Consider the following 56,537-nt stretch of genomic DNA (forward strand, 5'->3'; position numbering starts at 1 on the left):
GCTCAGCAGCTTGATCGACTGAAAGGCTGGCTGTATGGCGGCGGTATTTTAATTGTGACTCCCACGGCTTTTGATCAAGATGATGAGATTAGTGATACTTTTTTTGCCGATCTCGGGGTACAGCTGCGCAGGCCGACAGCAACGGATGTCGTCAGTCATGCTTGTGAGCAAGAGCCTTGCAGTGAAACGACAAAGGCGGCTAAGGCAGCGCTCAATTTGTCGTTCAGCGATGCCGTTGAGCCGATCAAAGTGAGTTTTCGGCGTGAGCGTATCTTAGTTGATCGCAATGGGCGCGCCTCGGAACACCTTGCTTCTGAGCAAGGCGATCAATATCTTAAGTTTGAGATGGGTTTGGGCCGCGTGTATGTGCTCAGTGATCTGGATCTGTTTACGAATGCGGGGATCAAACAGTTCGATCATGCGTTTTTTCTGAGTCACTTGGTGAGTGGCAGTGATAAGGTATGGTTGCAGTATGGCATTGATCGGCCCGCATTACCGTTGCTGTTATGGCACAAAACCCCCTTCGTGATGGTGTCACTCGCCGTAGTGTTATGGTTAATGGGTTGGCGACTGTTTTTGTTTACCGGGCCTCGTTTAAGTTTGCAGCAGGAACAGCGACGGAATTTGTTGCAACATATTGACGCCAGCGCGGATTACGCTTGGCGTATCGATAAAGGCGATGGTTTATTTGAGCAAAATCGGCAAGCCATTGAGCAGGCTTGGCGGCAACGTCATCCGGGATTAAATGTGATGGATCATCGGCAGCGGGCTGAGTGGATCGGTGAAAAAGCAGGTATGGCGAGTCGCGCAGTTGAACGCAGTCTTTATCAGGCAATCACTAAAGATCAGGATTTTATTAAAGCAACGCTGGTATTGCAGCAGTTGGCGAGTAGCTTAAAACAGCAGGAGTTAAGATGAGCGATTTGCAGGGACAGGCGCAACTGTCAGACCGAGTGCTGCGTAAACTCGGGAGCTTGGAGCAAGAGATCAGTAAGGCGGTCATTGGTCAGCGTCAGGTGATTCGGGATACGATTATTGCGCTACTCGCAGGAGGGCACGTACTCGTGGAAGGTGTGCCGGGGTTAGGCAAAACGCTATTAGTGCGGAGTCTGGCGGCGGCCGTTGGCGGCGTTTTTAATCGCGTACAATTTACGCCCGACCTTATGCCGAGTGATATTAGTGGGCATATTATGTTTGATCGTAAGAGTGATTCATTTCGGGTGCGTAAGGGGCCGGTTTTTTGTAACTTTTTACTGGCCGATGAAATCAATCGGGCACCGGCAAAAACTCAGTCGGCGTTACTCGAAGTCATGCAAGAGCAGCAGGTGACGATTGAAGGACAAACTTATGCATTGCAGTTACCCTTTTTAGCGCTCGCGACGCAAAATCCGATTGAGCAGGAGGGAACTTACCCATTACCTCAAGCGCAATTAGATCGTTTTCTATTGAAAGTTTATATCGACTATCCCGACATGGATGAAGAGTTGCAAATGGTGCAGCAGATCACTACAGGATCGGTGGCTGATAAGCTTGATGTGTCACAGATTGATGAGGTATTGACGCCGGATGACATTATCTATTTGCAGCGTTATACCGCTAGGTTGGAGGTTGATGAGCAGATTGTCGAATATGCGGTGAAGATTGCGCGAGCGACGCGCGATTGGCGTGGTATCGATGCCGGCAGTGGCCCACGGGGGAGTATTGCGTTGTTGCGAGCGGGTCGAGCACAGGCGGTACTTTCCGGGCGTCAGTTTGTCACTCCAGATGATATTAAAGCGGTTGCGCCGGCGGTACTGCGTCATCGACTTAAACTGAGTGCTGATTTGGAGATTGAAGGTTATCGCGTGGATGATGTGTTGCAAGACATTCTTAGCCATGTGCCGGCCCCCAGGCTATGATTCCATCCCGCCGCGCGGTGATACTCGCGATACTGATCTTAATGTTGGCTTGCGCTTCTGCCTACTGGCCTGAGGTGACGTGGCTACGTAATAGCGTTAGCGGTGCGGCGGTGGTGTTGTTACTGCTTGATCTGCTATGGCATCGGCGCGAGTCGGCGATTCAAGTGAGTCGCGCGCTACGGGGGAGTATCCCAGTGGGTGTTTGGAGTGAGGTGACACTACAGGTGAGCAACCCGAGTGGACGTTCACAGCAACTGCTATTACACGATCATCATCCGGCAGAGTATGCCGTCGAAGGCTTGCCGTTAAGTTTAACCGTGCCCGCCGAGCGTTGTGTCAAAAGCGTCTATCGTATTAAACCCGATCGACGCGGGGATGCAGCGTTTCATGCGCTTGATCTGTTAACAGTGTCGCCTTTAGGGTTATGGCAACGTAAACAGCGACTGACGTTGCCGAGTCAGGTGAAGATTTATCCTAACTTTCGGGCCGTCAGCCAATACACGTTACTGGCGACCGATCATCAGCTGAGTCAGTTAGGCATTAAGCGCCGTTTACGTCGTGGCGAAGGCAATGATTTTCATCAGTTGCGTGAATATCGTGCCGGGGATAGCTTGCGACAGATCGATTGGAAGGCCACCTCGCGTTATCATCAGTTAATCTCCCGCGAATATCAGGATGAGCGTGATCAACAGATACTGTTTATGTTGGATTGTGGTCGACGTATGCGTCATCGGGAAGACGGTAGTGGACATTTAGATCAGGCGTTGAATGCGATGTTATTGCTGGCTTATGTGGCGGCGGAACAGGGCGATGCGGTGGGTTTTCATACCTTTGGCGGTGTGCAGCGTTGGTTTCCACCGGTGAAAGGCGGCGCCGTTGTGCGTCAGCTGCTCGCTGCAACCTATGATATTGAGCCAACCTTAGCGGCATCGGACTATCTGGCCGCGGCGCGTGAGCTAATGCCGTTGCAACGACGTCGATCACTGATTGTCTTAGTGACCAATACCCGTGATGAAGATAGTGATGATCTCGCGGCAGCGGTGCGACTATTGAGCCGTCGTCATCTGCTAGTGATTGCTGATCTGCGTGAGCAAGTATTGGACACGGCTCAGCAAACCCGCGTCTCTGATCTGGATTCGGCATTACGCTTTCATGGTGTACAGCAATACTTAGCGAGTCGAGCACAGCATCATGAACAGTTAAGGCATCAAGGAGCAATACCGATGGATCTATTGGCTAAACAGTTACCGGTCGCCTTGATTAATCAATACTTGAGCGTTAAGGCCGCGGCCCGTTTGTAGCCCGTCAATCGTTACCGTTATTGCGTTACACCATGGATGGGCTTGAGCCTTTTGCGTCGCAATAGGTTGACTTGAGAAACAATCATGCCCAATAACATCAGGCCGCAACCCAGCATAGCTTGCTGACTAAACGCTTCGTTCAGCAACCACCAACCGCCAATGACGGCGAATACGGCTTCTAAACTCATAATAATCGCCGCATGGGAGGCGGGAGCATCCCGTTGTGCCACCACCTGAAGAGTATAGGCGATACCCACCGATAACAGACCCGCGTAAGCGATAGGTTGCCAAGCGAGGACGAGGTTATTAAGGCTAAGGCTATCTTGTTCAAACATAATCGCCACGACAAAACTTAAGACAGCGCAGATAAAAAACTGAATGATCGCAAGCCTTAGATTGTCGAGTTGACTCGCTAGCTTACCGATCACCACCACATGGCCTGCCCAGAAAAAAGCGCTGCCCAGCACCAGCAAATCGCCGGTATTAATGCTGAGGCTGTCTCCATCCTGCTGAGTCACGGTTAAAAAATATAGGCCTAGTACCGCAAGCAAGCCGCCAAGCCAAGTGTTAGCGCGGGTAACATGGCCGAATAATAGGCCGATGAGGGGGACGATAATGATATACAGCCCCGTAATAAAACCCGCGTTTCCGGCGGAGGTCCACAGCAGGCCGACTTGCTGCAAGGATGCCCCCATAAATAGGAACACACCCGCCGTTAGGCTGCCTTTCAGCATCACCTGCGGTGTTGAATCTTGTTTGGTGCGGAATATAAGTAATAACGGTAGCAAGGAGATCGCACCCAGCAGAAAGCGTGCGCCATTAAAGCCAAAGGGGCCGAGGTGATCCATGCCAAGACGTTGAGCAACAAAGGCCAGCCCCCAAATAGCGGCGACCAGTAGAAGAATCAAATCTGCACGGATATTACGGGTTTCCATCAATCAGGTCTCATAAGGAGCAAAGCGGCTATTGTAGATAATTGATTGGATTACGCAATGGGAGCGGCACGGTTAATGCCGTTACGCGGTAGGATATGCTAATCACCGATTGGCATTAACATGAAACGGCGGCTAGAGCCGTGAAGCGTGCTGAGGTCACCGTGCTATTTGATAGTTTATATCGGCTACAATGTCGCGTTAACTAGACAGTATGTCTCTCAATCAATACAATAATTTTAAATTTCTTAGATATATCAATTAGTTTGCTAAATTAAGGGACCTTTCTGGATGGAACGAATAGCTGAATATAAAAATGTTTGTAAAAAAATGAAATTCTTTCGTAGAAGTTCGCTTGCAGTCGCTATCCTGATGGGATCAGGATCCTTGATGGCATCAACGGGCTCTATCACTTTGACAGGTGATTACATCAAGATTGGCACCAATGCATATGGCACATTAGGTTCAATTGGTAATATCGCCCCAGGGATTCAGTATGACGCGACTGGGAGTGGAACATTTAATGATAGTTACGACTATTTGACGCCTGGTTCTCCATTTGAGGGGTATTATTTTACCGTCGATGCGAATGGATCAACTTATACTTCTGGTGCAAACAATGCTAGAGGAATGTCTTCAGGCGTGAGTAGTGATTCATTAGTAGATATATCTACCGATACTTATAATGGTGTTGAGTGGATTGGTTCGTATGATCCGGGGACTGGAACGCTCTTTGATATAACTAATACTGTTGGTTTTGACGATGCTGACAAGCAGGTGAAGATTACCACCACCATCACCGCGACTGAGGATTTGAGTAATCTCTATTTGTTACGGGTGATAGACCCCGATACAGTTGCAGCATCTGGCGATTGGTCATACACAACTAATGTTAGAGGTTCGGAAGGGGTAGCAGAAACAAACTTTGTTTATGCTGAAGCACTTGTCAGTAAATATATTATCGGCTTGTACTCTACAGCGACATCCGACGTCAATACGGGTATTTCTAGAGGATGGTCTAGTAACCCGCTGGAGTATTATGCAGGATTGAATGATGGTGATGGTGATTACACTATCGGTATCGCCTTCAATCAAGCAACACTCGTTGCTGATGATACGGTGACCTTTACTTATTACTACGTCTTCGGTTCTGATATCGCCGCAGTTGTGGAAGAGACAATTAGTGGCTTGAGTGTTGCCGAAGCGACACAACTGTTGAATAATACACCGGCCTATGGTGCTGCGACCGTTGTTGATTCAACTCCAGAATTACTGGCGTTGTTTTCTGGGGCTGGTTTAAGTGGTGATACAGAAGTCTCCGCAGCGGCGAGTGAGGTATTGCCTTTACTAAGCGGTAGTTCTGTGATTGCAACGACCAGTTCATTAACCGCTATTCAGAATACAATTCAATCGAGAATATCTGCCAATACGGGGATGTCTTCAGGTGAAGGATTTCTCGGTGATAAGTATGTCTGGATGAAACCGTTTGGCTCATGGGCTGATCAACGTGAGCAGGGTGGGGTTGAGGGTTACGATGCTGAAACCGTGGGTATGGTATTAGGCCTAGATGGTTCGCTTAACGAACGTACCCGGTTAGGTTTGGCGTTTGCCTTTGCTGAAAGTAACATTGACGCAGGTACCTCTGCCGCCCCGCAAAGCCTTGATCTGGATATTTACCAACTCACAACCTACGGCAGCTATACTTTAGCCGAGAATATGGAAGCTGACTTTCAGGTCGCCTATGGTCAAAATAAAACGGATGCTAGCCGTGATATCGCATTTACTAATACTGTAGCTAGTTCAAGTTATGATAGTGAATCTTTCCAGGCTGGCGTGGGGCTTTCACGACTCTATCCGTATAAAGAGGGGACTGATTTTATAGCCTCTGCACGACTCGATTATACTCATCTTGAGAATGATGCTTATTCTGAATCTGGTGCAGGGCTTCTCAATCTTAACGTCGAGAAGAGTGCCTATGAAGCTTTAATCGTAGGGGTTGATGGTAAGCTTGCGTATCAATTGGGTAACGGAAGAACTCTCGAAACAAACTTAGGTCTGGGGTACGACATTAAAGATCAAGGGATTATCACCACGGCTGCTTTTGACGGTGCGCCGACGGTATCATTTGATACCAACGGTCTAAAACAAGACCCTTGGATCGTCGATATAGGTATTGGTTATAATCATCAAGCTCAAAATGGTATGCAAGTGTCTTTAAGATATGATGTCCAAGGCCGAGAAGATTATTTGAATCAGTCTGCATCTGTCAAAATGCAATGGGCTTTCTAAACGATACCCTTAACTGACTTTATAATATATAAGCCGGTTATTAACCGGCTTTTTTTATTTTAAGCGCAGGCTAATTTTTTGAATAAACTCACGACCTTCTTAATAATGATTTATTTTTTGTCTGCTTGTTCAGTTGTTCCTTCCGCTGCTAAACGGATAGCGGCCGCTGATGCCAAAGCCGAGCAGCTTGGATGGCAGGGAAAGATGATTGAAACAGGTCGCTTTCTGTTGCGCAGCTATTACTCAGTCGATATGAAGCCCGCGAGTTTTCTGACTATCTATATAGAAGGTGACGGTCTTGCGTGGTTGACTCGGACATTACCGTCATCTGATCCGACGCCGATAACGACACTCGTTTTGCAGATGGCAATCAATCAGCCAGAAGGAAATGCGCTCTACTTGGGGCGTCCTTGTCAGTATACATTAGATGTTGATGGGGATTGCCGACCGGCACATTGGTTAGGCAGCCGATTTTCAAATGAGATAATCATCTCGATGGATCAAGCCGTCACCCTATTGAAGGAGCGCTTTCAGGCCGACTGGATTAATTTGGTTGGCTATTCCGGTGGAGCAAGCATCGCGACCTTGCTCGCTGCGCGACGCGATGATATTCATTTTTTAGTGACTGTGGCAGGCAACCTAGATCATCAAGCTTGGAGCGATTGGCATCGAATAACACCGTTAACTGATTCTCTCAATCCCGCCGACTTTATTGACGAGATCCGAGTGACTAGGCAGTTTCATTTGCTTGGCGAGAATGATAAAAATATACCGCCAAGCTTGATTCGGGCAGTGCTCAGCAAACGGAGTGAGCACCATGATGCTGAGGTTAGGGTGGTGCCCGGGTATACTCATCATTGTTGCTGGGCTGAGGGTTGGCCAGATTTATGGCGCAACGGGCTACAAGCGGATTAACGGTTGTGTTGCATGTAGCGCTCAACCGTATCAATAATCGCTTGCGTCTGACTATCGATTTCGAGGTTGATGTGATCTCCCACCGCGGCTTGACCAAACAGTGTGACTGATAGGGTTTCGGGGATGAGATAAATATTAAAACGATTAGCAACCACTTCGCCGATGGTAAGGCTGCAGCCATTCAGCGCGACAAAACCCTTCGGTAAGATATATTTGATGATATCCGGTGTCGTGTCAAACCAGATGATACGGTTATCTGCAGGCTGCTCGATTTGACTGATGGTGACCTGCGCATGGATATGGCCTGACATCAGGTGTCCGCCGATCTCTTCACCGATACGTGCGGCGCGCTCGAAATTGACTCGATCGCCGGGTTTAAGTTTTCCGAGATTGGTGACTCTGAGTGTTTCCATAATGAGATCAAATTGGATCTGATTCTGCTTGAATGCCGTAATGGTTAAGCAGGTGCCGTTGATGGCGATGCTGGCGCCGGTTTGCAGATTGTCACAATGGGTTTGAGGAAACGCCAGCGTGAGCTGCATAAAATTATTTTTAATGGTTGTCGCCACAACCGAGGCGGTGCCCTGAACGATACCGGTGAACATAAATTTTCCTGTTAAGTTATCACTGGTCTATGGTTATAGAGGCTGAAAGCTTTGATTGCAATGCCTTTAAAGGAGATCTGTATGAAGGTTCTTATCACGGGTGCCACCGGCTTTATCGGTGGGCATCTTGTGGCGCGCTTACTAAAAGATGGACATGAGTTGATCGTCATGACGCGTTCTGCAGCGCATGCGCGGAAAAAATTCGCCGCTACGGTGGCGGTTATAACGCATACCGATCAGATTAATAGCGATGAGCCAATCGATGCGATTATTAATCTAGCCGGTGCGGGGATTGCCGATCAGCGTTGGAGTGAGTCACGTAAACAGCTGTTAGTCGAGAGTCGTCTTACGATAACCGCTCAGTTGATCGCGCTAATGACGCGCTTAGTCAGTAAGCCGGAGGTGTTTATCAGCGGTTCGGCAATTGGCTATTATGGCTGTCGCAGCGATGACCTTCAGTTGGACGAGCGCAGTGATACGCTGAACGACTTTACTCATGATCTATGTCAGCGTTGGGAGTCTGAGGCGCTCAAGGCACAAACGATGGGAGTGAGGGTTTGCTTGCTACGAACCGGTATCGTGTTAGGGCAGGGTGGCGCTTTAGCCAAAATGTTGCTGGCTTTTCGATTGGGACTGGGCGGGCCTATCGCGGGTGGCGATCAATGGATGTCATGGATTCATATTAATGATGACATTGAAATTATCTGCCTGATGTTAACTCAGTCTCAGTATTGTGGTGCTTATAATCTCACGGCCCCTGAGGCGGTGACCAATGAGCAGTTCAGTCGAACGTTAGCGAAAACCCTTTGTCGACCGGCTTGGTTTCGACTGCCCGCTGGCGTCTTGAAGCTGATGCTAGGAGAGGGCAGCGATCTGCTCCTTAAGGGACAACGTGTTTATCCTAAGCGATTATTAGATGCCGATTACCAGTTTATCTATCCTGAATTAGCGGCTGCTTTAAAGCAAGTGCTTAAATAAATGCTTAGGGAAGGTGCGAATAAGTCAATGACGCCTCTGGCTTACAGAGAAGCTGGAGATCAAGGCAACAGTTACAGGCATGCTGGTTGTATGTCGAAAAATGTTAACGCAGAGAACATAACAGACTTATTCGCACCTTCCTTAGCCTTACAGCTCGGTTTAGCCCAGTTATGATCTGATATGTTCAAGTGCTTTCGCGAGCAGATCGCCAGACCATTGTCCCGATTCTGAGCCACTGATATAGCTTTCCATATCGATGAGTAAGAGTTCGAGGGTTTTGCTTTTTTTCAAGTCGCTTAGATCAAGGCTGTCCTCGAAGCGATTATGGGGCCAGAAGAGTCTGGCCCAGTCGAGTATCAACAGTCGAGCTTCCAGAGGCTGATCGTTGTAACAGGCTTTAATCGCTAGATTAAAGGCGGTCTGTTCAGCGGCGAGCATTTTATTCAGTTTATCTCGATTGGCGTCCTGGAGAACCTGTGTCTGTGAGGGCTGAGTTTTTTGCTTTGATGGCATGGCAGAGGGTTGCTCAGGCGCGCCGATATCAAATTTTTTGCGCCGCTGTGATGAGTGACTGTATAGCCACCCCAATGACGAAATAATCGCGATAGCCGCTAGTAGGCCAATCAATAGCCGTGCTTTTTGTTCTTGATCCGCGTCGATCGGCTTGGCTGTTTGGCTGACACTGTCATTAACAGGCTCGCGGCTCGTCACCTCGGGGGGCGATGGAGCCGCAGGTTTGATATTGAGGATTATTTCTGGCAAACGAGCGGTTGAGCTGTTGTCTTGTTGGATATTCCACCAAGGAATCGTAATCTCGGGCAGCGTGACCTCTCCTCGCTCCGTCGGCGTAATGATCACTGTTTCCGTTCGACTACTGACAATGCCTGCGGGCGTGACGTTTTGTTCTAGCTTGATATCGTCGACGCGAATCTGTGCCAATTCGTTTCTCAAAGGCATAATCGCGGGTAACTGATCCGCGAGTAGCCCTTGCGCACGGATCTTAAATGTTCGCTTTTGGCTTTCCCCCAGTGTTAGGGTATTTTCGGCACCGCTACTTAGCTCTTCGAGCGTTAATTGAGCGGCTGGCAGCCAGTAGCCACGTGTTTGCTGTGTTATCGGAGGAAAGACATCGATATTGACCGCACTGGTATTTAGTTCTGTAGTACCTGGGCCGGCACTAAAGATAGCGCTGGGAATCGTCAGTTGTCCCGCCTTGTTAGGGAAAATGGCATAGCTTTGTTCCGTCACCTGATAGGTCTGACCCTTCATCTGACGAGAATAGTGCTGTCTTTCACCGAGGCGAATGACTCGAGCGTCAGCAATCACCGGTTCAGACAATGTTGCCATCGGAGGTAGGTCGTTCAGGTGAAATAAGCGGGTGCTATAGCGTAATTGACTGTTTTGATAGACCTCGTTGCTATCGACTGAGCTCTCTAAATAATCATCATAGCTTATCAGTGCTGCCGCCCCACGGATGCCTTCGACGCTAATCAGTATAGGGGGGCTCGAATCGTTGTTCAGGTGTAGTGCAGGAATATGTAAATCACCGGCATGGCGGGGACGTAGGAGTATTGTCCAGCGGGTGGTGTTTTGGTTTTCACCATTGGCGTAGCTGGAGACGGTCATTTGCTTGCTGCCAAGAAAATGGAAATCCTGTGTGAGTGGAGAAAAATCAGGCCGACTGCTGGTACGCTGATCCACTTCAACCGTCAGTAGAATGGTTTCCCCTTCTGTAATAGCGAATCTATCAGGGTAGACATTGAGTTGAGCATGAACCGAGAAAGACACACAAGCGATGAGAGCAACTAAAAGGAAACGTGTGTAACGAAACAAGTGCGACATAGTTGGCTTATCTCCGGTTCTCTAGCCGGCTCCAAGGGGCATGTGACGGGTTGCAGCGGCCTGTTGCTGGATTCAGTCCCGCTTTTTTAACGCGCTATAGCATAACTGAAAAATAGACGTAAAAGATATCTTTTGAGGTATTATAAACTATTGTTTTTGCTATGATCAGAATCTTGAGTAATCGATTGAATGGCCTCGTAGGTTAGCGGTGATCGCTGCACGTTCAGTAGCCTACAGCGGCTTATTATGCGTGTTTGATAGTAGATAGTGGCAACAGATAAAGACCATCCAGTCGTGATGAATTTCAATCAATGGACCGTTAAGTCCAAAATTTAACATTGAGTCTATGCAGTCTATAATCGTTGATATCAGTTTAACGACCGAACAGTACCTCGCCCATTATCGTCAAGATGTCAAAGATGTGGTGGCGAGAAGCCGTGATGGACGGCGAGTTCGGTTTCCGTCTTCGTTGCTACAACCCTACCTGTTACACAATGGAATTCAGGGAAGTTTTCGCATTTCTTTTACCGAAACGGGAAAATTCAGTGCTATCGAACGGCTTTGATTTTTTACAGTGCCGGTGACATTGCATATAATGCCCGCACTTTAAATTGACTTGTGGAATGCCATGCTCTATCAAGCTGCCCGATCTCTGATGTTTAAGCTCGACCCTGAAACGGCCCATGATCTGTCTTTGAGCGGTCTTAATCTGATGGCCAGTGTCGGATTGAATTCTCTTTTTCGTGTCAAAGCGCTCAGCCAGCCGGTTGAAGTGATGGGTATTCAGTTCCCGAATCCTGTTGGCTTGGCCGCGGGGCTAGATAAAAATGGTATTGCGATCGATGGTATGGCGGCGCTTGGATTCGGTTTTGTAGAGGTTGGCACGGTGACGCCAAGGCCTCAACCGGGTAATCCTAAGCCGCGCTTGTTTCGCATACCGGAGCATCAAGCGATCATCAATCGTATGGGATTTAATAATCAGGGCGTTGATGCGCTGCTAAAAAATATTGAGAAGAGTCGTTATAGCGGTGTCTTGGGTATTAATATTGGCAAGAATTTCGATACGCCAGTAGAAAAGGCAACCGATGATTACCTTATTTGTATGCGTAAAGTCTACGATAAAGCGACCTATATTACAGTGAATGTGTCCTCACCGAATACGCCTGGATTGCGATCGTTACAGTTTGGTGAATCCTTGAATGAGCTATTAGCCGCGCTTAAAACCGAACAAGCTCGGTTAGCACTGTTACATGGTAAGTATGTACCCGTCGCCGTAAAAATTGCACCGGATATGAGTGAAGATGAGTTTGCATTGGTGGCTGCTGCCCTCAAATCTTATGAGATGGATGGCGTGATTGCTACGAATACCACGCTATCGCGTGCTGGCGTTGAAGGTTCACCGTTGGCTCAAGAAGCGGGTGGATTAAGTGGTGTGCCGGTGCGTAATGCGTCGACTAAGGCGATTCGCATTTTGTCACGAGAGCTAGGTGGTGCACTGCCTATAATCGGTGTTGGCGGTATTACCCATGGTTTTGATGCCGCAGAGAAGATAGAGGCGGGCGCTTCGCTGGTACAGGTATACAGTGGATTTATTTATCGGGGGCCAGAATTAATAGCGGAATCGGTGCGCGCCATTGCCGAACTGGACGGTGTTACTTTATAAAACTGACTCGTGGTAATGATTCTGGCGCTTGACGAATCACCGTTGTCGGTGTGTCGATGAGTCAACGATAGGCGATCAGTTAGCGGTAAAAAGGGTTAATAGAAGAAAGGCTCGTGCAGAGCCTTTCTTTATTTATAGTAAATTTGGCCTTGGATTTATGTCAATTTCGTTAATGTGTCCTAGTTAGGCTCAATGTAACGATGGATTAATATGTATAGCCGAGACACCCGACTGACCATCCCAATGGGCTTCACGGCCCTCACGCCAACCACTTAACCAGTGATTTCTGAGGTCGCCCAGTGAAACGGGACACTCATCTTTCGATTTCCCCACGAGTCCGGCAGTAAAGCCGCGGTTGAAAAGTACGGAAGAACGATCACGTTTTTGTCTCTTCATGTATAGATGCCTCTATATATTGCTTAATATTTTCGGGCAGGTAACAGTAATAACCTTCAAGGTAAGGGCCGACTGAGGCGGCGCTTTCTTGCGATTTAGGTTAATGCCAGAAACCTGAATGATGATGACATATTGCTCCTGTTGTTGGTGTTAACTACTGAGATTCACAATGGCCGAAATGGTTTCCTGTGTGTAATTAAAAAAAAGTATCAAGAATTGAATTTTAATTAAAATATCATAGACGCACATGCAAAAAGAGACTGACTTCAACGGCTTGCGTCGGGGGTGTAAAACAAGCGATGCTAATTGAAAAAAATTCATTTTATTGCGGAATTCTTTGAATTTATAGGCTTAGTCATTGGTCTTAAAAGCGTTTGCCGTTAATATGCCTGTTCTTAGATGAGGTATCTCCCGAGTATGAAATTCTTTGCTACCTGCCCGAAAGGGCTGGAGCCTGTTCTGTTTGATGAACTTAAGGCCCTGAATGTTGAAACGCCAAAGCAAACATTGGCCGGTGTGTATTTTTCTGGTGGCTTAGAAGCCGCTTATCGCGCCTGCTTATGGTCACGCGTGGCTAACCGAGTACTGCTTGAACTGCATCGCTGCCCTGCTGAGAACGCTGAGGCTCTTTATCGCGGGGTTCAGGAGGTTAAGTGGCTCGAGCATATGCGCCCAGAAGGCACGCTGATTATTGATTTCACTGGTCAATCAGAGGGCATTAATCATAGTCGTTTTGGCGCGCAAAAAGTTAAGGATGCGATTGTCGATCAAATTCGTGATGAAACTGGGCGACGCCCGTCGGTGGAACGGCAGAAGCCGGATTTGCGGGTGAATGTGCACCTTCAGCGGGGGGAAGCAACGATCGCCCTGGATATCTCCGGTGATAGTTTGCATCGTCGTGGTTATCGGTTGCAGTCGGGGGCTGCGCCGATGAAAGAAAACCTCGCTGCGGCGCTGTTGTACCGTTGCGGTTGGCCAGAAAAAGCGGCTGCAGGGCAGGCGCTGTTGGACCCTATGTGTGGCTCAGGCACGCTGCTGATCGAGGGCGTGTTGATGGCGGCAGATATTGCGCCGGGTTTATTGCGTCGTGATTATGGCTTTGTTTACTGGACACAGCATAACAATGTGCTTTGGCAAGGGCTGTTGGCAGAGGCGAGGGAGCGACGTGAAGCCGGTCTCAAGCGGGTGAGTAGTCGTTTTGAAGGATTTGATGCGGATGCTAAAGTGCTCGGGATTGCACAAGATAATGCGCGTCGTGCGGGTGTCGATAAACTCATTCATCTGGAACGTCGAGAGCTATCAAGGTTGTCACATCCGGCTATTGATACGGCAGGTTTGGTATTAACGAATCCGCCCTATGGTGAGCGCCTTGGTGATGAGCCAACCCTGTTTTTCCTTTATCAGCACTTAGGCGAACGCCTAAAAGCTGAGTTTGCCGGATGGCAGGCGGCGGTGTTTACCGGTAATCCTGAGCTTTGTAAGATGATGAAGTTAGCATCTGATAAGACCTATAAGTTGTATAACGGTGCTATTCCGAGTCAACTACAAATTTTTAATATTCGTCAGCGTCAGGAGAAAGAGCTTACCCCAGTTAGTCCGTCAGCAGTAGCAGAAAAACCAACGCCTGAGGTTGATACCACCTCAAATGTCGATAGTGAGGTGCCCGTTGTACTCAGTGATGGCGCACAGATGTTGGCCAATCGCCTGACGAAAAATCTAAAGCAGTTAAGTAAATGGGCTAAGCGTCAGGATATTAGTTGTTATCGCCTCTATGATGCGGATCTTCCTGAGTACGCCGCCGCCATTGATATCTATAATGACTGGGTGCATGTGCAGGAATATCAGGCGCCAAAGAGTGTTGATGTGGTGAAGGCTTTTGCGCGTTTGCAAGAGATTGTTGCGGTGTTGCCAACGGTGCTGAATATTCCAGCGGAGCATATTGTTCTCAAGCAGCGTCGTAAGCAGCAGGGGACTAATCAATATGAGAAGCAGGATCAAACCGAACGCTTCATTGATATCACCGAAGGTGGGTGTCATATTTTGGTTAATCTCGATGATTATCTCGATACGGGTTTGTTTTTGGATCATCGGCCGATTCGCTTGCAGATTCAGCAAGAGGCTAAAGGCAAAGATTTTCTTAATCTATTCAGTTATACCGGCACAGCCTCACTGCATGCTGCCAAAGGGGGAGCACGGTCGACCACCAGTATCGACATGTCAGCTACTTATATGAACTGGGCGAAGAAAAATTTCGCCCTGAATGGCTTTGCCGAAGCGCGTAATCACTTTTTACAGGAGGATTGTGTCAAATGGTTGCGGGCGCAAAAGGGTGAGAGCTATGATTTGATCTTTATGGATCCGCCTACTTTCTCTAATTCAAAGCGTATGCATGATGTGTTTGATGTTCAGCGTGATCATGCCGATTTGATCAAGCTAGCCATGGGGCTGTTACGTCCAGGCGGTAAACTGATTTTCTCAAATAACTATCGTCGTTTCAAAATTGATGTGGCGTTGTCTGAGAGCTATCAGGTCGTTGATATTACTCGCAAGACGATCGATCTTGATTTTAAGCGCAATAGCAAAATTCATCAGTGCTTTGAGATCAGCAAGCCTGAAGCTGAATGATCAGCAAGATCATTATTGCAGTGATACTGTAGAGAAAAGCCACCGAAAGGTGGTTTTTTTTGGGCAAAATTATGCTTTTTTATGGTGCGATTGTTGGGCTGGCGCGCTCTTTGCTTATTTTTATGCCTGTTTTCGGAGCGATTTTGACTATTTGAGGTTATCTGTAGAGATATTCAGTGTCTATGGAGGGCTCTGTCAGCATTCGAAATATTCTAATAAAACAAAACGCCCTGATTTAATGCTATTTAATCAATATAGCACTAAATAGGTGCAAAATATGATCGGGAGATCGCCGTGGAGAACGTAAATAGCGCTGTAGAAACGCTGATGCAAAGTTCCAATACGTTGTTTATTTTAATGGGCGCGATCATGGTGTTTGCCATGCATGCCGGCTTTGCCTTTCTTGAGGTGGGGACGGTGCGTCAAAAAAACCAAGTGAACGCGTTGGTGAAAATCATGACGGACTTTGGTTTCTCTGCAGTCGCTTATTTTTTTATCGGTTATTGGGTCGCTTACGATGTGACGTTCTTTCAAGATGCAGAGACGTTATCTCAGGGAAATGGCTATGAGCTCGTCAAGTTTTTCTTTTTGTTGACCTTCGCCGCCGCTATTCCGGCGATCGTGTCGGGAGGTATTGCTGAGCGCGCTCGGTTTTGGCCTTTTTTAATTGCTTCATCGTTGCTAGTGGCGTTTGTTTATCCGTTTTTTGAAGGCATTATCTGGAACGGCAATTATGGTGTGCAGGATTGGCTGGCGGCTAGCTTTGGTGCGGCTTTTCATGATTTTGCTGGCTCGGTTGTGGTGCATGGTGTGGGTGGCTGGTTAGGCTTGGTGGCGATCATGCTGTTGGGAATTCGCAAGGGGCGTTATCGCGCTGGCAAATTAATGGCTTTTCCACCATCGAATATTCCGTTTTTGGCGCTTGGGGCGTGGATTCTATGTATCGGCTGGTTTGGTTTTAATGTGATGTCGGCACAAACATTGGACGGAATTTCAGGGCTTGTGGCAGTGAACAGTTTGATGGCGATGGTTGGCGGTATTATTGTGTCGCTTTTGTTAGGTAAGAATGATCCGGGCTTTATTCATAATGGTCCATTGGCTGGATTGGTGGCGATTTGTGCGGGCTCAGATATTGTTCATCCTATTGGTGCGCTGATGATCGGTGCGGTAGCGGGAGGGCTGTTCGTCTGGATGTTTACCGTTGTGCAGAATCGTTGGAAAATTGATGATGTGCTGGGTGTGTGGCCATTACATGGGTTGTGTGGTGCTTGGGGAGGGATTGCTGCGGGTATCTTTGGTTCAAGCTCTCTGGGCGGCTTAGGTGGTGTAAGTTTGCTGACACAGATTGTCGGTACCGGTATGGGTGTAGTCGTTGCGTTGATTGGCGGTGGTGTCGTCTATGGCGGCTTGAAGCTGGTGATGGGGCTGCGTCTCGATGAAGAGGATGAGTATAATGGAGCTGATCTATCGATTCATAAGATAGAGTCCATTTCAGCGGACTAATATACGCAGTATGACATTAAGGTCTGTGGGAGCAGGCTGATGTTAAAAGCCAGGCTTGCCTGGTTTTTTTGCGTCTGAATGATAGCTTAAATAAGTGCTTTAATGGGAGCTTAGAGTGGGGGTGTAGAATAGGTCTTGGAATAGTGTTGAAGGCAGTGCTGAGGTGAGGGTATAGGTGTGGGCTTAGGTAGAAGGCTGTTAGTGAGGCTGAGGTTTGTCGATGCTATCCTCGAGTTGGAGAAGATAAGAGTATTGTCGAAGCGTGATTGGGCAAGAAGGTCTGGGTGGTTGAGGGTGAGTGATGCAGGATATAAAAAGCCGCTATTGATTAGCGGCTTTGTTGATTGAATAGATTACTTGTTTGGGTAATCGCGTTTTACGGGGCCGGTGTACAATTGACGTGGGCGACCGATTTTGTTCGGGCTACTGTGGAATTCGCTCCAATGGGAAATCCAGCCGATAGTACGTGAGAGCGCGAAGATAACGGTGAACATATTGGTTGGGATGCCTACCGCTTTGAGGATGATACCGGAATAGAAATCAACGTTTGGATAGAGTTTACGATCCACAAAGTATTGATCTTCCAATGCAATCTGTTCAAGGCGTTTAGCGATTTTAAGCAATGGGTCGTTTTCGATACCCAGTTCAGCTAAGACTTCATCGCAGGTTTGCTTCATCACTTTAGCGCGTGGGTCAAAGTTACGATAAACGCGGTGACCGAAGCCCATTAGGCGGAAAGAGTCTTCAGGGTCTTTGGCGCGCTGAATGAATTCTTCGATATTGGATTCATCGCCAATTTCACTCAGCATGGTCAGAACGGCTTCGTTAGCGCCGCCGTGAGCGGGACCCCAAAGGGCCGCGATACCTGATGCGATACAAGCGAATGGGTTGGCGCCAGAAGAGCCTGCTAAGCGTACTGTAGACGTTGAGGCGTTTTGTTCATGGTCGGCATGTAACAGGAATATTTTATCCATCGCTTTTGCAAGGATTGGATTGGTTACATAGTCAGAACATGGGTTGCCAAACATCATCTGCAAGAAGTTGTCGGCATAATCCAGATCATTACGTGGGTACTGGAATGGCTGACCGATGCTGTATTTGTAGCACATGGCCGCAATGGTTGGCATTTTGGCGATCAGGCGGTAAGCGCAGACTTCTCGATGATGTGCGTCATCGATATCCAATGAATCGTGATAGAAAGCAGATAGCGCGCCAACGACGCCGACCATAATTGCCATTGGGTGAGCGTCACGGCGGAAACCGTTGAAAAAGTGGAGCATCTGCTCGTGAACCATGGTGTGGTTCTTGACGGTATCAACGAAGGTTTGCTTTTGCTCGGGAGTCGGTAGTTCTCCATTCAGCAGTAGGTAACATACTTCGAGGTAATCAGAGTTTTCTGCCAGTTGCTCAATCGGGTAGCCACCGTGCAATAGAACGCCTTGTCCGCCATCGATATAGGTAATAGCGGAATCACAAGCCGCAGTAGAAACAAAGCCTGGATCGTAAGTGAATAGGCCTTTACCAGTCAGGGCGCGTACATCGATAACATCAGGTCCCATTGTGCCGGTATAGACCGGTAATTCGAAAACCTCGTCGATGCCGTCGACTGTTAAGCGTGCTTTTTTGTCAGCCATTATAGGCTCCTATCATTTCTGTTTAATCTGAATGACTTTATAAATTGTAGTAGGGTGTTTTGTCGCCACAGCAGGGCTTGCAGTTAATCCTGTGGGCGCACGGCCCTAAATTATCAGTCACAGTCTAAAGGGTTTAGCTCGTAACAGGACCCTGACACTATAGTGAGTTGAATGCGTTTGTCAATTTAATTACGGCTGCTTTTATTGCATTGCAGCAAGGCGTTAAGCCTTGATCTTAATGTCTTATCAGGAAAATTAAATTAGCTGAATAATCATTTGGTTGTAGGTTGTTTTGGTAGCCTTTGTTGGCAGAAAAACACTAGACAATAGGTGTAGATTGGGGGGTGATTAATTGTATTGCGGCAATTTGCTGGTATACTCCGTATCCAGCTTACATAACTCATTTCGGGATGAGATGTAAGCGCTGGACCGAGGTACTTATCTTTGTCTTTGTACACTACCTTTAACAACCTGGCCCTGCAATTGGGCTTAACATAAGTGTGAACAAGAGCCGTGAACGATAAAAGACCCGTAAACTTAGATCTACGAACTATTAAACAGCCACTTCCGGCTATCACTTCCATACTGCACCGTGCGACGGGGTTGGCGTTATTTTTCGGCGCCTTCTTTATGTTGTATGTGCTAGGAATGTCTCTTGAGTCTGAGCAAGGTTTCAATGAAGCTGCTGAGATGTTGACGGAGAGTTTTTTTGCGAAGTTGATTGCATGGGGATTGGTTTCAGCGTTGCTGTATCACTTCTTTGCCGGTATCAAACATCTGGTTATGGATTTTGGTTATTGGGAAGAGTTAGACAGTGCGGGAATTGCTGCTAAGGCAACTTTGGCAATCTCTGCTGTTTCTATTCTGCTAGCAGGAGTATGGATATGGTAACTTCAATTACAAGTTTTGGCCGCAGTGGACTCTACGACTGGATGTTTCAGCGTGTTACAGCGGTTGTGTTGCTTGCATTCACAGTCTTTATGATGGGCTATATGTTGTTTAATCCGAATTTGGATTATCAGCAGTGGAGTCAATTATTCGGATGTTCACCAATGCGTATCTTTACGCTGTTGGCAATTCTATCGATGGCGGCTCACGCTTGGATCGGTATGTGGTCGATTTCGACTGACTATATTAAGCCAACGGGTTTTCGCTTCTTGTTCCAGTCCGCATGTGGACTTTTGATGTTTGTATACGTCGCTTGGGGCATTCAGATTCTGTGGGGAGTGTAAGATGAGCAGCAAGTTACGTACGCTGACTTTTGATGGTATTGTCATTGGTGGTGGTGGCGCTGGTATGCGTGCCGCCCTGCAATTAGCCCAAGGTGGCCTCAATACCGCATGTATTACTAAAGTATTTCCAACCCGTTCACATACCGTATCGGCGCAGGGTGGTATTACCTGTGCGATTGCGAGTGTTGATCCAAATGATGATTGGCGCTGGCACATGTACGATACCGTTAAAGGATCCGACTATATCGGTGACCAAGACGCTATCGAGTATATGTGTTCTGTTGGCCCTCAGGCGGTATTTGAACTGGACCATATGGGTCTGCCGTTCTCCCGTACTGAAGAGGGGCGTATTTATCAGCGCCCATTTGGTGGGCAGTCTAAGAACTTCGGTGAGGGTGGTCAGGCTGCCCGAACTTGTGCTGCGGCTGACCGTACCGGTCACGCATTATTGCACACGCTGTATCAAGCCAATATTAAAGCCGGCACAACCTTCATGAATGAATGGTATGCGGTTGACCTGGTGAAAAATAAAGACGGTGCCGTTGTTGGTGCTATCGCTATTTGTATCGAAACCGGTGAAACGGTTTACGTTAAGGCGAAAGCGACTGTATTGGCGACCGGTGGTGCTGGACGTATCTTCCAGTCGACAACCAATGCTTTAATCAATACCGGTGACGGTATGGGTATGTCTCTGCGTGCAGGTGTGCCAGCACAAGATATGGAAATGTGGCAGTTCCACCCAACCGGTATTGCCGGTGCGGGCGTATTGGTCACAGAAGGTTGTCGTGGTGAAGGTGGTTATCTCGTCAATAAAGACGGCGAGCGCTTTATGGAGCGTTATGCGCCTAACGCGAAAGACCTTGCTGGTCGTGACGTTGTTGCCCGCTCTATGGTGCTTGAGATTCTGGCAGGCCGTGGTTGTGGTGAGAATGGCGATCATGTATTCCTGAAGTTGGATCATTTGGGTGAGGAAGTCTTGCAATCTCGTTTGCCGGGTATCTGTGAGCTATCTAAGACTTTTGCGCATGCTGATCCGGTGAAAGAACCGGTGCCAGTTGTGCCAACGTGTCACTATCAGATGGGTGGCGTAGCTACCAATGTTGGTGGTCAAGCGATCGGTCGCGATGCGGAAGGTAACGATCAGATTATTGATGGTCTGTTCGCCTGTGGTGAAGTGGCTTGCGTATCAGTACACGGTGCAAACCGCTTAGGTGGTAACTCTCTGCTTGACTTGGTTGTATTCGGTCGTGCTGCGGGTATTCAGATTGAGAAGCAGATGGCTGAAGGCTATGCTGTTGATGATGCAACTGAAGCGGATATTGAACAAGCGATGGCGCGTCTGAATCGTTTGAATAATTCGACCGGTGGTGAGCGTGTTTCTGAGGTTCGTGCGGATCTTCAGAAAACCATGCAGTTGTACTTCGGTGTATTCCGTGAAGGCGAAAGCATGGAGAAAGGACTTGAGATGTTGAAGGAGCTCCGCAAGCGTGTGGAAAACCTACATCTTGAAGATAAGTCTAAGTCTTTCAATACTGCACGCATCGAAGCGCTTGAGTTGGAAAACCTGATGGAAGTTGCAGAAGCAACGGCTATCGCAGCACTCACACGGACGGAAAGTCGCGGTGCTCATGCCCGTAATGATTACACTGAACGTGATGATGTTAACTGGTTGTGCCACTCAATGTTTGATCCGAAGACCAAAGAGATCACTAAGCGTGATGTTAACTTTGCTCCGAAGACGGTTGATGCATTCCCACCAAAAGTTCGAACTTACTAAGGGGTTGTTACGATGCTGGTAAGTGTATATCGCTATAATCCTGAAATCGATGATGCGCCTTACATGCAGGATATCCATATTGATATCCCGGGTGGTAAAGACATCATGGTTTTGGATCTATTACAGCTGTTGAAAGATAAAGATCCAACATTAGGATATCGTCGTTCATGCCGTGAAGGTGTGTGTGGCTCTGATGGTATGAACATGAACGGGCTGAATGGCCTGGCATGTATTACACCATTATCTGAAGTTGTTGAGAGTGATAAACTAGTATTACGTCCATTGCCCGGTCTGCCGGTCATTCGTGATCTAGTGGTTGATATGACTCAGTTTTATACGCAGTACGAAAAGATCAAGCCGTTCTTGATCAATGATACGCCGCCGCCGGCTATTGAGCGGTTGCAATCGCCAGAAGAGCGTGCTGAGTTAGATGGTTTGTATGAGTGTATTCTCTGTGCTTGCTGTTCGACTGCGTGCCCATCTTTCTGGTGGAATCCTGATAAGTTTATCGGCCCATCGGGTTTGCTTCAGGCATACCGGTTCTTGGCTGATAGTCGTGATACGGCGACTGCGGAGCGACTAACCGATCTGGATGATCCCTTTAGTGTGTTCCGTTGCCATGGCATCATGAACTGCGTCGCGGTTTGCCCTAAGGGGCTCAACCCGACTAAGGCCATTGGTAAGATCCGCAACATGTTGCTTGCACAGGCGACCTGATTGCAAATAAGGCGGCTCCCACTGGGAGCCGCTTTTTTTTGCGTGTGATGGGTACTAGTCAAAAGGCTTATATCTGTTTGTATGGAAACTTTTTAGAATTCCCTCTGCATTGATATAGGAACTAAGCATTAAAAAGCGTAGAATCACGTCCCGTATGCACTGTACCTCTAACAGGGCATAGACGTGAGATATAATAAACGGTAACTAAGCAGGGGACGGCCAGAACAGGCTAGTTGGGCAGGACGTGGTGCATCCTGTACTTCGATATACCCCCCTGAGCCAGGGTGATCAAGAATGCAAGAAGGCATAATGGAGCTGATGTGGAAGAATGCCCATCTATACGGTGGCAACCTATCTTACATTGAGCAGCTATATGAATCCTATCTGATGGACCCCAACGCGATTCCTCAGGAATGGCGTGAAGAATTTGACCGACTACCCAAAGTCGGCGACAACCTGACCCAGGATGTTCCACATTCTACGGTACAGGATCATTTCCTTTATTTGGCTAAGAATCAGCGACACGCTGCCCCTGCGGGTGGTAGTGGTGGCAGCTCTGAGCATGAGAAAAAGCAGATCCGTGTGTTACGGATGATTAATGCTTATCGCGTACGTGGACATCAGGCAGCGGATATCGATCCTCTGAATCTGAGTCAGCGTGAGCCGGTGCCGGATCTTGATCCGCGTTTTCATGAGTTGTCAGCAGCTGATTTCGATACCACTTTCCACACAGGTTCCCTGTTTTTTGGTAGTGAAGAAGCCACGCTGAAAGAGATCCTCGATGATCTTAAGAAAACCTACTGTACAACCGTAGGTGCTGAGTATATGCATATTGTCGATACTCAGGAAAAACGTTGGATTCAATCCCGCCTTGAGCCTGTGCGCTCGCATCCGGTTGTCGATGTCGACAGAAAGATGATGGTACTTGAACGTCTAACGGCGGCTGAAGGGCTGGAAAAATATCTGGGGTCTCGTTTTGCGGGAGCTAAGCGTTTTGGCCTTGAAGGCGGCGAGTCACTGATTGTTTCCCTGAATACATTGATTCAGCGTGCCGGTAAACAGGGTGCGCGCGAGGTCGTCATCGGTATGGCGCACCGTGGGCGTTTGAATACCCTGGTGAACATCTTCGGTAAGAATCCCGCTGAACTGTTTGGCGAGTTTGAAGGTAAGAAAACCCTAGAAACATCGGGTGATGTGAAATACCACCAAGGTTTCTCATCGAATGTGATGACGGGTGGTGGTGAAGTTCACTTGGCGATGGCGTTTAACCCCTCTCACCTAGAGATCTCTGCGCCGGTTGTCGAAGGCTCTGTACGTGCCCGTCAAGACCGCCGTGAAGATCCTGCCGGTACCACAGTGTTACCTGTCAACATTCATGGTGATCAGGCGTTTGCTGGTCAGGGTGTGGTCATGGAGACATTCCAGATGTCTCAGACTCGTGCTTACAAAACCGGTGGTACCATTCACCTAGTGGTGAACAATCAGGTTGGCTTCACTACCAATAAGCTAGAAGATTCACGCTCGTCTGAATACTGTACCGATATTGCAAAAATGGTTCAGGCGCCGATTTTCCATGTTAATGGTGATGACCCTGAAGCGGTACGTTTTGTTACTCAATTAGCGGTTGATTACCGTACTGAGTTTAAGAAAGACGTGGTTATTGATCTGGTCTGCTACCGTCGTCGTGGGCATAACGAAGCGGATGAGCCATCAGGCACGCAGCCATTGATGTATAAGCAGATTAAAGTCCAGAAGTCGACTCGCGAGCTGTATGCTCAGCAACTGATTTCTGAAGGCGTTATCTCTGCCGAGCAGTGTAAGCAGCTAGAACAGGATTACCGTAAAGATCTTGAAGAGGGCAAGCATGTTACCCATTCGTTGGTGCTAGAGCCTAATCAGGAGTTATTTGTCGACTGGGCGCCGTATCTTGGTCATCAATGGTCATTCGATTGCGATACGCGTGTCGATAACAAGCTGCTACAAGAATTGGGTAGTAAAATCTGTGAAGTGCCTGAAGGATTTCAGGTGCAGCGTCAGGTGCAAAAAATCTATGACGACCGTAAGCGTATGGCGGTTGGTGCGATGCAGCTCAACTGGGGTATGGCTGAGTCTTTAGCTTATGCGACTATCCTTGCTGAAGGTTTCCCTGTCCGTTTGACCGGTCAGGATGTTGGTCGTGGTACCTTCTCACACCGTCATGCAGTGTTACACGATCAGCGCAGTGGTGATGTGTATGAGCCGTTGAAGAATATTGCTGCGGATCAGCCTGCATTAACGTTGCATGACTCTTTCCTCTCTGAGGAAGCGGTATTGGCCTTTGAGTATGGTTACTCAACCACCATGCCGAATGCATTGGTTATCTGGGAAGCTCAGTTTGGTGACTTTGCCAACGGTGCACAGGTTGTTATCGATCAGTTTATTACCAGTGGTGAGCACAAGTGGGCGCGCTTATGCGGGCTAACCATGTTGTTACCGCATGGCTTTGAAGGGCAAGGGCCAGAGCACTCTTCAGCGCGTCTAGAGCGTTATCTGCAGTTGTGTGCTGAGCATAATATTCAGGTATGTGTGCCAACGACACCGGCGCAGATGTTCCATCTGTTACGGCGTCAGATTGTCCGTCCGTTGCGTAAGCCGTTAGTGGTGATGACGCCGAAGAGTTTGTTGCGTCATAAACAAGCGGTGTCCACCTTAGATGAGCTATCCGATGGGGCTTTCTATCCGGTTATCGGCGAGACTGATACGTTGGATCCTAAGAAGGTTAAGCGTCTAGTTTTGTGTAGTGGTAAGGTCTATTACGATCTATATAACCGCCGTGCAGAGTTAGAAAAAGATGATGTTGCTATTATTCGTATCGAGCAACTGTATCCGTTCCCTGAAGATCAAATGTTTGACGCGATCAAAGAATACACAAACCTTGAATCAGTTGTTTGGTGTCAGGAAGAACCGATGAATCAGGGGGCTTGGTACTGTTCGCAGCATCATATGCGTCACGCCCTAGCTCGTCATAATGACAAGATTCATATGGAAGGTGTGGGTCGTCCACATGCTGCCGCACCTGCTGTAGGTTACATTTCTGTACACCTTGAACAGCAGGAAAAACTGGTTAATGAAGCAATCAATGGCTAACAGGCCAGCATAAAAATGCCTGTTATGTAGCACTGAGAAAGGAAAAGACATGTCAATCGAAATCAAAACGCCGACCTTCCCTGAATCCGTAGCCGACGGTACCGTAGCGACTTGGCACAAACAGCCAGGTGAAGCTTGTGCTACCGATGAGCTGATCGTTGATATTGAAACGGATAAAGTTGTACTGGAAGTTGTTGCCCCGTCTGATGGTGTGATTAAAGAGATCATTAAAGGTGAAGGCGATACAGTCCTGAGCGAAGAAGTACTGGCTATTTTTGAAGCGGGCGCGGCGGCGTCTGCTGCGCCAGCGGCTTCTGCACCGGCTGAAGCCGCTGCACCTGCTGCATCAGGTTCGACTGATGCTGATAAAGTGGGTCCTGCTGCACGTAAGCTGATCGAAGAGAATGGCTTGGATGTTAATCAGATTCCAGGTACCGGTAAGAATGGCGGTATCACTAAGGAAGATGTCGTTAACTTCATGAAAAATAAACCGGCAGCGGCACCTGCAGCACCAGTTAAAGTCGATAATGCAGCGGCATTGAACATCGTTAGCGGTGAGCGCGTTGAGAAGCGTGTCCCTATGACGCGTCTGCGAGCCACCATTGCTAAACGTCTGGTTGATGCACAGCAGAATGCGGCCATGCTGACTACCTACAACGAAGTGAACATGAAGCCGATCATGGAACTGCGTAAGCAGTACAAAGATCTATTCGAGAAAACCCATAACGGTACTCGTTTAGGCTTTATGTCTTTCTTTGTAAAAGCAGCCACTGAAGCGCTTAAGCGTTTCCCTGCAGTGAACGCCTCTATCGACGGTAATGACATGGTTTATCATGGTTATCAGGATATCGGTGTTGCCGTATCGACTGAGCGTGGTCTGATGGTACCTGTTCTGCGTGATACTGATGCAATGACACTGGCCGATGTTGAATCAACGATTGCTGATTTCGGTAAGCGTGGTCGTGACGGTAAATTGGGTCTGGATGATATGCAGGGCGGTACCTTTACCATTACCAACGGTGGTGTGTTTGGCTCGCTGATGTCAACGCCTATCCTGAATCCACCACAAACCGCGATTATGGGTATGCATAAAATCCAAGAGCGTCCAATGGCGGTGAATGGGCAAGTTGAAATTCTGCCGATGATGTATCTAGCGTTGTCTTACGACCATCGTATGATTGATGGCAAGGAAGCGGTACAATTCCTCGTGACTATTAAAGACCTTCTGGAAGATCCAGCACGTATGTTGTTGGAAGTTTAATTCAGCCCATTAATAGAACGAATCGATAGGTAGGAAAGAGATGTCTGATAAATTTGACGTAATTGTAATTGGTGCCGGCCCTGGTGGTTATGTTGCGGCTATTCGTGCTGCACAATTGGGTCTCAAAACCGCGTGTGTTGAAAAATGGGTTGATGACAAAGGTGCGCCAGTGTTGGGCGGTACTTGTCTGAATGTGGGTTGTATCCCATCGAAAGCGTTACTTGAGTCTACTCATCAGTTTCATAAGACTCAGCATGCGGATGTTCACGGTATTCAAACCGGCGATATCAGCATGGATGTTAAGCAGATGGTTGCTCGCAAGGATAAGATTGTTAGCAACTTGACCATGGGTGTTGCCGGTCTGTTTAAGGCAAACGGTGTTACTCTGATTCAAGGTATGGGTAAGCTGTTGGCGAATAAGCAGGTTCAGGTGACTGCAGCTGATGGTTCGGCAACGGTATATGCCGCTGAGAATGTTATTCTCGCTTCTGGTTCTGTGCCGGTAGAAATTCCGCCAGCACCGCTGACTGAAGGTCTGATTCTGGATAACGAAGGCGCATTGAATATCGATGAAACACCGAAGCGTTTGGGTGTTATCGGTGCTGGTGTTATCGGTCTGGAAATGGGCTCTGTTTGGGCGCGTCTAGGGACTGAAGTTACCGTGTTGGAAGCGATGGACGAATTCTTGGGCGTCGCTGATAAAGACGTTGCTAAAGAAGCGGCTAAAATCTTTAAGAAGCAGAACTTGGATATCAAACTGGGCGCACGTTGCACCGGTACTGAGATCAATGGTCAGGAAGTTACGCTTAAATACACCGATGCTGAAGGCGATAAAGAGCTAGTCGTTGATAAGCTAATCGTTGCGGTTGGCCGTCGTCCACTGACTAAAGGTCTGCTAGCAGATGATTCCGGTGTTAAGCTGGACGAGCGTGGCTTTATCTTCGTTGATGGTCAGTGTCGTACTGAAGCGCCGGGTGTGTATGCGGTGGGTGACTCTGTTCGTGGCCCAATGTTGGCTCATAAAGCGTCTGAAGAAGGTATTATGGTGGCGGATATTATTGCCGGCCATCATGCGCAGATGAATTACGATGTTATTCCTAGCATCATCTATACGCATCCTGAGCTGGCTTGGGTGGGTAAGACTGAACAAGAGCTTAAAGCGGCGGGCGTTGCCATTAAAGTGGGTAAATTCCCATTTGCGGCGTCTGGTCGTGCGATGGCGGCTGATGATACTGATGGTTTCGTTAAGATGATTGCTGATGAAGCCACTGATCGTATTTTGGGTGTTCATATCGTCGGTGGTATGGCGTCTGAGTTGATTGCTCAAGCGGCGATTGCGCTGGAATTCGGTTCAACGGCTGAAGATCTGCAGTTGACCGTGTTTGCGCACCCAACAGTATCTGAAGTGATCCATGAAGCAGCTTTGGCTGTGGATGGTCATGCTATCCATATGGCTAATCGTAAAAAGCGATAATAGCTGTACAATTGATTTAAATTTCGGCCGGGGTTTCCCGGCCGATTGTTGTTTCAGATAAATGATCCTTTATCTGTAACAGTTGGGCTGCGAAGAGGGATATTCTCCTATTTTCGCAGGTTCCTAAAAAGTGTAAAAGACGACGGACTAGAGCATGAATCTTCATGAGTACCAGGGCAAACAATTGTTTGCCGAATATGGTCTGCCGGTTTCTAAAGGAATCGCGGTAGATACTCCGGAAGCTGCAGCAGCAGCGGCTGAAAAAATTGGCGGTGACAAATGGGTTGTTAAAACTCAAGTTCACGCGGGTGGCCGTGGTAAGGCAGGCGGCGTAAAGCTGGTTGACTCTCCTGCTGAAGCTCAAGCATTCGCCGCCAACTGGCTAGGCAAAAACCTAGTGACATATCAGACTGATGCTAACGGTCAGCCTGTTTCTAAAATTCTGGTTGAAGACTGTACTGATATTGCTAATGAGCTGTATCTGGGTGCGGTCGTTGACCGTTCTTCTCGTCGTATCGTCTTCATGGCCTCAACTGAAGGTGGTGTTGAGATCGAGAAGGTTGCGGAAGAAACGCCAGAGAAAATCCTTAAAGCTACTATTGATCCAGTCACCGGTGCACAGCCATATCAGGCGCGTGAGCTGGCATTTAAACTGGGCTTAGAAGGCGTTCAAGTTAAGCAGTTTACCCAGATTTTCCTGGGTCTAGCGAAGATGTTCAAAGAGAAAGATCTTGCGCTGCTTGAAATTAACCCGTTGGTTATTACAGACGAAGGCAATCTGCACTGCTTGGATGCAAAAGTAGCGATCGATGGTAACTCTGTTTACCGTCATAAAGATCTGCAAGCTATGCAAGATCCTTCGCAGGAAGATGAGCGTGAAGCGCGTGCAGCTGAGTGGGAACTCAACTATGTCGCATTGGATGGCAGCATCGGTTGCATGGTTAACGGTGCAGGCCTGGCGATGGGTACGATGGATATCGTTTCTCTACACGGCGGCTTCCCTGCAAACTTCTTGGATGTTGGTGGCGGCGCGACTAAAGAGCGTGTAACCGAAGCCTTCAAGATTATTCTTGAAGACTCTAAGGTTAAAGCCGTTCTGGTTAACATCTTCGGCGGTATCGTACGTTGCGATCTGATTGCAGAAGGTATTATCGGTGCAGTGAAAGAAGTAGGCGTAGAAGTACCTGTAGTTGTACGTCTGGAAGGTAACAATGCAGAACTTGGCTCTAAGCTACTGTCTGAGTCTGGTTTGGCTATCATCGCCGCGACCAGTCTGACTGATGCAGCTGAGCAAGCAGTTAAAGCAGCGGAGGGTAAATAACAATGTCCGTTCTGATTAATAAAGACACCAAAGTCATCTGTCAGGGTTTCACTGGTGGTCAGGGTACCTTCCACTCTGAACAAGCGATTGCTTACGGTACGCAAATGGTCGGTGGTGTTACACCGGGCAAAGGCGGTACTGAGCACCTAGGTCTGCCTGTATTCAATACTGTTGCTGAAGCGGTTGAAGTGACCGGTGCTGATGCATCTGTTATTTACGTACCGGCTGCCTTCTGTAAGGATTCTATCCTTGAAGCGGCTAACGGCGGTATCAAGTTGATCGTTTGTATCACTGAGCACATCCCTGTGATGGATATGCTGGAATGTAAAGTGGTCTGTGACAATCTGGGTGTTCGTCTGATCGGACCAAACTGTCCCGGTGTAATCACGCCAGGAGAGTGTAAGATTGGTATCATGCCAGGCCATATTCATCTGCCGGGTAAGGTCGGAATCGTGTCACGTTCCGGTACCTTGACGTATGAAGCGGTTAAGCAGACTACCGACGCTGGTTTCGGCCAGTCTACTTGTGTTGGTATTGGTGGTGACCCTATTCCAGGCTCTAACTTTATCGATATTCTGGAGCTGTTCCAGAATGATCCACAGACTGAAGCGATCGTTATGATCGGTGAGATCGGTGGTTCTGCTGAAGAAGAAGCGGCGGCTTACATCAAAGCTAACGTGACTAAGCCTGTTGTGTCTTACATCGCGGGTGTTACTGCGCCTGCTGGTAAGCGCATGGGTCATGCGGGCGCGATCATTTCAGGTGGTAAAGGTACTGCAGATGAGAAGTTTGCGGCACTGGAAGCGGCTGGCGTGAAAACCGTTCGTTCTTTGGCTCAGATCGCTGATGGTCTGCGTGAAGTGACGGGTTGGAAGTAATCGCACTGCGATGCTCGTATAGCGTTAGGTGAGATTATTACCTGTACGCTATGCGTTTAAGAAAAACCGCCGATGGGCGGTTTTTTTGTGCCTGCTGATTGCGTTTAATTCTAATCTGCGGGTATGCTGGTTGTCATTATTGTTAGGAGTTGTTATGAGCTTATTTACTTCGATTAAATCATTGTTTGCCCCTGCCGAGTCAGCGACCAAAGAGCCAGAAGCGTTGCCTTCTGTGGACTATCAAGGATTTACCATTAGCCCAGTGCCAATTCATGAAGACGGTGGCTATCGAATTAATGGCGTGATCAGTAAGGGTGAGCAGAGTCATCGGTTTATTCGAGCGGATATGTTGCCTTCCAGCGATAGCTGTGCAGCGGAGATGATTCGTAAGGCTAAGCAGATGATTGATCAGCAGGGTGATGGAATATTCTAAAGCGATGACACAAAAGCAACTGTTTGCTCGTTATGCACAAGATCTTAAGCCGGGTAGGCTTGAGTGGATCGGTTTGCGGCCAGCGCGTAAGCAGGCGATGCAGGTTGTTGATGCGGCGCAGGCGTTGGCCGGTTTAGGCCTTGAGGGCGATCATCGTTGCTGTAAAACCCCTGGATCAGCACGTCAGGTAACGTTGATTTCCAGTGAATTTATCGACTTGATCGAAATCTATACCGGTATCAAGCAGATAGATCCCAGCAGTTTGCGGCGTAATTTAGTCATCAGTGGTATTAATCTGAATGCGTTGCGGCATCAGCTCTTTAGTATTGGTGGGGCCGTGTTCGAGGCGACCGCGCTATGTCATCCCTGTGTACGGATGGATCAGGCCTTAGGGAAGGGTGGCGCTGCATCAATGCTTGGCTATGGTGGCTTGTGTGCGCGTATTTTGCGGTCTGGGCGGCTACAGCTTGGAGATCCGTTGATCCCGTTAGGGGTTGAAGCAGGTGCGCTAAGCTAAGTGGAGTGATAGCGGGGATTTAGCATCCGCCGTAACCCTCAGAACACCTTCGTACAAGAGACTCTCGTAGACGTTTACGACTGCTGTTCTGTGGTGAATAGATCACGGTGTCAGTTATCTAGCGGTGTTCTGTGTTTAGTTAGTCGAGTGGTGATAAAAAAGAGAGCCATGAGGCTCTCTTTTATCGTACTTTATAATCTTAACCGTTATCTGTCTTTGAGGCTTTAAAGTAAAGCCAAGCAAAACCGATTAAGCCTGAAATGAGTGAGGCAAACAGGATCCCGGTTTTAGCCATCAGTAGATCTGATGGGTATTGGGCAAAGCCTAACTCGGCGATGAATATCGACATGGTGAAGCCGATACCGCCCATGAATGCCGCCCCAATAATGTGATGGAAATTAAGGCCGGAGGGAAGTGCGCTGACGTTAAATCTAACGGCTAGCCAGGTAAAGCCGGCGATACCGATTAACTTACCAAATATCAGCCCAGCACCTATACCCACCGTGACCGGGTGTGAAATGATATTAGTAATCTCAGACCAGTTGATTGGCACGCCAGCATTGGCCAGCGCAAAAATTGGAATGATGAGATAAGCGGATGGCAGGTGCAGTTTGTGTTCAAGTACTTGTGCTGGTGCCTGTACTTTATAAACACCTTCGCCCAGCGCGCGCACACGGGATCTTAATGCATCATTGACAATAATGTTTTCATTTTGACCGAATACGCTTTTAATATGATCTGCGCTTTCGCGCACCAAGGCTAGGAAGCGCTTAGGATCATACTTCGGCTTCATCGGAATGGTAAACGCCAGTAACACGCCCGCTAGTGTTGCATGAACGCCACTTTTTAACATCGCGATCCAGAGGATAATGCCAATCACTGCGTAGGGTAGCAGGCGTCTGACACCCCCTAAGTTTAGGGATATTAAAGCCAGAACGAGGAAGGCGGCAGTGATTAGCGCTGACATATTGATGGTTTCAGTATAAAAAAGCGCAATGACGATCACGGCGCCTAAGTCATCGACGATAGCCAATGCCACCAGAAACATGAGTAGGTTTTGAGGTACTCGATTACCAAGTAGTGCTAGAGCGCCTAATGCAAAGGCGATATCGGTGGCCATGGGAATGCCCCAGCCGTGGAGGGTGTGACCTGTGGGATTGATAGCGGCATAAATCAGAGCCGGCATGATCATACCGCCAACGGCGGCAATGATGGGTAATGATGCTTGTTTAATGTTGGCGAGTTCTCCCACTAAGAGCTCACGTTTTAGTTCGAGTCCAACAACCAAGAAAAATAGAGCCATTAAGCCATCATTGATCCAATGATGTAGGGTTTTGGATAGCTGAAAATTATCGATACCGATGGTGAATTTTATTTGCAAAATATGATGATAGACATCATTTAGTTGTGTGTTGGCAATCGCCAGTGCGACAACTGCAAACAGCATCAAGAGAATACCGCTGGTTGTCTGACGATGGATAAACTCCTCTAGAGGGGTCAATACAGTCGCGAAAGCTTTTTCCCAGGGTGCAGTATACACTTCACCTACAACCTTACTTTTACGTCTCATTGATGACTCCTGAACTCTGTGAACTGTTATTGAATAGTGTTTGTATTATCAGCATAAGTAACATGTCGTTTCGTGGATTGGCATGAGTGCTTTAGTCTGTACAGGGATAGAGTGATTTGATGGTGTTGTAAACAATCACATCCCGTTGAGTATTAGCGGAATAATTAGAGGTGTTTTTGAGTTGTTGAATGACCTTATTGGTTACTGTTTTGTCGTCTACCCCCTCAGGAATACAAAAGCCTGCAAAGTAGGTTGCTTGCGTGTTTGGATGGTATTCTCCTAATCGAGTTCGGTAAGCGCGTTTGATAAAATTACTCTCATTGCCAGCGCTGATGTTCTTGATGATTGCACCGTCAGTTAGATTGGCGCCGGCAATAAAGCCGGCAACATATTCTGAAGTGATCTCAATTGAGGAATGTTGATCCGCAAATGCGGACGGCGCACTCAGAAAGGTCATAGCGAAAACTAAAGTAATGGTCTGTTTCATGATGAATATCCTATCATTACGATTATCTTAGCAGATGTGCGTCGACAGTTTCGGTTGATGTTTTGGCCCTTTAGGTTATGGCTGTGATGATGTTGAGTGTTAGGGGGGGAGCATCGTTACCCTGATTGTTCATGCTGATATTTTTATCCGCTTCTCTCTCGAGCTTGAGCTTATTAATATCGATGACGTCAATACAAACGTCTCGCTTAGAGTGTTGTTGTGATGCAGAAGCAGGCTTATGGTTATGTTTAACTTGCTGAGGCGCACTCTTAAGCTAGAGATTATCAGAGGGGTGCGCACCGTTGCAACTGAATCATTATTTAGATTTTCAGTGCTGCTGTTTTATCTGAAATGCTTGGCTTTAAGGCTTTGCTGATGTCGCTATTACGCTGCAATAATGCCCATAATAGGGGTGGCTACCGTTTGCAAAAGCAAAAAAAAGAGAGCTGTGGCTCTCTTTTTGTGTTTCTCTTCTGCGTCACTGATGCGCTATGGGTTGCTAATGTAAAGCGCCATGCGCATCCGTGTCATGGCTATGATTAGCTATCGCGTTTAGGGCGTGATTTGCGCGGTGCGCCACGGTCATTTCCGCCACGGCCTTTACCTTTAAAATCGCCACGGGGTTTGCGTGGTGCAGGGCGCGCAATTTCACCTTCCATGAGGCTGATATCGATCTTTTTACGACAAATAAACACGCCTTTCAGCTGCTGTAGTACTTCGCTAGGCATGCCTTTTGGCAGCTGAACCGTACTGTAATCATCAAATAGACGGATATCGCCGATATGACGGCTATTAATATCGGCTTCATTAGCGATAGCACCGACAATGTTTTTCACCTGTATGCCATCGTTACGGCCGACTTCAAGGCGGTAGACATCAAGATCGGCGTAGTTAATGCGTTCACGTTTGTTACCGCGATCACTGTCACGGTCGTTATCGCGTTCGCGACGTGGACGAGGCTCAGGCTCAGGCGGCAGAATCAGAGGCTTCTCTTTTTGTGCCATATACAATAGCGCTGAGGCGAGATCCAGTGTTTCTAACTTGGTTTCTTCGGCTAATTGATCAATCAGTTCGCGGTAAGTGCCCATATCTTCATCATTGAAGATAGTGCTGATCTGTTCGCGGAAAGACTCAAGCCGTTTGTTTTGCACCATGTCGCGAGATGGTAGATCCATCTGTTTGATTGGCTGACGGGTTGCATGTTCAATTTGTTTCAGCAAGCGACGTTCGCGTGGGGCAACGAAGAGGATTGCTTTACCGTCACGTCCAGCACGGCCGGTTCGGCCAATACGGTGAACATAAGCTTCGGTGTCATAAGGGATATCATAGTTGATAACCATGCCAACACGTTCCACATCGAGGCCGCGGGCCGCAACATCGGTAGCTACAACAATGTCTAGTTTTGCGTCTTTTAAGCGTTGTACTGTGCGTTCACGTAACTGCTGATTCATATCGCCATTCAGCGCAGCTGCAGCATAACCGCGAGCTTCAAGTTTCTCAGCAATTTCAGTGGTAGCTGTTTTGGTGCGGGCAAAAATAATGATGCCGCCGCAATCTTCAGTTTCGAGAATGCGCACCAGAGCTTCTAACTTATTCACCCCGGAGACGATCCAGCAGCGCTGATCGATATTTTCCATGGTGGAGGTTTTAGATGCGATCTTGATCTCTTTCGGCTCACGCATGTAACGCTTGGTGATCCGACGGATCTGTTCAGGCATGGTGGCTGAGAACAGTGCTGTTTGGCGTTCAGCAGGGGTCTTTGACATGATGGTTTCAACATCATCAATAAAACCCATACGGAGCATTTCGTCGGCTTCGTCGAGCACCATCGCTTTGAGTTCGTCAAGTTTTAAGGTACCGCGATCCAAGTGATCCATCACGCGACCAGGTGTGCCGACCACAACGTGTGGGCCTCTGCGCAGCTGTTTCAACTGCAGCGTATAGCTCTGACCACCGTAAATCGGTAGCACGTGGAAGCCTGGGATGTGACGTGCATACGCCTGAAATGCCTCAGCGACCTGGACAGCCAGTTCACGCGTTGGTGCTAGCACCAGTACTTGAGGTTTGTTGAGCTTTAGGTCGATACGGCTGAGTAGAGGTAAAGCAAACGCAGCGGTTTTACCGGTACCTGTTTGTGCCATCCCCAGAACATCCTGCCCGTCTAATAATAACGGGATACAAGCGGCTTGAATGGGTGATGGTGTTTCATAGCCAAGCTCAGTGATGGATTTAAGAACAGAAGAGGGGAGATCAAGGTCGCTGAATGCGACTTGTGTGTCTGACATATTTGAAGGTACCGGAAGGAATGGAATTGTAAAACGCAGTATTGTACGCCAAATATTAGATAAATGCCCGTTTTTTCTTGTGTTTTTTGCGAGGCAGTGATTTCGTTCAGTTTAGCTGAAGGTCATCGTACCAACTTAGAAAGCGCATACCGCCATTATCACTATCGGTCATGATGGCGACGGCTTCAATCTCTGTGTAGGTTTTGCCGAAGGCTGTTTTTAGGTCTGTTTGCAAGTTGCGCGAGTGATGAGTCCATTGTGAGATACGTTCGGGACCGCTATCAACGGCCCACATATGTGCCTTGTTGGTGAAGGGGTTGTCCCAGCGACTATTGATAGGTTGAGTGTTTGACCAGACATACACGAGGGTGCGTTTTTGCCAGAAAAATGGCCCGTCAGAGACGACGATGTAAACACGAACAGGGAAATCATCGCCTGTTTTAGTGGTTTCGACGGCGGCGGGCCATGTTGTACTGATTTTCCAGCGCCAACTGAGGCGGGTTGCTGAAGTGATAGGCAGTGTCTTTTTATAATAAAGGCCGGATGCTGAGTTGTCTGAATAAGCCTCTAATACCTCATTGTCGTCTTCCATCATAAGGCTGTAGCGTGTTTCACCGACAAAATTTTCACTTTCCCATTGCTGAAAGTTGTCTCGGTCAAAAGCAGGGATTAGACTGTTGCTGGCTTGAGCTGCTGTCGTGGAGGTTATGATAAATAGCACAAGGCATAGGTAATGGCGAACAGCTGAATAAATATTGTACATATTGTGCTTCACTGTAGTTGCTTTCGTCTATAATGAGAATGCGTTTAGGGTCAATGTATCAGAGTTTAATGCCTAATTCCCCTTCTGGTTTTGCTCTGAGAGGGTATGTTGTTGGTGGTTTCATCATACAAGGTGCCCGGTAAAGTGTGTTGGCCTATAGATACGAGCGAAAGGGCTGTCGTTCTCTTTAGGCGGTGGTTTTCATCTTATTACGCTTCGCTCACGAAGGAGTCTAGATCGTTCTAGGCTCCTTTTTTATCGCCCATTTATATTAAAAAACTGTTCAGGCTTACGTTGATGATGCGAGACGAGCGAGTACATAATCCGGCTTATGAATTAATTTGGCAGGTGGTCGCAGCTATTCCGCCGGGTAAGGTGGCTACTTATGGGCAGGTGGCTCAGATGGCGGGTATGCCCGGTGCTGCAAGAATGGTCGGGCGCTGTCTTAGTCAGTTGCCTAGCGAAACTAAGTTGCCTTGGTTTCGTGTGATTAATGCGCGTGGGCGGGTATCTTTGCCGGTCGACAGTGAGGGCTATGCTAAGCAGGTAGTGTTACTGCAAGAGGAAGGGGTCGTCGTATTGAATGGTCGAATCAGCTTGGCCAAATTTGGGTGTTAATGTTGTGCTCTTGATTGAGCGCTAAGGTGTGCGAAACGCGAATCGGCTAGCATAAGGTGGGCGGTGTAGCGTGCCTCACCTCATAGCTTGCTGGGTTGCTAGGCTAGATTGGCTGCTTCCATGTCGTAGGGAAAGCAGCCGACAAAGTGCACATACTCATCTTCAAATAGATGGGTTTTTTTAGCACGATACTCAAAATCAAACACTAGAATCAGCCAGCTGATCTGTTTATCGCCCATTTTTTCGATTTTCTTGATGATGGCATCGCCGTACGAGCTTGACCAAGAGCAGGGGGCAATAATGTTGCGGATGCTCGACACGCCTTTCTCGCAGCCATTGGTTTCGAGATTGTCAGGATTATATTGGCTGATATCAAAGTTTTTTGCCCAGCGATCTAATCCCTGTTCATCTTCTTCGAAATAGCTGTCCGGTATGCTTGAGTAGTCAGTGGTCGAATACCAAGCAGAGACGATACCCTCTTTCTCAAAATTCATGTCGTGGTCTCGCTAAGTTGTTGCCAGAGTGCACGAATATCATCGATATCCTGCTCGCTAAGCTGATCGACTTTGAATGCGTCTTCTAAACTTTGCTCTAGCTGCTGATTGAATTGTAGCGCGGTGTCGCCCTGTGCTGCGCCGACCAAGCTGATATGTCCTAACAGGTAGCTGCAAAGAAATAATTGATTGGGCTCGGCGTCTTGTTCGAGCGTTAGCAGTTGGTTGTAGATGGTATCGGCTTGTTGTGCGTATGGGGTCATCAGGATTCCATAAATTCAAGTTTGTCGATCAGTAAGCTGTATTCTTTGCCGTTTTTCTCGACCTGTTGCAGTTTTACAACCATATAGTCGAGTTCTGGTGCGCACCAGAGAAAGGTCTCGCGCTTGCTATCAGGGCCTCGGTCGCGTTGAATCTTAATCGCTTCAAAGGTGCCAATGGGGGTGGTGACGGTTTCTGTGCCGACAATGATGAATGGGTAAGTTTTTATTCTGCCGCCATCGGCCACTTGATAGCTTAATTGCTGTTTGCCTGCAGCTAGATCGAGGCGTAGCTGCATCTGATAGCTGAGGTTGTCCTGTGTGCCGGCGGGAATGTCCAGCGTCCAAGGTTTCTTGGCAATGTCGTTGAGTACGGTATTGGTGTTCCAATTAAATTGGAGTACCGCGTTTTTGTTATTGCCGATGACTTTACGATGATATTCGTAATGTTGAGGGAGGACGTTGTCCTCTTGTAGTGTAAATTCGGAGAATTCATCAACTTTGGCGATCAGTGCTGCAGCGCTCAGTGATAGCTTCCAGCGTTCACCGTCACGTGACAGTTCGCCAATGGCATCGCCACCAAACGAGATACCCATATCCCACTGCGCTTTATAAACGGCTTTATAGGGTTTAAATAACTCTGAGGCTTGTGCCGGTAAAGCGCAAATAAACAGCAATACCGGAATGGATAGTATGCTAAGTCGCATAAGTTACTCCTGAATGAATTGATATCCTTCAGGTTGCAAGGTAGTGCCATCGAGCTGAACCGCGCCTGAAACGGATAACGAAAGACGCTCTGAGCAGAACCACTCAACGGCTAACGGATAGATTTTATGTTCGGCGCTATGAACTCGCTGCTGCAGGCTGTCCGCGCTGTCCGTTGGCTGTATAGGCAGCGGTGCTTGCACGGCTAAGGGACCGCCATCGAGCTCTTCGGTGACAAAGTGGACCGTACAGCCGTGTTGTGAGTCACCGGCGTCTAAGGCTCGCTGATGCGTGTTGAGGCCTTTGTATTTCGGCAAAAGAGACGGATGGATATTAAACATCCGCCCCTGATAGTGGCGTACAAAGATTGGCGTAAGAATGCGCATAAAGCCGGCCAGTACAATGAGGTCGGGGGCATAGGCATCGATCGCCTCGATCATCGCCATATCAAAATGCTCGCGGCTTTCATAATCGTTATGATTAATAACGATTTGAGGAATGCCTGCCTGTTTGGCGCGTTCGAGACCGAATGCATCAGCTTTATTGCTGAGTACTGCAGCGATGCGGCCATGAATCTGGCCGCTCGCGATCGCATCGATGATTGCCTGCAGGTTGGAGCCGCTGCCGGAGATCAGAACAACAATGCTTTTTTGTGTCATTATCAGGCCTCCAGGCCCTGCAGTTCGACTTGCTCTTCGCCATCGATAGCGCTGGCAATCTCGCCAACAATAAAGGGTGATTCGCCGGCATCTTGTAAGATTTTCAGAGCATCTTCAGCGGTGTCTGCTGGGACGCAGATGATCATGCCAATGCCGCAGTTTAGGGTGCGATACATTTCGCGCGCATCGACATTGCCTAGTTTTTGAATCCAACGGAATACTTCCGGCATCGTCCAGCTGTTAACATCGATGACTGCTTTGGCATTTTCCGGTAGCACGCGAGGGATGTTTTCCAGTAGGCCACCACCGGTAATGTGGGATAGCGCATTGACTTGACTGTTTTTGATCAGCTCAAGAACAGGCTTAACGTAAATGCGGGTAGGTTCAAGTAACGCTTCAGTCAATGGTTTGCCATCAACGCTACCGCTTAAATCGGCGTCGCGAACTTCGATGATTTTGCGGATCAGTGAATAGCCGTTTGAGTGAGGGCCTGAAGAGGGAAGCGCAATAATTTTGTCGCCAACACTGACGTTAGAACCATCGATGATGTCGTCTTTTTCGACAACGCCAACGCAGAAGCCGGCTAAATCGTAATCTTCGCCTTCGTACATGCCTGGCATTTCAGCAGTTTCGCCGCCAACCAGGGCTGCGCCTGCGAGTTCGCAACCTGCGCCAATACCGGTGACGACATCGGCTGCTATATCGATATTGAGTTTGCCGGTGGCATAATAATCTAGGAAGAACAGCGGTTCAGCGCCTGCAACGATCAGATCGTTGACACACATCGCCACCAGATCGATACCGATGGTGTCGTGTTTCTTCAGATCCATGGCTAAGCGCAGCTTAGTGCCGACACCATCGGTGCCTGATACCAATACGGGTTTTTTATAACCCTCGGGAATTTCACACAGGGCACCAAAGCCACCTAATCCGCCCATAACTTCAGGGCGAGCGGTGCGTTTTGCAACGCCTTTAATGCGATCAACTAATGCGTTTCCGGCATCGATATCGACACCAGCGTCTTTGTAGCTGATAGGAGTGTTGTGGTCAGTGGCAGACATAGTGTGTATGAACCTGTTCGGGCTGATGACTGATTGAAAAAATTTGACGCGTATTCTATCAGGTTGATGGTGAGGGGGCTATTGTGTGTTAAAGTTTATGCCGCTTTAAACGATACTTTTTTCAGACTGCCAGGGTTGACCGTTAGGCGGTAAAACGGAGTAAAACAAGGATCATGATACGCAAGCTTGGTAACTGTCTGTTGATAGTGATGTTAGTGGGGCTCTGTGGCCTGACTCAGGCCGCCACGGTTAAGGGATTGTATAGTGCTGACATGTTGGTGCCGGAACAGCTCACTCAGCCCTCAAATGAGCAGTTGCAGCAGGGTTTGAAAGCGGTTTTGATTAAAGTATCTGGGCGGAGTGCGGTGGTGAATCGTCCTGCCGTACGACAGGCCTTACAGCAGCCATCCGCTTGGCTTAATCAATTTGCTTATCAGGCAACTCAGACGCCTATTTCGGCGGGTGATGGACGTGAAGTCTTAGGTCAGCAGTTGGTACTTGATTATGATCGAGTCTTGATTGATCAATTGTTACAGCAGGCGGATATGCCCTCGATTGGTCACGCTCGACCGGTATTACTGGTATGGCTGGCACAGCAGCGTAGTCAGACCGCGCGAGATTATGTGGCACCCGAGAGCGACATTTATACGGAGCTGGCAGATCAGGCTCGGGCGCGTGGTATACCCGTAGATATTCCACTGTTTGATTTAAATGATCAGACCGCGTTGGATGTGAGCGACCTGTGGGGATTTTTCCGACAACCCATAGAGCAAGCCTCGGCGCGCTATCAGCCGGATGCTATCTTGGTGGGGCGACTGATACAAAGTGCTGGAGGCGGCTGGCAAACGGAATGGTTGCTATTGCACGCGGCGACTCGTCATTCAATGAAGCCGACGGGGTCATTAACTGAGCAGTTACAACAGGTGGTGAATGAATCGGCCGATACCGTTTTAGCTTCCCTGGGGCAGCGCTTTAATTATGTCGAAACTGGATTGCAGCTTGAGGTTGCTAATATCGCTAATATAGCGGATTACTTGCAGTTGCAGGACTACTTACAGCAATTGCCACCGGTTGAAGCGGTGCGGATGACCGGTGTTGAAGCCGATCGCGTCTATTTCCGGGTAGAGACACAGGGAGGGGTCGCATCTTTGGATCAAGCGATTCGTTTGGATCCTCGGCTAGCGCCGATGTCAAGGCTGCAGCGTGAAGATGATACTACCGTCCACTCATACCGCTGGCAGCAGTAGCGGTTAATGAGTTTAGTTATCCTGTTTATTATTGGTATTCGCCGTTTCGGCTCGAGAGGATGTGTAGATGAGTGATTCGCAACGCTGGTTTTTTCTCATTGTTGGGGTGGTCGTGGCGTTGCTGCTGTATTTATTGCAGCCGATTTTGTCGCCGTTTGTGGTGGCGGCGCTGCTGGCTTATTTGACTGATCCCGTAGCCGATCGGCTTGAAGCTCGGGGGTTAAGTCGGACATTATCGGTGGTGGTGGTGTTTCTGATCATGACGACGGTGCTGCTATTATTAGTGATTTGGTTATTGCCCAAGCTGGGTTATCAGTTACAAGTGATGATCAAAATGGTGCCGCAGGTCGTTAGCATGATCCAAACCAGTTGGATCCCTTGGTTAGAAGCGCATACAGGGGTTTCGTTAGCAGGTTTTGATCTGCAGAGCTTGCAGGCGTTGATAAGTGGGCACTGGCAGCAAACAGGAAGCCTCGTTAAAGGCGTTTTTAGCAGTGTCAGTGAGTCGGGATTGGCGGTGGTCGCGTGGGTGGCTAATCTGGTGTTGATTCCGGTGGTGATGTTTTATCTGTTACGTGACTGGGATGTGATGATGGATAAAATAGGTCACTTATTACCCCGCAATGTTGAAAAAAAGGTTACTCTGTGGGCGAATGAGTGTGATGAGGTACTAGGCGCCTTTATTAAGGGGCAGTTATTAGTCATGTTGGCGCTGGGGGTTATTTATGCCTTGGGGCTTTGGTTTATTGGGCTCGATTTGGCCTTATTAGTGGGCATGTTGGCCGGTCTTGCGAGTATTGTTCCTTATATGGGCTTCATCGTCGGGATTGTGGCTGCCGGTGTCGCCGCGATGCTGCAGTTTAATGATATTACCGTGTTGGCTTGGGTGGCGGTGGTATTCGGAGTTGGGCAGGCGCTCGAGGGCATGCTGCTGACGCCGTTGCTGGTTGGTGATCGTATTGGCTTGCACCCTGTTGCGGTTATTTTTGCCATTATGGCTGGAGGGCAACTGTTCGGTTTTGTTGGGATTTTGATTGCACTTCCCGTTGCGGCGGTTATTATGGTGCTCCTTCGTCATCTGCATCAGGGTTATAAAAGCAGTAAGCTTTATGATTGTTGAGTATTTAAGGTGAATGAGTAAAGAGATTTAAGATTCAGCGCGCCATGATAGTGAGCATAGAAATACCCGGCTGAAGAAGTCATCATAGTCAAAACATCGTTTTGCTGTGATCAAGCTAGGCAATCCAGAAACTTAAAACGTGAGACAAGGCCGGTGCCCAGCGGCAGGCCGAATGTATAGATGAGTAGTCCTGAGCCGTTTCAGATACCCTTGGGAATCACGCTACGTGATGATGCCCGATTTGAAAATTTCCTTTGTCAGGGGAATGAGTTGCTTTGCAGTACCCTGGATCAGGCTGCCCGTGGGGAAGGGGAGCAATACTTATATATTTGGGGTAACAGTGATAGCGGTTGTTCTCATTTGTTGCAAGCCGTTTGTCATGCGTCTGATCCCGTTGGACGTACTGCGGTTTATCTGCCTTTAGATGAATTGATGACGATGGGGCCAGGCGTGCTGGAAGGTATGGAGCACCTCGATCTGGTCTGTATCGATCATATTCAGATTATTGCGGGTAATAAAGCCTGGGAAGAAGGTATGTTTCACTTCTTTAACCGTATTCGTGCTGAAAATAATCGTTTATTGGTGGCAGGTGATCGCGCCCCGCGTCAGTTAAGCCTAAATCTGCCAGATTTATCATCCCGTCTGAGTTGGGGGATGGTTTTTCAAGTACATAACCTTGATGATGATGGCAAAGTGCAGGCTTTGCAGTTGCGAGCCAGAGGGCGTGGCTTTACTATCAGTGAAGATGTTGCTTGGTTTTTGATACATCGGGCTAGCCGCAGCATGTCAGACCTGTTTGAGCTGTTAGATAAGCTGGATTCAGCCTCGTTGAGTGCTAAGCGTAAAGTGACCATTCCATTTGTTAAACAGGTTCTCGGACTCTGATTTTGATATTTAATATGGATGACTATGAAAATTATCTTGGCGGGCTTTTATTCTGATGTCACCGAAAGTGAGCTGCGAACACTCCTGTCTGATTATGCAGAAGTTGATGAATTGAAAATTATACCCGGTGATTTACCCGAGCAAACCATTGCGGTGCTGACGATTGAAGGGACTAATGCTGAGGCTCATTGGGTGGCGCGGCGATTGACGGGGCTTTTTTGGCATCAGCACTCTTTGCGAGCCTACGTGTCATTGTTTTGAGGTGAGCCTTCCCTATGGCTAGCTATGCAGTGGTTGAACAGACCGCCGATTATTTGATTATTGATAAGGCCCCTGGCGTCTCGGTACACCGTGATCAGGATGATACGGGGTTGTTACAGCAGATTTCGGCAGAGCTTCATTGTGGCAGCTTATATCTAGTGCATCGGCTGGATAAAATGACCTCTGGGTTATTGATTCTTGCCTGTCATGCGCAAGCGGCAGCCTATCTATCGCGTCAGTTTCAGGCAAAAACGGTTGAAAAATACTACCTCGCCTTATCGGATCAGAAACCACGTAAAAAGCAGGGCCTCATCAAAGGCGATATGGAACGTTCTCGCAGAGGCAGTTGGAAGCTAACAACAGGGCAGAAAAATCCTGCGATGACGCGCTTTTTTAGTTGCTCACCAGAGCCTGGCATACGCTTATTTCTATTACGACCATTCACCGGTAAGACCCATCAGTTGCGTGTCGCATTGAAGAGTATCGGCGCGGCTATTCTGGGCGATCAGCGTTATCATCGGGTAGCGGATGCAGGCATCGAGCGCGGCTATCTGCATGCTTGGGTGATCGCCTTTGAGTGGCAGGGTGAGCGGCGTGAGTATCGTTGTGATCCGACGGTGGGTGAGTTATTTCTCCTGCCGAGCGTTAGACAGCAGCTTGAGCAATGGGCCCCTCCCAGTCGTCTGGCTTGGCCAGCATCGTCATAAAACCGCTTTTAACAGATTTGTAGGTAAGAGTACTGCTATGCAAGATGAACGAGTCGAACGAGATTTTAATGCCCGTAGCGAGGAAGAGCAGCAAGCGTTTTTGCAGCAAACTTGGTGTGATCACTGTCAGCAAGTTAATGTGGGGATGATCAATCCTCGTGAATACCTGCTTAAGGGCACAGTGTTTATCGAGGGTGATTGTCTTCGCTGCGGTAACATTGTGTTAACTGAGCTTACAGAAGATGATTTTTAGGGCTAATTTTATCCATGACTGATACTTTTGAACAGCGCTTTGGTGGTACTCAGCGATTGTATGGCGTGGCTGGGGTCGAGCTGTTTCAGCGAGCGAATATCTGCGTCGTTGGCATTGGCGGGGTGGGTTCGTGGGCAGCCGAAGCATTAGCGCGTTCCGCTATTGGTGCTATGACGCTGATTGATTTGGATGATATTTGCATCACGAATACCAATCGGCAGATACATACCCTCAGTACCACGATCGGAGAACCTAAGACGGAGACAATGGCAGAGCGTATTCGGCTGATTAATCCCGACTGTCAGGTTGAAACGGTAGATGATTTTATCACCTTGCAGAATATTCCTGAGCTAATCAGTGAGCAGTTTGATTATGTGATTGATTGCATCGATAGCGTGAAAGAGAAAGCGGCGTTGATTGCGCATTGTAAGCGCCGCAAAATTCCCGTTATTACGGTCGGCGGCGCGGGTGGTCAAACCGATCCGACGCAGATAAATATTGCCGATCTGAGTAAAACGCATCACGATCCATTAGCGGCTAAAACCCGTTCGTTGTTACGCCGTTATTATAACTTTAGTAAAAGCGGTCGACGTTTTGCAGTTGATTGCGTCTACTCTACCGAGCAATTGGTGTATCCGCAGTCTGATGGCAGTGTGTGTCAGATGAAAACGGTGAGTGATGGTCAGACGCGTTTGGATTGTAGTGGTGGCTTCGGTGCCTCTACCTGTGTTACGGCGACATTTGGCTTTGTGGCGGTCTCTCGTGTGCTGAAAAAAATGCTTGAGCGAGCCGAGCGACAGCGCGCAGTTATCGCGGATCGCTAGACGACCTTGGTCTTGAGAAATTAGTTAATTACTCATTTTGGCAGGTATAATTTTTTTATTGTTTGATCTTTTGTCGTGCTTACTGCAGTCTGATTTTTTAACTCTCTATATCAATCATTTGGCGCTAATCATGTCACGATGCTTTTCGGAAGGATTCTATAAAGCTATTTTCGAGGGCTGTAGCGATGCTATCTATGTGATAGATCCTTGCAGTTCGCGTATTCTTGATGCTAACACTTATGCCTGTAAAGATTTAGGCATGAGTCGTGAGCGGTTACTACAGCATAGTGTTCTCTCATTACAACAAGGTGTGGAGAATGCGGAACATTGGGAAAAGATCGCCGAGCTGATTTATGGCTCGCATCCTCAAGCGTTTACCTTTATTGGTCGTCACTACCATCAGAATGGCTCTTTTTTTCCTGTCGAAGTGTATACCTCGATTATCGAATTTGAGGGTCAGAAACTGTTTCTTTCCATCGCCCGAAATCTCAATCGAACCTCCTCTCAGCGTGAAGAATTTCGTGCTAATGATGCGCGTTTGACCTATGCCTTGAATGAGGCGGCGGATGGCTTGTGGGATTGGAATATCGATACCGGAGAGGTGTTTTTCTCGCCTCAGCTAAATCGTCTATTGGGTTATCTACCCGATCAGATGGCGCCGACGGTGGATACCTGGGCTAATGCCATACATGAGGCCGATCGAGAACGAGTGATGGCGGCTTTAAAGGCGCATATTGACGGGCAGACCGCGAGCTATGAAGCGGAATATCAGCTGAGAAAGCGTGACGGACAGTATATCTGGGTGAGAGATCGGGGGCGCGTGTGTCAGCGAAACGTAGAGGGTGATGCGGTTCGGGTGGTGGGTATGTGTCACGATATTAGCTGCAGCAAGCAAATGGAAGAGATGCTTCGGTTGCAGGCTAGTCATGATCATCTTACCGGGTTGTTAAACCGCCGAGCGGGTTATATTCATTTCGAAAAGCAACTCAGTTATGTGCAGCGTTATCATCAGGATTTAACGGTCTGCCTGATCGATCTCGATCATTTTAAGCAGGTTAACGATACCTATGGTCATTTGGTGGGTGATATCGTGCTGAAGCATTTTGTGACGTTGATGAATGCTACCTTGAGGCGTTCTGATTCGCTGATGCGTTGGGGCGGGGAGGAGTTTCTGTTGCTATTACCTAACACCGATATGAACAGTGCGGTGCAGTTGATCACGCAGTTGAAAGAGAAGCTGAATCGCACGCCAGTCGATATGGAGGTCGAGGGGGGAAAGATTACCTATACCTTTAGTGCGGGACTATCCTGCTATCCCGTTCACTCGACGAACTTGGGTGGCCTGATAAAGTTTGCTGATGATGCACTTTATCAGGCCAAGGGTGATGGTCGTGATCTGATTATGATCAGCGCTTAAGTGTTGGTTTGATTCAGGGCGGTGGATGCACGTTGTTTCACTGCATCGATAATCGCTTTCAAGCCATTACCCCTTGAAGGGCTGAGGTGGCGAGTGAGCTGCAACTGATTAAAATAATCTTCAATATCAAACGTGAGAATCTGTTCGGGTTGACGGCCATTATAGGCGGCTAAGGTTAAAGCAATGAGTCCTCGAATAATCCGTGCATCCGCATCAGCGGCAAACCATAGCGCGCCCTGTTCGTCTTGAGTCGTCGTCAACCAGGCATTACTCTCGCAACCGTTGATACGCAGATCGTCGGCTTTCATCGTCGAAGTGAAAGATGGTAGTCGCTTACCCAGTAGCATGATTTCTCGATAACGATCATTCCAGTTTTTTAACGGCGTTAGCTTAGCGAGAATGTCTTGAGCATTGATCTCTCGGCCAAACGGTGAGCTATCAAAAACCGCTTGGCAGGTAGCGCTTTCGGTGGTGGTAAATGAGCCACCCCGAGCAATAAGACTCAGAGCCTTAGCAAAGCGTTGCACATCCTCGATACTGTTGTAAAAGGCGAATGAGGCGCGAATGGTGCCGGGTAAGCCGAGTCTGTCCATCAAGGGCATGGCGCAGTGATGGCCGGTACGTAGCGCGATACCTTGCTGATCCAGCATCAGGCCGACATCTTGCTGATGATGGCTGTTTAACTGAAATGACAGTATCGATGTGCAGGCCGTCGGGTTACCAATACGGGTAAAGCCGGGAATTGTCGAGCAGAGTTCGATCGCTTTCTGCAGCAATGCCCGTTCATGCTGGGCTAGCGCTTTACGGTCTTGAGCGTTGAGAAAACGGATGGCCGCGGCTAATCCTAGTGCGCCACTGATATTGGGTGTCCCAGCTTCAAATTTAAACGGTAACTGATTGTATTCGGTGCCTGAAAAAGCAACTTTGCGAATCATCTCACCCCCTCCTTGCCAAGGGGGCATTGCCTCTAGCAGTGCGTGACGGCCATACAACACGCCAATGCCGGTAGGGGCAAATAGTTTGTGACCCGAGAAGAGATAAAAATCACAGCCGAGGCGTTGGACATCGATAGCGAGGTGCGACACCGCTTGAGCGCCATCGATGATGACGGTGGCTCCAGCTGTCTTCGCCTGACGAATTAGGCCTGCAACGGGGTTGATCGTGCCCAGTGCATTGGATACATGAGTCAGGCTTAGGATGCGAGTCTTGTTGCTGAGTAACTCACCAAAGCGTTGTAGGTTGAGATCGCCATTGTCGTGAATCGGCACGACTTTAATCAATGCGCCGGTCTGTTCGGCGACTATCTGCCAAGGGACAATATTGGCGTGATGTTCCATTTCGGTCAGGAGGATCTCATCACCGGGTTGAAGTCGAGGGCGGGCATAACTTTGTGCGATCAGGTTGATGCCCTCGGTGGTGCCGCGAGTCCAGATAATCTCTTTTTCTGAAGCCGCATTGATGAACCCTTTAACCTCCGTTCGGGCGGCTTCGAATGCACGGGTTGCCTGCTCGCTCAGTTGATGGGCACCCCGATGCACATTAGCGTTCTGCTGCCGATAAAATTGTTCCACCGCCTCAATAACGCTGTTGGGTTTCTGACTGGTGGCGGCATTATCGAGATATACCAGCGGTTGCTGATTGATCTGCTGCTGCAGAGCTGGAAACTGCTCTCTGATTGCGTTTAAGTCCACGAACTCTTATTCCTGTGACGGCTTGTCTTTTGCGGCGTTGAGGCTTTTGTTAAGCTGACTCTGCCAACGAGCAAACATCATCGCGCCAATAAAGAGCGCGGTGACGAGTAGCGTTTCTGCCAAGCCCAAAATAGCACTGCTGTGAGCCGACATCGCGATCGTTACCGAATGCATGAAGTAGACGGTGATAAAAAAGCATAACCAGATATGTCCGCGTAGATGCTTGATTAAGATCACTGGGTAGAACAAGAGTAAAGGGACCGTCTGAAAGGCCCAAATACTAAAAGGATTGGCTGTTTCGGAGGGCGCAATTACGAGATGCCAAGCGCTCAGTAATAGAATTAGACCGAAATAGCTGAACAGCGTGACGGCCCGACTGATGGCCACTTTTTTTACGAGAGTTGTCTGCATCGTTAATCCTGAGGTTTAAGCTGATAACTGAAGCGCTAATCGTCCAAGGCGTTTGCCCTGTGCGAGACAGAGTGCGGCTTCGGTATCATCAATATCACGGTTGTTTTGTTGTCCGGCTAGGTGAGTCGCGCCATAGGGCGTACCACCGCTGGTGGTGCTAATTAGTTGGGACTCACTGTAGGGTAAGCCGCAGATGACCATGCCGTGATGCAGCAAGGGCAGCATCATGCTCAGAAGGGTGCTTTCTTGACCGCCATGTAAGCTCGAACTCGCGCTAAAGACGGCGGCTGGTTTATCAATCAGTGCGCCGTTTAACCAGAGGTTACTCGTGGAATCAATAAAGTATTTCAGTGGTGCTGCCATATTACCAAAACGGGTCGGACTGCCGAGGGCAAGGCCGCTGCAGTGCGCGAGATCCGCTTCACTGCAGTAAAGGTCGCCGCTGACAGGAATGCTGTCTTCGCTGGCTTCGCAGTTAGCAGAGACCGCCGGCACCGTGCGTAGGCGGGCTTCGATGCCACTCTGTTCGATACCTCTAGCGATCAGGCTCGCCATCGCACGGGTAGCGCCATGACGGCTGTAATAGAGCACCAGAACATAAGGTTGCGACACTTATAGAATCTCCAAGACCGATTCGGGTGGGCGGCCGATACGCGCTTGTCCTTGAGTGATCACAATAGGGCGTTCAATAAGACGCGGGAACTGCACCATGAATTCGATCAGCTGAGCATCCGTGAGATGACTATCGTTGAGGTTATTCTCTTTATATTCCGCTTCGCCTCTGCGTAGCAGTTCACGAGGGCTGATGCCTAACTGTGCAATGACTTCTGTTAGTTCGCTTGCGGTAGGGGGGTGTTCTAGATAGAGACGCACCTGTGGTGTCACGTTATTCTCTTCTAACAATGCCAGTGTGGCGCGGGATTTTGAACAGCGAGGGTTATGATAAATTTCAACAGACATAGCACTTATCCTGTTTATAACGACAGATATTAATGTAAGTGCGATATTGTATACAGCTTAGCTACCAGCCTAAAGAGCGGCAGGGTATTATATCGTTTTAAATCATCGTTACAGGATCGTTATGAAGGGCAATCATCTGTTTACTCTGCGAGGCATTGGGTATTTCTTACTTTATCTAGCGCGTCAGTTTGTCCGTAACAAGGGAATGTTAAACGCATCGGCGCTCACTTATACCACTTTGTTTGCGGTGGTGCCCTTGATGACGGTGTCTTATGCCATGTTGGCGGCGATTCCGTCGTTTCAAGGGGCGGGGGAGCAGTTGCAAGGCTTGATTTTTGATAATTTTGTGCCCGCAACGGGGGCCGTGGTGCAGGACTATCTAAGTGATTTTGCCGCTCAAGCGAGTAAGTTGACGGCGGTGGGTTTGATCTTCCTGTTTGTGACCTCAATTATGATGATGAAAAATATTGAAGGCGCTTTTAATCGCATCTGGCGAGTCAGTGAGCCACGTAAGGGGATGTCGAGTTTTTTACTCTATTGGGCTGTCTTGAGTCTGGGACCGCTTTTAATTGGCCTGGGTTTACTGGTTAGCTCTTATATTGCATCGTTATCGCTGTTCACCAGTGCAACAGAGCTGGTGGGGCGGGCTCGGTTATTATCTGTGCTACCGTTAGTCATGTCGGCTGCCGCTTTTACGCTACTCTATGCTGCGGTGCCTAACTGTAAAGTGCCACTGAAAAATGCGGTCATCGGTGGGGTGGTGGTGGCAATCTTATTCGAAACCGCTAAGCGTGCGTTTGCTCTGTTTGTGACGCAGTTTCCATCTTACGAGTTAATCTATGGGGCGTTTGCCGCCGTGCCGCTGTTTCTCGCTTGGATTTTTATCTCTTGGATGATCATCCTGTTGGGCGCGGAGTTGAGTCGAGCGTTGAGCGTTTATCGAGATCAGCGTAAGGGGAAGCATCTATCACATTTACATACGCTGGTAGCGGTATTGCAACATTTATGGCAGGCTCAGCAGTCCGGTGAGTCGTTATCTGATCGTCAGTTACTGCAGCGTGTCGAAGGCTTAGAGCAGAATGAGTGGGATCATTACAATGTGCTTTTATTGCAAGCCTCGGTGATGAGTCGTACCGAGCGTGGGGAGTATATGCTTGCCCGAGATATGGGCAGTTTTACGCTCGATCAGTTGAATTCATTGTTGCCTTGGCCGCTACCAGAGAAATCACCGGTGGAATCGGTTACCCTGTGGCAGCGACAGTTAGATCAGCGTCTGCAACAGCTGAGTGACGTACGCAAGCAACAGTTAAACGTGACGTTAGAGCAGCTTTTTGAGGCGGACATCGATCGTCAGGCGGATATGGTCGAGCGGCAAGCTGATGCCTCAGAGCAACAGTAGGTGTCGGGTGTTGTTACCGGCGATTTTTTAACATGATGATTTAATAGACAGTACAAGAGGAATCCTTATGGGGCAGTGCTTACATGCGTTCGTCAGTGGTCGAGTGCAAGGGGTTTGGTTTCGACAGTCGACATTGGAAAAGGCTCAAGCGCATGGTTTGACCGGTTGGGTGCGTAATCTAGATGATGGCCGAGTCGAAGTGATGGCGCATGGTCATGAACATGGCTTATTGCAGTTGGAAGCTTGGCTCAGTATCGGTCCTGAGTTGGCGACGGTGGCTGAGGTCAAAGCCGCCCGAGTTGAGCCTGTAGAAGAATTTATTGAGTTTCTGATTATTTGATCGACGCCAATAAGTCGAGCGATGTTATTAAATAGAAGCAGCATTGCAGCGATGGGTTTAATTAGCCATCGCTTTTTTATTAGGGAAGCGGAAATAGCACCTTCTTTAGCTTTCAATCTTCGTATCGACGTTGATTTTTATATACCTTCTCAGGATACCAGACCTTGCCATAGCTACCGTTATAGCGCGCGAGAGCTTCGGTTAGATTGCCTTTTGAGCGTTTCAGATAGTGTTTTAAAATCGTGGCGCCGTAGCGAAGGTTGGTCTGAATATTGGTGAGATTATCATCATTGCGACCAATCTCTTTTTTCCAGAAGGGCATAACCTGCATCAACCCCTGTGCGCCGACCACCGATACCGCGAAGCGGTTAAATAAGCTTTCAGTATGAATCACACCGAGTAATAGTGCGGGAGGTAGTTCGACGCGGGCGGCCTCTGCGTGAACCGTTGTCAGGATTTCAATGCGTTCTCGATCGCTAGCGACATATCGCTGAGTGCGGCCGGACATATCGGTGAGCCAGACTTCAGCGGCAAACCGGTCTTCGAAGCTGCTACTGTCGGCAAAGGCTTGTTTTAATTCTTCCCGCAGTTCTGGGTCGATAGCCTGCGCTGCAGCAAACAGCGGCAAAGACCATAGCATCAATAGCAGAGTGATTGTCAGTCGCACAGGCGTCTACCTACAAGGGTTAAAAGTAGATTATAGCGGTTTTTAAATCACCGCTTCAAAGCCTTCGAATTGAGGCGGTCCCATATAGATATCTTTGCGGCTACCGGCGTTGGCATGAGCCTTTTTGAATGCATCGGATGTTAACCAGCCATCGAAGGCGGCTTTATCTTGCCAGACGGCGTGGGAAGACATCAGCGTATATTCATCGTTACTGACACCTTGGAGGAGATTGAAAGAGACAAATCCCGCCACCGATTCGAGATGGCTGTCACGATTTTTCCAGATGTCGATAAAGTCTTGTTCGTGGCCCAGTTTAATACGGAAGCGGTTCATGGCGATATACATAGATAGCGGATTCCTAGTGTTATGAGGCTCGGTATAGCCTGAGCCCAGTGAAAAGAGTCTGCTAATAATGCTTGGCTTCAGCGCGAATTTCCAGTCTATCGATGTGCTATTCGCAAGACAGTGCGAGGAAACCGGTGTTTTATCCTGTGGTTTATTGTGAGATGCGCTCGTTATCGGCTAACGACTGGGTGTTGGTGGAGGTTGGGCAGTTAGAGGAAACGGTTATGCTGCAACAGGAGGGTGCCGCTAGTGGCTAAGGAGTGCTGATGTTGATGTGGCAAAAAAAAGCAGGCGCGCGGCCTGCTTCTTGTGGACGTGTAACCGTTTTGACGGCCCCTTTGACTATTATTGAGCGATTGTTGTGCGAATAAAATCGTCCAAATCGGTCAGCGTGATCTCCTGTTTATCGGCAGCACGGCGATATTTGTATTCAACCGTGCCGGCTTCAAGGCCTCGATCAGAGATGACGATGCGATGAGGAATACCCATCAGTTCCATATCGGCCATCTTAGCGCCAGGGCTAACCTTAGGGCGATCATCCAGAATGACTTCATAGCCTGCCGCTGTCAGTGTTTCATACAGAGTATCCGCTTGATGACGAACCGCTTCTGATTTTTCATACTTAAGGGCAACTAGGGCGATGCTGAAGGGGGCAATCGCTTCGGGCCAAATAATACCACGGTCGTCATAGTTCTGCTCGATCGCAGCGGCTACTACGCGGGAAACCCCGATACCGTAACACCCCATATCCATGGTGACGGCTTTGCCATTCTCATCCAATACATTGGCATTCAATGCTTGTGAATATTGCTGCCCCAACTGGAAAATATGACCGACTTCGATACCGCGTTTAATGACAATCTTACCTTGACCACATGGGCTTGGGTCGCCTTCAACCACATTACGCAGATCAGCAACTTCTGGCAACGCAACATCGCGATCCCAGTTAACGCCGAAATAATGCTTACCTTCAATGTTAGCACCGGCGCCGAAGTCAGACATTACTGCAACTGTGCGGTCAACGATACAGGGGATCGGCAAGTTTACGGGGCCTAGTGAGCCAGGGCCTGCACCGATCAGCGCTTTAATGGCTTCTTCATCGGCCATCTCTAAGGGCACGGCAACCTGTGCTAATTTTTCGGCTTTAACCTCGTTGAGATCGTGATCGCCACGCACCAGCAAGGCCACGAAATCCGCTTCGCACTCATCTGAGGCTTTAACGAATAGCGTCTTGATGGTTTTTTCGATCGCGAGGTTGTGTTGCTCAACCAGCTGAGCGATGGTTTTTGCATTCGGCGTATCGACGAGTGTCATCGTTTCGGTCGGCGCTGCGCGTTCGCGGGTCGGCGCCACGGCTTCGGCTTTTTCAATATTGGCGGCAAAGTCGCTGCTATCAGAAAAAGCGATATCATCTTCGCCAGAAGCCGCAAGCACATGGAACTCATGCGATGAATTACCACCGATCGAGCCGTTATCTGCCAAGACTGGACGGTAGTCGAGGCCGATACGATCGAAAATTTTGCAATACGTCTGATGCATTAGATCATAGGTCTGTTGCAATGATTCAAGATTGCTGTGGAACGAGTAGGCATCTTTCATGATAAATTCGCGTGAACGCATGATGCCAAAGCGTGGCCGTACTTCATCACGGAACTTAGTTTGTATTTGGTAGAAATTGGCAGGCAGCTGTTTATAGCTGTGAATTTCATTACGCACCAGATCGGTAATCACTTCTTCGTGGGTTGGGCCGACGCAGAATTCACGCTGATGACGATCATGTAGGCGCAGCAGTTCTGGACCGTATTTCTCCCAACGACCCGATTCTTGCCACAGTTCTGCGGGTTGAATAGACGGCATGAGAACTTCTTGAGCGCCAGATTTATCCATCTCTTCGCGAACAATCCGTTCTACTTTACGCAGGGTACGGAGCCCTGTGGGAAGCCAATTGTACAGCCCTGCCGCGACTTTACGTACCATGCCTGAGCGAAGCATCAGCTGGTGGCTAATCACTTCTGCATCAGAAGGTGTTTCTTTCAGTGTTGCAATCAGAAATTGACTGGCGCGCATAAATTTTTAACCTGATATCCGAAACTTTAAAGAGCAAGCATTTTAGGGGGGGGAGGCGTTTGGAACAAGGGGGCAGTGAAACAATTCAATATAAAAACCTAAATACTGATATGGCATCGCTTTCTTTGAACGCCGGAGGCTCTATAATCGGCCGTTGATGTCACAGGGGAAACAGCATGCAGTTAAAACAGATCAATAAAGAACGTTACAGTAAGCATTATAAGCAGATTATGATTGGCGTGGTGATCATTTTAGCCGTGATTGCGTTAACGGTTTCGAGCCTCTTGATTCAGATAATCGGCAATACCGATGGCAGTAACTTTTGGCTAAATGTCACCGGCGTGGTGATCGGTGGTATTGTCGTACTGACGTTGCTGCGGCGTTATCGTGAGCACGAATATATGCATGAGATTAGTTATGTCTGGGATCTTAAACAGATGCTTAACAAAATATATCGTAAGCAGAAAAACATCAAAGCAGCGGCAGAAGCCGGCGAGCGAGACGCCATGATTATCTTAAACTGGAGCTATCAGGGGTCAGAGCAATTATATAATTTAGATAACAACACGATCACCATGGATGATCTGCACGCCTCGATGCGTGAGCTACAGCAGGTGATGGATCAGTATGGCGTAAGCGTCACCGACGCTGACTTTCGTCCGCAAATGTTAGATCAGTATTGAAATCATCGATTCGATCGCGGCGAGACTGAATCATTCACCGCGATGGCGTCACTGCATGATGGGTCAAACTAAGCCGTGCTATTCACGGCTTTTTTCATGTTTTACTGTCACTTCCCGTTGCGGGAATGGAATCTCAATATCCGCCTCATTGAAGGCTTTGTAAATAGCGCCATTGACTTGAAATTGAAGCTCAAACAGTTGTTTCGTTGGCACCCAATAGCGATAAGCGATATCGACGCTAGAGTCGCCAAAATTGGCGATACCGACTTGCGGTGCGGGCTCTTTAACGATGCCGGGGTTGGCTTGTAGTTGGGCCCGAATCAAGGCGATGGCTTGATCTGAGTTGGCCGAGTAACTGATGCCGATGCTGGCTTCGACAATGGCATTTTCAAATGAATTGATCAGTACCTCACCGACGATATGTTTATTGGGAATAGTGATGATTTCACCATCTTCAGTCGATAGTAGCGTGTGGGCGAGGCGAATCTCTTCAACCACCCCGTAAACATCGTTACAGCGTAACGTATTACCCACCACAAATGGGCGGGTTAAAATGATAGTGAATCCGGCCCCGTAGTTTGAAAAAACTCCTTGCAGTGCTAAACCGATACTCAGTGAAATTGCACCGATGGCGGCGATAAAAGGGGCGACACTGATACCAAACTTGCCTAAACAGATAATGACCACCATAGCGATTAGCAAGAGCTTGATGGTGCTGCTGATAAAGTTACTGAGGGTAACATCCACTTTGTGTTTAAGGCAGACGCGCAGTACCAATCTGCCGACCCAGCGTGAGATGATGAGTCCCACAATGAGAATGATGATGGCACCGATAACCTGAAAACTGTAATTAACAAAAAAATCAATAATCAGGGTGTAAAACTGTGACAGAGTGGCCAGCTCTTCAGACATCATAAAAGGGGCTCCTGTGGCTTAACGTGCTAAATGATGCAGAATAACGCACAATCGGTCGCAAGCGCTAGGGAGGAATGATGTTCTTAATTATGTCGTGCTATAAATTCGATTAATTGATCGAGTTGA

Annotated in this window: 57 protein-coding genes (2 of these 57 cut by a window edge); 34 read left to right on the plus strand and 23 right to left on the minus strand. The window is 48.3% G+C overall.

All coding sequences use genetic code 11. From position 1 onward, the window contains the following. The 3 genes in view from Q4488_RS02450 to Q4488_RS02460 are tightly spaced (each overlapping or abutting the next) and all read left to right on the plus strand, a layout consistent with a single transcriptional unit that may run on beyond the window. A protein-coding gene (locus Q4488_RS02450) for a DUF4350 domain-containing protein (protein WP_303578864.1) crosses the window boundary here: on the plus strand, positions 1-918 show its 3' portion. Its footprint begins 282 nt before the window's first position; the window shows 918 of its 1,200 coding nt (coding positions 283-1,200); its start codon lies beyond the left edge, outside the window; its stop codon occupies positions 916-918. Further along, on the plus strand, positions 915-1,898 hold the full coding sequence (locus tag Q4488_RS02455; protein ID WP_303578865.1) for a MoxR family ATPase: 984 nt from the start codon (positions 915-917) through the stop codon (positions 1,896-1,898). The genes Q4488_RS02450 and Q4488_RS02455 overlap by 4 nt, the downstream gene beginning before the upstream one ends. Further along, positions 1,895-3,199 (plus strand): DUF58 domain-containing protein, encoded by a 1,305-nt coding sequence (locus Q4488_RS02460; protein WP_303578866.1) that lies wholly within the window; start codon positions 1,895-1,897, stop codon positions 3,197-3,199. Before Q4488_RS02455 ends, Q4488_RS02460 begins: the two co-directional genes overlap by 4 nt. Positions 3,200-3,216: 17 nt before the next feature. On the opposite strand, the gene Q4488_RS02465 is transcribed toward Q4488_RS02460, so the two are convergent. Continuing rightward, entirely contained in the window at positions 3,217-4,134 is a 918-nt protein-coding gene (locus Q4488_RS02465) for a DMT family transporter (RefSeq protein WP_303578867.1), read from the minus strand. Between the two features lie 288 nt (positions 4,135-4,422). Here Q4488_RS02465 and Q4488_RS02470 point away from each other — a divergent pair, with 288 nt between their 5' ends. Further along, the gene (locus Q4488_RS02470; RefSeq protein WP_303578868.1) at positions 4,423-6,420 is read left to right on the plus strand and encodes an autotransporter outer membrane beta-barrel domain-containing protein; all 1,998 of its coding nucleotides are present in this window, start codon (positions 4,423-4,425) and stop codon (positions 6,418-6,420) included. A 117-nt stretch (positions 6,421-6,537) separates the two neighbouring features. After that, positions 6,538-7,335: an alpha/beta hydrolase gene (locus Q4488_RS02475; RefSeq protein ID WP_303578869.1), complete on the plus strand. Its 798-nt coding sequence runs from the start codon at positions 6,538-6,540 to the stop codon at positions 7,333-7,335. Here the strand turns inward: Q4488_RS02475 and Q4488_RS02480 are convergent. After that, the gene (locus Q4488_RS02480) at positions 7,332-7,940 is read right to left on the minus strand and encodes a riboflavin synthase subunit alpha (protein WP_303578870.1); all 609 of its coding nucleotides are present in this window, start codon (positions 7,938-7,940) and stop codon (positions 7,332-7,334) included. The genes Q4488_RS02475 and Q4488_RS02480 overlap by 4 nt on opposite strands. An 81-nt stretch (positions 7,941-8,021) precedes the next feature. Between Q4488_RS02480 and Q4488_RS02485 the strand changes: the two genes are divergently transcribed. Beyond that, the gene (locus tag Q4488_RS02485; protein ID WP_303578871.1) at positions 8,022-8,918 is read left to right on the plus strand and encodes a TIGR01777 family oxidoreductase; all 897 of its coding nucleotides are present in this window, start codon (positions 8,022-8,024) and stop codon (positions 8,916-8,918) included. A gap of 168 nt (positions 8,919-9,086) precedes the next feature. On the opposite strand, the gene Q4488_RS02490 is transcribed toward Q4488_RS02485, so the two are convergent. Beyond that, entirely contained in the window at positions 9,087-10,760 is a 1,674-nt protein-coding gene (locus Q4488_RS02490) for a BatD family protein (RefSeq protein ID WP_303578872.1), read from the minus strand. A 346-nt stretch (positions 10,761-11,106) separates the two neighbouring features. On the opposite strand from Q4488_RS02490, the gene Q4488_RS02495 reads away from it, so the two are divergent. Together Q4488_RS02495 and Q4488_RS02500 are read left to right on the plus strand one after the other, a co-directional pair. Next, positions 11,107-11,325: a DUF2835 domain-containing protein gene (locus Q4488_RS02495; RefSeq protein WP_303578873.1), complete on the plus strand. Its 219-nt coding sequence runs from the start codon at positions 11,107-11,109 to the stop codon at positions 11,323-11,325. Between the two features lie 63 nt (positions 11,326-11,388). Beyond that, complete coding sequence (locus Q4488_RS02500) at positions 11,389-12,423, plus strand: quinone-dependent dihydroorotate dehydrogenase (protein ID WP_303578874.1); 1,035 nt, start codon at positions 11,389-11,391, stop codon at positions 12,421-12,423. Between the two features lie 189 nt (positions 12,424-12,612). On the opposite strand, the gene Q4488_RS02505 is transcribed toward Q4488_RS02500, so the two are convergent. After that, positions 12,613-12,819, minus strand: a complete 207-nt coding sequence (locus tag Q4488_RS02505) for a ribosome modulation factor (RefSeq protein WP_303578875.1) — start codon at positions 12,817-12,819, stop codon at positions 12,613-12,615. 417 nt (positions 12,820-13,236) lie between these two features. Here Q4488_RS02505 and rlmKL point away from each other — a divergent pair, with 417 nt between their 5' ends. Beyond that, a complete protein-coding gene (gene rlmKL, locus Q4488_RS02510; protein WP_303578876.1) occupies positions 13,237-15,444 on the plus strand; it encodes a bifunctional 23S rRNA (guanine(2069)-N(7))-methyltransferase RlmK/23S rRNA (guanine(2445)-N(2))-methyltransferase RlmL in 2,208 nt (735 codons plus the stop codon). Between the two features lie 294 nt (positions 15,445-15,738). Beyond that, entirely contained in the window at positions 15,739-16,947 is a 1,209-nt protein-coding gene (locus Q4488_RS02515; protein ID WP_303578877.1) for an ammonium transporter, read from the plus strand. A 353-nt stretch (positions 16,948-17,300) separates the two neighbouring features. On the opposite strand, the gene gltA is transcribed toward Q4488_RS02515, so the two are convergent. After that, a complete protein-coding gene (gene gltA, locus Q4488_RS02520; protein WP_303578878.1) occupies positions 17,301-18,581 on the minus strand; it encodes a citrate synthase in 1,281 nt (426 codons plus the stop codon). Positions 18,582-19,094: 513 nt separating this feature from the next. On the opposite strand from gltA, the gene sdhC reads away from it, so the two are divergent. The 11 genes from sdhC to Q4488_RS02575 all read left to right on the plus strand — a co-directional run bounded on the left by sdhC (position 19,095) and on the right by Q4488_RS02575 (position 31,317). Then, a complete protein-coding gene (gene sdhC / locus Q4488_RS02525) occupies positions 19,095-19,472 on the plus strand; it encodes a succinate dehydrogenase, cytochrome b556 subunit (RefSeq protein ID WP_303578879.1) in 378 nt (125 codons plus the stop codon). Next, complete coding sequence (sdhD, locus tag Q4488_RS02530) at positions 19,466-19,813, plus strand: succinate dehydrogenase, hydrophobic membrane anchor protein (protein ID WP_303578880.1); 348 nt, start codon at positions 19,466-19,468, stop codon at positions 19,811-19,813. Before sdhC ends, sdhD begins: the two co-directional genes overlap by 7 nt. 1 nt (position 19,814) lies before the next feature. Continuing rightward, entirely contained in the window at positions 19,815-21,590 is a 1,776-nt protein-coding gene (gene sdhA / locus Q4488_RS02535) for a succinate dehydrogenase flavoprotein subunit (protein WP_303578881.1), read from the plus strand. A gap of 12 nt (positions 21,591-21,602) precedes the next feature. Beyond that, on the plus strand, positions 21,603-22,307 hold the full coding sequence (locus Q4488_RS02540; RefSeq protein WP_303578882.1) for a succinate dehydrogenase iron-sulfur subunit: 705 nt from the start codon (positions 21,603-21,605) through the stop codon (positions 22,305-22,307). A gap of 294 nt (positions 22,308-22,601) precedes the next feature. Next, positions 22,602-25,433, plus strand: coding sequence for a 2-oxoglutarate dehydrogenase E1 component (locus tag Q4488_RS02545; RefSeq protein ID WP_303578883.1), 2,832 nt, complete (start codon positions 22,602-22,604; stop codon positions 25,431-25,433). A 49-nt stretch (positions 25,434-25,482) separates the two neighbouring features. Further along, positions 25,483-26,694, plus strand: a complete 1,212-nt coding sequence (gene odhB, locus Q4488_RS02550) for a 2-oxoglutarate dehydrogenase complex dihydrolipoyllysine-residue succinyltransferase (protein ID WP_303578884.1) — start codon at positions 25,483-25,485, stop codon at positions 26,692-26,694. Between the two features lie 40 nt (positions 26,695-26,734). Then, positions 26,735-28,168, plus strand: coding sequence for a dihydrolipoyl dehydrogenase (lpdA, locus tag Q4488_RS02555; RefSeq protein WP_303578885.1), 1,434 nt, complete (start codon positions 26,735-26,737; stop codon positions 28,166-28,168). A gap of 154 nt (positions 28,169-28,322) precedes the next feature. Then, on the plus strand, positions 28,323-29,489 hold the full coding sequence (gene sucC / locus Q4488_RS02560) for an ADP-forming succinate--CoA ligase subunit beta (protein ID WP_303578886.1): 1,167 nt from the start codon (positions 28,323-28,325) through the stop codon (positions 29,487-29,489). A 2-nt stretch (positions 29,490-29,491) separates the two neighbouring features. After that, positions 29,492-30,367: a succinate--CoA ligase subunit alpha gene (sucD, locus tag Q4488_RS02565; RefSeq protein WP_303578887.1), complete on the plus strand. Its 876-nt coding sequence runs from the start codon at positions 29,492-29,494 to the stop codon at positions 30,365-30,367. Positions 30,368-30,521: 154 nt separating this feature from the next. Continuing rightward, a complete protein-coding gene (locus tag Q4488_RS02570; protein ID WP_303578888.1) occupies positions 30,522-30,800 on the plus strand; it encodes an HlyU family transcriptional regulator in 279 nt (92 codons plus the stop codon). After that, complete coding sequence (locus Q4488_RS02575) at positions 30,787-31,317, plus strand: MOSC domain-containing protein (RefSeq protein ID WP_303578889.1); 531 nt, start codon at positions 30,787-30,789, stop codon at positions 31,315-31,317. The genes Q4488_RS02570 and Q4488_RS02575 overlap by 14 nt, the downstream gene beginning before the upstream one ends. Before the next feature lie 199 nt (positions 31,318-31,516). Here the strand turns inward: Q4488_RS02575 and nhaA are convergent, their stop codons facing one another. The 4 genes from nhaA to Q4488_RS02595 form a co-directional block, all read right to left on the minus strand. Next, entirely contained in the window at positions 31,517-32,887 is a 1,371-nt protein-coding gene (nhaA, locus tag Q4488_RS02580) for a Na+/H+ antiporter NhaA (RefSeq protein WP_303578890.1), read from the minus strand. A gap of 91 nt (positions 32,888-32,978) precedes the next feature. Beyond that, complete coding sequence (locus tag Q4488_RS02585) at positions 32,979-33,374, minus strand: Rap1a/Tai family immunity protein (RefSeq protein ID WP_303578891.1); 396 nt, start codon at positions 33,372-33,374, stop codon at positions 32,979-32,981. Between the two features lie 539 nt (positions 33,375-33,913). Beyond that, entirely contained in the window at positions 33,914-35,659 is a 1,746-nt protein-coding gene (locus Q4488_RS02590) for a DEAD/DEAH box helicase (RefSeq protein WP_303578892.1), read from the minus strand. A 106-nt stretch (positions 35,660-35,765) separates the two neighbouring features. Continuing rightward, positions 35,766-36,422: a DUF3047 domain-containing protein gene (locus Q4488_RS02595; protein WP_303578893.1), complete on the minus strand. Its 657-nt coding sequence runs from the start codon at positions 36,420-36,422 to the stop codon at positions 35,766-35,768. A gap of 297 nt (positions 36,423-36,719) precedes the next feature. Between Q4488_RS02595 and Q4488_RS02600 the strand changes: the two genes are divergently transcribed. Beyond that, positions 36,720-37,040 carry an MGMT family protein gene (locus tag Q4488_RS02600; RefSeq protein WP_303578894.1) on the plus strand — a complete coding sequence of 107 codons (321 nt, stop codon included), beginning with the start codon at positions 36,720-36,722 and terminating at the stop codon, positions 37,038-37,040. Between the two features lie 98 nt (positions 37,041-37,138). On the opposite strand, the gene Q4488_RS02605 is transcribed toward Q4488_RS02600, so the two are convergent. Genes Q4488_RS02605 through purM form a run of 5 tightly spaced genes read right to left on the minus strand, consistent with a single transcriptional unit; the run spans position 37,139 to position 40,219 of the window. Next, a complete protein-coding gene (locus Q4488_RS02605) occupies positions 37,139-37,534 on the minus strand; it encodes an immunity 22 family protein (RefSeq protein WP_303578895.1) in 396 nt (131 codons plus the stop codon). Then, a complete protein-coding gene (locus tag Q4488_RS02610) occupies positions 37,531-37,797 on the minus strand; it encodes a YfcL family protein (RefSeq protein ID WP_303578896.1) in 267 nt (88 codons plus the stop codon). The genes Q4488_RS02605 and Q4488_RS02610 overlap by 4 nt, the downstream gene beginning before the upstream one ends. After that, complete coding sequence (locus Q4488_RS02615) at positions 37,797-38,501, minus strand: DUF3108 domain-containing protein (RefSeq protein WP_303578897.1); 705 nt, start codon at positions 38,499-38,501, stop codon at positions 37,797-37,799. Before Q4488_RS02615 ends, Q4488_RS02610 begins: the two co-directional genes overlap by 1 nt. Before the next feature lie 3 nt (positions 38,502-38,504). Then, complete coding sequence (gene purN, locus Q4488_RS02620) at positions 38,505-39,158, minus strand: phosphoribosylglycinamide formyltransferase (protein ID WP_303578898.1); 654 nt, start codon at positions 39,156-39,158, stop codon at positions 38,505-38,507. A 2-nt stretch (positions 39,159-39,160) separates the two neighbouring features. After that, positions 39,161-40,219: a phosphoribosylformylglycinamidine cyclo-ligase gene (purM, locus tag Q4488_RS02625; RefSeq protein ID WP_303578899.1), complete on the minus strand. Its 1,059-nt coding sequence runs from the start codon at positions 40,217-40,219 to the stop codon at positions 39,161-39,163. A 173-nt stretch (positions 40,220-40,392) separates the two neighbouring features. Between purM and Q4488_RS02630 the strand changes: the two genes are divergently transcribed. The 8 genes from Q4488_RS02630 (at position 40,393) to Q4488_RS02665 (ending at position 46,933) form a co-directional block, all read left to right on the plus strand. Then, positions 40,393-41,466: a DUF2066 domain-containing protein gene (locus Q4488_RS02630; protein WP_303578900.1), complete on the plus strand. Its 1,074-nt coding sequence runs from the start codon at positions 40,393-40,395 to the stop codon at positions 41,464-41,466. Positions 41,467-41,533: 67 nt separating this feature from the next. Continuing rightward, on the plus strand, positions 41,534-42,586 hold the full coding sequence (locus tag Q4488_RS02635) for an AI-2E family transporter (RefSeq protein WP_303578901.1): 1,053 nt from the start codon (positions 41,534-41,536) through the stop codon (positions 42,584-42,586). 180 nt (positions 42,587-42,766) lie between these two features. Further along, positions 42,767-43,471: a DnaA regulatory inactivator Hda gene (gene hda, locus Q4488_RS02640; protein WP_303578902.1), complete on the plus strand. Its 705-nt coding sequence runs from the start codon at positions 42,767-42,769 to the stop codon at positions 43,469-43,471. Positions 43,472-43,495: 24 nt separating this feature from the next. Continuing rightward, the gene (locus Q4488_RS02645) at positions 43,496-43,732 is read left to right on the plus strand and encodes a hypothetical protein (protein WP_303578903.1); all 237 of its coding nucleotides are present in this window, start codon (positions 43,496-43,498) and stop codon (positions 43,730-43,732) included. 14 nt (positions 43,733-43,746) lie between these two features. Continuing rightward, positions 43,747-44,439, plus strand: coding sequence for a TIGR01621 family pseudouridine synthase (locus Q4488_RS02650; RefSeq protein ID WP_303578904.1), 693 nt, complete (start codon positions 43,747-43,749; stop codon positions 44,437-44,439). Positions 44,440-44,476: 37 nt separating this feature from the next. Then, on the plus strand, positions 44,477-44,692 hold the full coding sequence (locus Q4488_RS02655) for a hypothetical protein (protein ID WP_303578905.1): 216 nt from the start codon (positions 44,477-44,479) through the stop codon (positions 44,690-44,692). Between the two features lie 14 nt (positions 44,693-44,706). Further along, positions 44,707-45,516 (plus strand): tRNA cyclic N6-threonylcarbamoyladenosine(37) synthase TcdA, encoded by an 810-nt coding sequence (tcdA, locus tag Q4488_RS02660; protein ID WP_303578906.1) that lies wholly within the window; start codon positions 44,707-44,709, stop codon positions 45,514-45,516. 130 nt (positions 45,517-45,646) lie between these two features. Further along, a complete protein-coding gene (locus Q4488_RS02665; RefSeq protein WP_303578907.1) occupies positions 45,647-46,933 on the plus strand; it encodes a sensor domain-containing diguanylate cyclase in 1,287 nt (428 codons plus the stop codon). On the opposite strand, the gene Q4488_RS02670 is transcribed toward Q4488_RS02665, so the two are convergent. From Q4488_RS02670 to arsC, 4 genes are read right to left on the minus strand one after another with little or no spacing between them, the layout of a single operon-like run. Continuing rightward, positions 46,930-48,624 carry a SufS family cysteine desulfurase gene (locus tag Q4488_RS02670; protein ID WP_303578908.1) on the minus strand — a complete coding sequence of 565 codons (1,695 nt, stop codon included), beginning with the start codon at positions 48,622-48,624 and terminating at the stop codon, positions 46,930-46,932. The two genes, Q4488_RS02665 and Q4488_RS02670, sit on opposite strands and share 4 nt — an antisense overlap. 6 nt (positions 48,625-48,630) lie before the next feature. Continuing rightward, complete coding sequence (locus tag Q4488_RS02675) at positions 48,631-49,035, minus strand: DUF2069 domain-containing protein (protein ID WP_303578909.1); 405 nt, start codon at positions 49,033-49,035, stop codon at positions 48,631-48,633. Between the two features lie 15 nt (positions 49,036-49,050). Beyond that, positions 49,051-49,647, minus strand: a complete 597-nt coding sequence (gene wrbA / locus Q4488_RS02680; protein ID WP_303578910.1) for an NAD(P)H:quinone oxidoreductase — start codon at positions 49,645-49,647, stop codon at positions 49,051-49,053. Then, positions 49,648-49,995: an arsenate reductase (glutaredoxin) gene (gene arsC / locus Q4488_RS02685; RefSeq protein WP_303578911.1), complete on the minus strand. Its 348-nt coding sequence runs from the start codon at positions 49,993-49,995 to the stop codon at positions 49,648-49,650. It abuts the gene before it with no gap. Positions 49,996-50,116: 121 nt separating this feature from the next. Here arsC and Q4488_RS02690 point away from each other — a divergent pair, with 121 nt between their 5' ends. Both Q4488_RS02690 and Q4488_RS02695 read left to right on the plus strand, forming a co-directional pair. Next, positions 50,117-51,394, plus strand: a complete 1,278-nt coding sequence (locus Q4488_RS02690) for a virulence factor BrkB family protein (protein WP_303578912.1) — start codon at positions 50,117-50,119, stop codon at positions 51,392-51,394. A gap of 67 nt (positions 51,395-51,461) precedes the next feature. After that, positions 51,462-51,734, plus strand: coding sequence for an acylphosphatase (locus Q4488_RS02695; RefSeq protein WP_303578913.1), 273 nt, complete (start codon positions 51,462-51,464; stop codon positions 51,732-51,734). 112 nt (positions 51,735-51,846) lie between these two features. Here the strand turns inward: Q4488_RS02695 and Q4488_RS02700 are convergent, their stop codons facing one another. Then, positions 51,847-52,401 carry a lytic transglycosylase domain-containing protein gene (locus Q4488_RS02700; protein WP_303578914.1) on the minus strand — a complete coding sequence of 185 codons (555 nt, stop codon included), beginning with the start codon at positions 52,399-52,401 and terminating at the stop codon, positions 51,847-51,849. 42 nt (positions 52,402-52,443) lie between these two features. Further along, the gene (locus Q4488_RS02705) at positions 52,444-52,746 is read right to left on the minus strand and encodes an antibiotic biosynthesis monooxygenase (RefSeq protein ID WP_303578915.1); all 303 of its coding nucleotides are present in this window, start codon (positions 52,744-52,746) and stop codon (positions 52,444-52,446) included. Between the two features lie 134 nt (positions 52,747-52,880). Between Q4488_RS02705 and Q4488_RS02710 the strand changes: the two genes are divergently transcribed. Next, entirely contained in the window at positions 52,881-53,003 is a 123-nt protein-coding gene (locus Q4488_RS02710) for a hypothetical protein (protein WP_303578916.1), read from the plus strand. An 88-nt stretch (positions 53,004-53,091) separates the two neighbouring features. On the opposite strand, the gene Q4488_RS02715 is transcribed toward Q4488_RS02710, so the two are convergent. Beyond that, positions 53,092-54,813 carry a proline--tRNA ligase gene (locus Q4488_RS02715; protein ID WP_303578917.1) on the minus strand — a complete coding sequence of 574 codons (1,722 nt, stop codon included), beginning with the start codon at positions 54,811-54,813 and terminating at the stop codon, positions 53,092-53,094. Between the two features lie 176 nt (positions 54,814-54,989). On the opposite strand from Q4488_RS02715, the gene Q4488_RS02720 reads away from it, so the two are divergent. Next, positions 54,990-55,496 carry a DUF3087 family protein gene (locus Q4488_RS02720; protein WP_303578918.1) on the plus strand — a complete coding sequence of 169 codons (507 nt, stop codon included), beginning with the start codon at positions 54,990-54,992 and terminating at the stop codon, positions 55,494-55,496. Positions 55,497-55,574: 78 nt separating this feature from the next. Here Q4488_RS02720 and Q4488_RS02725 read toward each other — a convergent pair whose 3' ends face one another. Then, positions 55,575-56,411, minus strand: coding sequence for a mechanosensitive ion channel family protein (locus Q4488_RS02725; RefSeq protein ID WP_303578919.1), 837 nt, complete (start codon positions 56,409-56,411; stop codon positions 55,575-55,577). An 83-nt stretch (positions 56,412-56,494) separates the two neighbouring features. Continuing rightward, positions 56,495-56,537, minus strand: the 3' end of a protein-coding gene (locus Q4488_RS02730) for a DUF523 domain-containing protein (RefSeq protein ID WP_303578920.1). It continues 440 nt past the right edge of the window; only the last 43 of its 483 coding nucleotides appear in the window; its start codon lies off the right edge, out of view; it ends in the stop codon at positions 56,495-56,497.

It is taken from the genome of Amphritea sp. 1_MG-2023, assembly GCF_030547545.1.
Taxonomy (GTDB): domain Bacteria; phylum Pseudomonadota; class Gammaproteobacteria; order Pseudomonadales; family Balneatricaceae; genus Amphritea.

What these genes read in the sequence shown, in the direction of transcription:
- Q4488_RS02455 (WP_303578865.1), top strand. Translation starts at nt 915, where the DNA reads ATGAGCGATTTGCAGGGACAGGCGCAACTGTCAGACCGAGTGCTGCGT.
- Q4488_RS02460 (WP_303578866.1), top strand. Translation starts at nt 1,895, where the DNA reads ATGATTCCATCCCGCCGCGCGGTGATACTCGCGATACTGATCTTAATG.
- Q4488_RS02465 (WP_303578867.1), bottom strand. Translation starts at nt 4,134, where the DNA reads ATGGAAACCCGTAATATCCGTGCAGATTTGATTCTTCTACTGGTCGCC.
- Q4488_RS02470 (WP_303578868.1), top strand. Translation starts at nt 4,423, where the DNA reads ATGGAACGAATAGCTGAATATAAAAATGTTTGTAAAAAAATGAAATTC.
- Q4488_RS02480 (WP_303578870.1), bottom strand. Translation starts at nt 7,940, where the DNA reads ATGTTCACCGGTATCGTTCAGGGCACCGCCTCGGTTGTGGCGACAACC.
- Q4488_RS02485 (WP_303578871.1), top strand. Translation starts at nt 8,022, where the DNA reads ATGAAGGTTCTTATCACGGGTGCCACCGGCTTTATCGGTGGGCATCTT.
- Q4488_RS02490 (WP_303578872.1), bottom strand. Translation starts at nt 10,760, where the DNA reads ATGTCGCACTTGTTTCGTTACACACGTTTCCTTTTAGTTGCTCTCATC.
- Q4488_RS02495 (WP_303578873.1), top strand. Translation starts at nt 11,107, where the DNA reads ATGCAGTCTATAATCGTTGATATCAGTTTAACGACCGAACAGTACCTC.
- Q4488_RS02500 (WP_303578874.1), top strand. Translation starts at nt 11,389, where the DNA reads ATGCTCTATCAAGCTGCCCGATCTCTGATGTTTAAGCTCGACCCTGAA.
- Q4488_RS02505 (WP_303578875.1), bottom strand. Translation starts at nt 12,819, where the DNA reads ATGAAGAGACAAAAACGTGATCGTTCTTCCGTACTTTTCAACCGCGGC.
- rlmKL (WP_303578876.1), top strand. Translation starts at nt 13,237, where the DNA reads ATGAAATTCTTTGCTACCTGCCCGAAAGGGCTGGAGCCTGTTCTGTTT.
- gltA (WP_303578878.1), bottom strand. Translation starts at nt 18,581, where the DNA reads ATGGCTGACAAAAAAGCACGCTTAACAGTCGACGGCATCGACGAGGTT.
- sdhD (WP_303578880.1), top strand. Translation starts at nt 19,466, where the DNA reads ATGGTAACTTCAATTACAAGTTTTGGCCGCAGTGGACTCTACGACTGG.
- sdhA (WP_303578881.1), top strand. Translation starts at nt 19,815, where the DNA reads ATGAGCAGCAAGTTACGTACGCTGACTTTTGATGGTATTGTCATTGGT.
- Q4488_RS02540 (WP_303578882.1), top strand. Translation starts at nt 21,603, where the DNA reads ATGCTGGTAAGTGTATATCGCTATAATCCTGAAATCGATGATGCGCCT.
- Q4488_RS02545 (WP_303578883.1), top strand. Translation starts at nt 22,602, where the DNA reads ATGCAAGAAGGCATAATGGAGCTGATGTGGAAGAATGCCCATCTATAC.
- odhB (WP_303578884.1), top strand. Translation starts at nt 25,483, where the DNA reads ATGTCAATCGAAATCAAAACGCCGACCTTCCCTGAATCCGTAGCCGAC.
- lpdA (WP_303578885.1), top strand. Translation starts at nt 26,735, where the DNA reads ATGTCTGATAAATTTGACGTAATTGTAATTGGTGCCGGCCCTGGTGGT.
- sucC (WP_303578886.1), top strand. Translation starts at nt 28,323, where the DNA reads ATGAATCTTCATGAGTACCAGGGCAAACAATTGTTTGCCGAATATGGT.
- sucD (WP_303578887.1), top strand. Translation starts at nt 29,492, where the DNA reads ATGTCCGTTCTGATTAATAAAGACACCAAAGTCATCTGTCAGGGTTTC.
- Q4488_RS02570 (WP_303578888.1), top strand. Translation starts at nt 30,522, where the DNA reads ATGAGCTTATTTACTTCGATTAAATCATTGTTTGCCCCTGCCGAGTCA.
- Q4488_RS02575 (WP_303578889.1), top strand. Translation starts at nt 30,787, where the DNA reads ATGGAATATTCTAAAGCGATGACACAAAAGCAACTGTTTGCTCGTTAT.
- nhaA (WP_303578890.1), bottom strand. Translation starts at nt 32,887, where the DNA reads ATGAGACGTAAAAGTAAGGTTGTAGGTGAAGTGTATACTGCACCCTGG.
- Q4488_RS02585 (WP_303578891.1), bottom strand. Translation starts at nt 33,374, where the DNA reads ATGAAACAGACCATTACTTTAGTTTTCGCTATGACCTTTCTGAGTGCG.
- Q4488_RS02590 (WP_303578892.1), bottom strand. Translation starts at nt 35,659, where the DNA reads ATGTCAGACACACAAGTCGCATTCAGCGACCTTGATCTCCCCTCTTCT.
- Q4488_RS02595 (WP_303578893.1), bottom strand. Translation starts at nt 36,422, where the DNA reads ATGTACAATATTTATTCAGCTGTTCGCCATTACCTATGCCTTGTGCTA.
- Q4488_RS02600 (WP_303578894.1), top strand. Translation starts at nt 36,720, where the DNA reads ATGATGCGAGACGAGCGAGTACATAATCCGGCTTATGAATTAATTTGG.
- Q4488_RS02605 (WP_303578895.1), bottom strand. Translation starts at nt 37,534, where the DNA reads ATGAATTTTGAGAAAGAGGGTATCGTCTCTGCTTGGTATTCGACCACT.
- Q4488_RS02610 (WP_303578896.1), bottom strand. Translation starts at nt 37,797, where the DNA reads ATGACCCCATACGCACAACAAGCCGATACCATCTACAACCAACTGCTA.
- Q4488_RS02615 (WP_303578897.1), bottom strand. Translation starts at nt 38,501, where the DNA reads ATGCGACTTAGCATACTATCCATTCCGGTATTGCTGTTTATTTGCGCT.
- purN (WP_303578898.1), bottom strand. Translation starts at nt 39,158, where the DNA reads ATGACACAAAAAAGCATTGTTGTTCTGATCTCCGGCAGCGGCTCCAAC.
- purM (WP_303578899.1), bottom strand. Translation starts at nt 40,219, where the DNA reads ATGTCTGCCACTGACCACAACACTCCTATCAGCTACAAAGACGCTGGT.
- Q4488_RS02630 (WP_303578900.1), top strand. Translation starts at nt 40,393, where the DNA reads ATGATACGCAAGCTTGGTAACTGTCTGTTGATAGTGATGTTAGTGGGG.
- Q4488_RS02635 (WP_303578901.1), top strand. Translation starts at nt 41,534, where the DNA reads ATGAGTGATTCGCAACGCTGGTTTTTTCTCATTGTTGGGGTGGTCGTG.
- hda (WP_303578902.1), top strand. Translation starts at nt 42,767, where the DNA reads ATGAGTAGTCCTGAGCCGTTTCAGATACCCTTGGGAATCACGCTACGT.
- Q4488_RS02645 (WP_303578903.1), top strand. Translation starts at nt 43,496, where the DNA reads ATGAAAATTATCTTGGCGGGCTTTTATTCTGATGTCACCGAAAGTGAG.
- Q4488_RS02650 (WP_303578904.1), top strand. Translation starts at nt 43,747, where the DNA reads ATGGCTAGCTATGCAGTGGTTGAACAGACCGCCGATTATTTGATTATT.
- Q4488_RS02655 (WP_303578905.1), top strand. Translation starts at nt 44,477, where the DNA reads ATGCAAGATGAACGAGTCGAACGAGATTTTAATGCCCGTAGCGAGGAA.
- tcdA (WP_303578906.1), top strand. Translation starts at nt 44,707, where the DNA reads ATGACTGATACTTTTGAACAGCGCTTTGGTGGTACTCAGCGATTGTAT.
- Q4488_RS02665 (WP_303578907.1), top strand. Translation starts at nt 45,647, where the DNA reads ATGTCACGATGCTTTTCGGAAGGATTCTATAAAGCTATTTTCGAGGGC.
- Q4488_RS02675 (WP_303578909.1), bottom strand. Translation starts at nt 49,035, where the DNA reads ATGCAGACAACTCTCGTAAAAAAAGTGGCCATCAGTCGGGCCGTCACG.
- arsC (WP_303578911.1), bottom strand. Translation starts at nt 49,995, where the DNA reads ATGTCTGTTGAAATTTATCATAACCCTCGCTGTTCAAAATCCCGCGCC.
- Q4488_RS02690 (WP_303578912.1), top strand. Translation starts at nt 50,117, where the DNA reads ATGAAGGGCAATCATCTGTTTACTCTGCGAGGCATTGGGTATTTCTTA.
- Q4488_RS02695 (WP_303578913.1), top strand. Translation starts at nt 51,462, where the DNA reads ATGGGGCAGTGCTTACATGCGTTCGTCAGTGGTCGAGTGCAAGGGGTT.
- Q4488_RS02705 (WP_303578915.1), bottom strand. Translation starts at nt 52,746, where the DNA reads ATGTATATCGCCATGAACCGCTTCCGTATTAAACTGGGCCACGAACAA.
- Q4488_RS02715 (WP_303578917.1), bottom strand. Translation starts at nt 54,813, where the DNA reads ATGCGCGCCAGTCAATTTCTGATTGCAACACTGAAAGAAACACCTTCT.
- Q4488_RS02720 (WP_303578918.1), top strand. Translation starts at nt 54,990, where the DNA reads ATGCAGTTAAAACAGATCAATAAAGAACGTTACAGTAAGCATTATAAG.
- Q4488_RS02725 (WP_303578919.1), bottom strand. Translation starts at nt 56,411, where the DNA reads ATGATGTCTGAAGAGCTGGCCACTCTGTCACAGTTTTACACCCTGATT.